We start from the raw sequence: 57,671 nt of genomic DNA, 5'->3' as shown, positions 1-57,671 counted from the left end.
CCCAGCCATCAATATGTGGAAAGCATGGGTCGGTTTTAATGCCAGTCACAGTATTGGGCTATTATTTATTGGACTGATTAATTTCTATTTAGCGCTTCGCTACTTTGGCCATCTACAAGCTGACCCCTTTTTTTTCATTAGTACACTGCTTACGATTGGCTTTTATGTTTGGTTAGCTAAAACGTATTGGTTTACGATTCCCTTGATGGGCGTATCGATCGCCCTGCTTTGCTTTGTGGTTTCTTACGTTTTAACCCTAGTAAATCACTAATTCGTGGCTTATCAATTCGCCTGTCGATGCTGTCGATCTATGGGAGCCTTTTACGAGATATGTAGCCATCGGCTATAAACCCTTTTTGAATGTAATGAAGTGGCTGGTGAATTGACATGCACAGACAGCCAACTATTGGTTCTATCCTGTACACGCTAGTCGTGTTTAGACCATTTTTTTGGTGTCCATTTATGGATATAAATTGTCCATAAGTGGACAAGATGACCCCTAAAAGTGAATCATATCGTATCCATAAAGCCTAGATAAGCCTAGATTGGCCCTTTCACTAGCTTGGTATATGATTTGTAATAGATGAACTAAACTACCCTAAACGACTTAAGAAAAAGAGTAGTGAGCCAGAAAACCCAGACCATGGCTCCTGGCAATTCCTAAACACGTGATACCCGATTTTTTTCATAGAAACCTAGACGATCTAGCCTCCCTGGGAAGCTTATTCTCGGGGCTCACGCTCGCACTTCTAGTGGGATTCGCTAAAAGACTTAGCCAAAGGGCTAACCTGTTTTTAAGTTTGGCCCTTGGCGTGATCGTCGTAAAAACTGGTGGGCTTTCAGCGGCTTTTTTACCGGCGCTGGGGCCGCTGTTGTTTTTTTATACCAAGCACCTGACACGCCCCCAGTGGCGGTTTCAACGGAACGATTGGCTGCATTTTTGTCCTCTATTGGTGGGGTTTTGGATGCCGGTCTGGCTTATTTTCATGTCGGTCACCCTCTATTCATACGCCGCTCACCGACTCATACAAGCGTTTTATAGTCGACTGCACCCCGTGCTGATGGACAGGCCGCGTTTTGCTTTCCGCGGGCTGGACAAAGCCCTGATCCTGCTCGGCTGTTCCTGCTTGTTAACCTTAGTGAGTGATTCGTTCTTTCTGGCTATGGCTTTTGTCCTGATGGGAATGGCCGTAGACGTGATCCTGAAATCGGATAACCCTATTAAGCTAGCAATGCCAAACTCTGATCGTTCGGATGCCAGGCAAAAAGGCCGAAAGCTAAAGGAAGCGGTGGCGGCAAACCACCTGTATGAGGATGCCGAACTGACATTGACCACGCTGGCTCTGAAACTGGCGATGCATCCCCATGAGCTGTCACGGATCATTAACGTGGGGCTAGACAAGAACTTCAGCGATTTTATTAATGAATTTCGGGTTCGTGAAATTGCTCGAAAAATGCGTGATCCGGCCTACGATCGGCTCACGCTGTTGGGTATTGCCTATGAGTCGGGCTTTAATTCCAAAACGACGTTCAATCGGGTTTTCAAACAGATGACAGGCAAAACCCCCGTCGACTACAAAAACAGCTTAAAAAAAGAGGTACCAATTGATGAATTGGCACCTCCCTCGCCCATACAGCCTCTATTATTGCGTTCGGGAAGCCCGCCAACCAGGGCTACTGACATCTTAAACCGCACTATCGCTAGTGTACATCCCCTTATGCTTCGCAACTATTTCAAAATCGCTCTCCGCAGCTTCTGGCGCAATAAGGCCTTTTCAGCCATTAATATGCTAGGCTTAGCCCTGGGATTGACCTGTAGTCTGCTGATTTTTCTCTGGGTGCGTGACGAACTTAGGGTGGATCATAATCATGCCAATGGCCCGCAGCTCTACCGCATTCTGGAGCGCCAGTTTTCCGATGGGAAACGCTCGGCATCGCCGGGCACACCCTGGCCACTGACCTTGGAACTGCCCAGGAAGTTTCCCGAAGTGGTGCAGGCAGCAGGCTTTAGTTGGCCCGAAACGCTCACCTTTACCGTCAATAATCACGCCAACAAAGAAACGGGGAACTGGGCAGGGGCCAATTGGTTCGACATGTTCAGTATTCCCCTACTAGCCGGCACGGCCCAAACGGCTTTAACGGCTCCCAACAGTCTGGCTATTTCCCGAAAACTAGCCGATACCTATTTTGGTAGCCCGCGGGCAGCCATCGGCAAAGCGATTCAGATTGACCATCAACAGACCTATCAGGTAACGGCGGTGTTTGAGAATATCCCCGCTAACAGCAGCGAAACCTATGACTTCTTACTGCCCTGGTCCGATTTTGACAAGCGCAATGGCTGGGCCCGGGACTGGTCTAATTCTGGACCCAGAGCGTATGTCCAGTTACGGCCCGATGCCGATGTAGCAGCCTTTAGTGATAAACTCAAAAACTTTCTCTGGGGCTATAACAAAGACATCGATCTCAAGAAACTAGCCAGTTATAACGTCGAGTTATTTCTTCAACCATTTGAGGAGATTTATCTTCACTCTGAGACGAGCAATGGCGACATTTCGGGGGGACGCATTGAGTATGTCCGATTGTTTAGCGTCGTAGCGATATTTTTATTACTGATTGCCTGCATCAATTTTATGAATCTGGCCACCGCCCGGTCTGCTGGCCGAGCCAAGGAAGTCGGCATTCGGAAGGTGGTCGGCGCCGGGCGGTCCCGGCTGATCGGGCAATTTATTGGCGAAGCTCTACTCTTGACGCTCCTGTCGATGCTGGTCGCGCTGCTGCTGATTGCCCTGCTGTTGCCCAGCTTTAACCAACTAACCGGCAAACACATTGCGCTGCCCTTCGCCGAACTGGATTTTGGACTGGCTTTGGTCGGCATTCTATTGGCAACAAGTCTGCTAGCGGGTAGTTACCCCGCTTTGTTTCTCTCCTCGCTGCAACCGGTTCGTATCCTGAAGGGAAGCCTCAAGTTTGGCGCGGGGGCGACTCATTTCCGCCAGGGCTTAGTGGTGGTCCAGTTTGTCATTTCCATCCTGCTGATGGTGGGCACAATCGTGGTGTACCGTCAAGTCCACTTTATTCAGACCAAAAATCTGGGCTTTGATCGGGATAATCTCATTTATGTCCCCTTTGAAGGGGGACTGGCCTCAAACTATGCGGCTCTGAAACAGGACTTACTGACCAAGCCGGGTATCCAGGCCGTTTCGCATATGGATATGAAACCGACGTTCATCGGCCAGAACTCCAGCGATGCCGACTGGAGGGGCAAAGATCCGACGGTGAAAATACGATTTACCCATACAGCGGTCGGCTATGATATTGCCCAAGTCATGAAAGCCAGGCTCTTGGAAGGCCGCGAGTTCTCGAAGGCCTTTTCGACGGACTCCGCCGGTTATCTAATTAATGAGCAAGCAGCCCGGCGGATCGGCTATCGCCATCCCGTCGGCCAACCGTTATCGTTTTGGAAAAGGCCGGGTAAAATTATCGGGGTTATCCAGGATTTTCATTACAGCTCACTCCATGATCCGATTGCGCCCTTAATCATCCGTTTAGACGAACAGGTTTCCTGGGGTAATCTGCTGGTGCGGGTCCAGCCGGGTCAGACCAAACAAGCGTTAGCGAGTCTGGAAATGATTTGCAAACAATATAATCCCACCTTTCCCTTTACGTATTCGTTCGCGGATCAGGAGTATCAAGCCCTGTATAAAAGTGAACAGATTATTGGGACGTTGGTGAATTACTTTGCCGTATTGGCTATGTTCATTGCCTGTTTAGGGCTGTTTGGCTTAGCCTCCTTCACGGCGGAGCAACGGAGGAAAGAAATCGGGGTACGTAAAGTGTTGGGGGCCTCGGTAGGCAGCGTTGTTGGCTTACTATCGGGGGACTTCCTCAAGCTGGTTGTCCTGGCGATTGTGCTGGCCTTGCCCTTGTCGTGGTACCTGATGCGCCAATGGCTGCAAGGGTACGCCTATAAAACGGAACTGTCCTGGTGGCTCTTTGGGGTAGCGGGTCTGGTGGCGATTGGGGTAGCCCTATTGACGGTCAGTTATCAAAGCCTCAAAGCGGCCCTGATGAATCCGGTCAAGAGCCTACAGAGCGAATAAGGCGACTGCATCCATTTACAATCCATAAACCGCATCGCCGAATGATCGACGCGGTTGATGTTTTTATCTATCTCGCTAAACGCCCAATTATCTGAGACAATACATGAATATTTCTTCGTCTCATTTTGGAGCGATTTATGAGACGATGGCATCCGTTAATTCCCTAGTCGTTAATTATTTTCTTTACCCCTTTTACCTATTCAGTTGTAACAGCGCCAGCTTGCTTAACCCATACAAACGGGCCAGTGAATAGCGGGCTGATAGAGCCGATCGGTTAATTAAATTAAGCCTCTCAGCAGGATCTAGGGAAGACCGTAACGACGCTGGAGCAACAACAGGTTAAGTTCGCATTCGCTAGGGGGAGTCATTCTTGGCCTGGATGGGGTAAAGTTAGTACCTTGATACCCCAACGGCAGGATTTGGTACCTTTCGTCGTTGTGACAGGAACTTTACATGAAAACAATTTTCTTCGTTTTGCTCCTTTTGTGCCTGCTAGTCGCACGAAGCTGGGCACAAAAGGAGCTTAATCCGTTGAAAAGCCTGCCGTCCGAAGGACTTACCCTCCAGGAGGGCTGGCGCTTCCAGTCAGGGGATAATCCGGCATGGGCCAACACGAGCTTACCCGATCAGAGCTGGCCAATCATCCAACTAACCCGCGACATCAACGACCCTTCCCCCCTGAATTCAACCCGTATGGGGTGGTTGCGATGGCGCTTTTCGATCGACAGTAGCTGGCTGCGAGAGCCCTTGGCGCTGGTCATTCAGCAAGCCGGAGCCTCGGAAATCTATCTGAACGGTCAACTCCTGCACCGATGGGGCGTGGTGAGTGCTGATCCTAAAAAAGTGATCGCGTTTGATCCCTTGTGGAAACCCATACCCTTGCCCCTACGCAAAACCGGCGAGCAGGTACTGGCCGTCCGGTTTGCCCATCAGCCTGGCATTCACTATACCACCGTGTTTGAACATCAGAATCCCCCCATCTGGATTCAGGTGAAAAAGCAGGCGTTGGCTGACACTTTTTATCAGCAGTGGCTAGTCGTTACCGAACGCCTTCATGTGTTTCTAATCAGTGCCTGTGGTTTACTGGCCATCCTTCATCTGGCTTTTTATCGATTTGATCCCAGCCGAAAAGCCAATCTTTACTTCGGTATGTGGGCCGTTCTTCTGCTGACGGGAAACGTTTTGCAGCGTAATTTGATGGTCGCCATTCACGAGGTAGCCGATCAATTTTATGTAGCTAATCTGGCGTTTGACCTCTATGGGATAGGGGGCCTGTTACTGCTGTTAGCCCTGTATCAATTGCTGGAACAACCTAAAGACAACTATTATTGGGGGCTCCTCGTCTGGATTTGTATCGGGTTGTTGCTCAACGCTGGTATCTACGGATGGGGTTGGAAAGTCGGCGGTGTTTTGGCGGGGATAGCCTCTCAGCTAAACATCGCTCGAATTGCCTGGCTGGCCATTCGTAGACACCAACCAGGAGCCTGGATTATTGGCCTGGGGGCGATCAGTTACGCGCTCTTTTTTTTGGCTTTTTTTTTACCCGCCCTTTGGCGCGACGAGCCGTTTAGTGTAGACATAGCCAACCGCCGAAATGTCCTGTATATACTCTCCTTGCTGAGTATTCCCGTGGCTACCTCCATTTACCTGGGCCTTGAATTTGCCTTGCTCAGTCGCGCCCTTGCCCAGCAGTTAATCGAAGTCAAATCACTTTCTCACCAAGCCCTGATTCAGGAACAGCAGACCCAGGCGTTGCAGGAGCTGGATACGCTCAAATCGCGCTTCTTCGCCAATCTCTCCCACGAATTCCGCACCCCGCTCTCGCTAATCAAAGGGGCGGTTGAAAAGCTAGAACAGCAAGATGAACCGGGATCCAGACGGTGGTCTGATTACCAGCTCATCGGACGTAGTGCGGGGCGGCTGCTGCAACTGATTAACCAACTGCTGGACCTTTCGCGCCTGGAGGCCGGTAAACTGGCGTTACATCCCCAGCCCGGCGAGCTGACGCGGTTTCTCCAGGGACTGGCTGGTTCATTTGCCTCCCTGTTCGAAAGCAAGGGCATCACCTATCACTACACAGTTTCGCTGCAACCGGTTTGGGTGCAAATGGACAGCGATAAACTGGAGCAGATTATTTCCAATCTGCTCTCCAATGCCTGTAAATTTACGCCGGCTAAAGGTCAGGTGCGGTTTTCAGCATCGGTTACTCCCTCACAAACTGGTCGGTATGAGCTTCAACTCATCGTTGAGGACACCGGCATTGGCATCGCCGATGACCAGCTTCCCCGCATTTTCGATCGCTTTTATCAGGTTGATGATTCGGCAACCCGATCGTACGAAGGGACAGGCATTGGGTTAGCGCTGGTAAAAGAACTGGTTGACCTACACGGTGGGAACATTCAAGCGGAAAGCAGATTGGGCAGCGGCACCACATTCCACCTACGTCTTCCGCTAAAAACTGCACGAGTGGGCGAACTGCCCGGACAGGAAAGCCCCGGACAGGAAAGTGCTGCGTTGGAAATCCCCTTGTCAGAACCTATGCTCATGGCCCCCTCCACGATGGAGGAAGGCGCTCAAGCCAGTAAACGTCAGGGCAATTCAGGGCACTTGTTAATCGTGGAAGACAACCAGGATTTGAGGCAGTTTCTAGTCAGCCACTTATCGAACACGTATGACGTATCGGAAGCCGAAAACGGTCTGGAGGGCTACCAAATGGCTTTAGAGCTCATTCCAGATCTGATGATCGCGGATGTGATGATGCCCGGTCTGGATGGTATAAGTCTCTGCGAGAAACTCAAAACCGACGAGCGAACTAGCCATATTCCGATTATTCTGTTAACAGCCAAAGCCGATACCGAAAGCAAGCAGCAGGGGCTGGAAACGGGGGCCGATGACTACCTAAGCAAGCCCGTTGGCCTGCGCGAATTGCAGGTACGGGTCAGGAACCTGCTGGAAGGCCGTAAAAAGCTCCGGGAGCGATTCAGTCGGCAGATTACCCTGCAACCCAGGGAGGTGGTTGTCACCTCGCTCGATGAGCAGTTTCTCCAGAAAGTTCTCGCCGTTACGGAAGCCAATCTGGCTAATGCGGCCTTTGATGTAGACCTATTCAGCCAGGAAATGGGGCTGAGCCGAACCCAACTGCACCGTAAACTGACGGCTTTAACCGAGCAGTCGCCCAATGAATTTATCCGTGCGATTCGCCTGAGCCGGGCTGCCAGCCTGCTCTCCCAACAGGGGGGAAATGTGGCCGAAGTGGCTTACCAAGTGGGTTTCAGCAGCCCGAACTATTTCACCAAGTGCTTCCGGGATGTATACGGGCAAACGCCAACCGAATACGCCAGCGGCCGGGTTGCCTCCCTCAAAAAACCGTAACATATACGTGTTGCCGCCATTCGCTCAGCCCGACCCTCTTTCGGTCCTTGCCCGGTTATAGCAAAATCAGCTCATTTTTCTACAAAATTGTTGCCTGGCTGGCATTGAATAAGGGTTGGCACAATACTGCTAACCCACCCCGGCCTTGATAGCGTACGTTTGGGGCAGTCAACCGCTATTCACAGAATGGATGGCTACTACGTCTACAATCGCTCTACCGGTCACCGTTGTCCACTACTGTTTCTGGTCAGGATTTAGCTTTCGACTACGTAGCGATGCCGATCTACATAGCCTAACCGTCAAACCAAATGAAACACCTTGTTATCCTGGCGGCCTTCACGCTGCTGAGTGCGCCCATGCTAGCGCAAACCTTGCCCGACCCGCACACGCCCCCGTCGGGCAAGTATAACACCACCAACTACCCCAACGACCGCAAGGCCATTACCGCCATGCGCCTGATCGACGGCCTGGGTAAGCACTGCCCCGACGACTATGTAACGGTAAATCCGGATGGGAAAATCGACTACGGCTTCGAGGAGTGGAAACAGGGGTTCATCAAGGCCGGAAGCTCCTTTAAGTCAGTAACGCCCGTGCCGGGCATGGAAATTCTGCGCATCTATGAGGGCAAAACAGCGATCTTGAACAACCTGCTCGATGTGGTTTTGGACACGCCCAAAGGCGATTTGAAGATTCGGGTGCAACGCATGGAGGTGTTTGTGAAGCAGAACGGTGGCTGGTGTTTCGTGGCCGGTCAGGGAACTCGCACCCTGTTCAAAGAAGAGTTGGGAGCCATGCAGGCTCCAGGCCCAAAAAAGTAAACCCAATGTCAATACAGGACACCAAACCCCAGTTTGCGGTAACCTACACCTTTACTGGTACATGCCGTTACCTGCGTTTGGTGTCCTGGTATTCAAGACCGTATCCGATTAAACAGCCTAGTTGAGATGTATATACATGAATGCTTCTTGGTCTCAGGTGAGAGGGTATTATGAGACGGATCATACACGGTTTGTGTCAAGCAATTTCAGTGGAATACCTCCAATTGGGTATTTGCCAGTCAGTTAAACGAAGCCCTGAACTCCAAGGGGGATAGTTTAGTCTTACTTTTAAACAACTTGCTAAAACTTTGGCTATGCTCAAAACCCAACTCATAAGCTATTTCGCTTACTGTAAGATTGGTAGTCGACAATTTTTCTTTCGCTTTTTCTATCAACTTTTCGTGAATATGGGTTTGGGTGGAGTTACCAGTAAGTGATTTTAATAAGCTACCTAAATAATTGGGAGAAAGATGTAACTGTTCTGCTAAATATTGGGCCGTAGGTGTACCTTTATCTATGAGTTTGGCATCGTTGAAATAGGTTTCTAAAATGGTTTCTACTTTGTCAAGAATTTGATGATTAGTTTTGGTTCTGGTGATGAACTGCCTTTGATAAAATCGTTCGCAGTAACCAAGTAATTGTTCTATTTGGGCAATGATAATACTTTGAGTAAACTTATCAATGGCAGAGTGGTACTCTCTTTGTATATTTTTTAAAATATCAGTAATTACGGCTTCTTCTTTCTCAGCCATAAACAGGGCTTCGTTTACATTGTAACCAAAGAACTCGTATTTGCTTATTGTCTTTGCTAAGTTACTATTCCAAAGAAAATCGGGATGAATAAACAAGAGAAGCCCCGAAGGTTTTATGGTTTGGGGTTTGTCTAACGTGATGCTGACTACTTGCTTGGGAGCTACAAATGTCATCAGCCCTTCATCAAAATCGTATTGCTGTTGACCATATTTAAACTTGCCCTGTATATTTCTTTTTAAACCTACGGAATAGAAATCTTGCATCCAGCTAATTTCTGTTTCATCGGTATGGTACTCTACCATGCCATAATCTACCAAACTAACCAAGGGATGCTCAGGCTTAGGTAAGCCACTCATTTTATGAAATTCGGCAATGGAATTGAAATGATAAATTTGTTTATTGCTCATGACTTCAAAATTAATGACAGGGCTTTCGTGTCCCAAAAGCCCTGTCAAAGTTAAAATTCATTTGATTTATAATTTTTTGACATTTTTAGTTGTCATTAAATTATTTTACGTAATCAGTTGATTTACTCAAGGTTTCATTGGCAGTAAGCGCACTTTGTAAGATTTCAATCTTGCTATTGGCCATAGCGAAAGAGTCTGAACCCATAAAGAAGTGTAAGGGTGGATTTCCCATTTCTGCCAATTCAATAAACACTTCGGCTGCTTTTGTTGGGTCACCTGGTTGATTGCCTACCATTTGAGTCTCGTGCCATACTTCGGTGTTACGGGCTGCCGTGTAAGCTGCAATCGGATTGGCTGCCAATTTCATAGAGCCTTCTTTAAGGAAGTTCGTGTTGAAATAACCCGGATAAACAATGGTAGCTTTTACATTAAACTCTTTGGCTTCTACTGAAAGGGCTTCGGTTAAACCAACCACAGCAAATTTTGTAGCACAATACACACCCCAACCTGGGAATGCACCCAATAAACCGGCAATTGAAGAAATGTTGATAACATGCCCTGCCTTTTTAGCTCTGAAGTGTGGCATAATGTTTCTGGTAACATTTAATAAACCAAATACATTGATGTCAAAATTTTCTCGGGCTTCAGCATCGCTCATTTCTTCTAATGTACCTAATTGCCCATAACCAGCATTGTTTACTAACACATCAATACCACCGAAGGTGTTGATTGTAGTTTCTACGGCTTTTGCTATGCTGGTTTCATTGAGTAGCTCTACTTGTAGGGGTAGAAAATTAGCATGGCCAGCACCAACTGCCTTGGTTAATGATTCTACACTTCGTGATGTAGCAGCTACTTTGTAGCCTTCTGAAAGTAACTTTTTTACAAGCGATAATCCTAATCCCTTTGAGGCTCCAGTCACAAACCAAACTTTTTTTGAATTGTCCATTTTTTTTATTTGTTTTTGTTAGTAAATGATTACACGGCAAAGATGCTGTGCTAAAAAAAGATGGATGTAGCCGAATTAATTGTCGTTGTGCCAAAATCAACGATTCGGGAAAAAATGATGTAAAAAGGAGATTCGAGGGTGGATTTGAGTAGTTAATCGAGAAAGAGATGCTTCGATAAGCTCAGTAGAGGTAGTTGAGGAAATCCTTTTGCGGTACGAAAAAAGATTGGAACGGATAGCCCGACCTGAAGGTGTACGTCGTCAAGTAAAAGTGGACAAAAGGGCCGGGCCCGCAACGGCGGTGGTGCGGCATTCCGACCGTGACGCTTCGGTGGCAATGGGAAGAGGTAGGACACCATCACGGCAATTTAGTAAATGCACAGTAGCGGCTGACCTTCGGCGACCTGGTTGTTTCACTTAAACCACGTTTATATGCGTACAACGAGGACGAATGAAGCTGCTTTCTTCTCAGGTGGGAGCATTTCGTGAGATTGTTGTGCATTATTAATCGCGCAGTATCAGCAGTCAATTTGGTTAAATCGTAGGCAATAATGGCTTTTGCAAGTCATCTAACTAATTATATAATTGCCGAATCTAGTTAAACCTTTACTCTTTGACGGCTTGCTTTGGCTTAGTGCTATCAACTCATTCTGGTAGAGCCCAATCGTCGGTAACCCAACAGCTCTTGATTACGTTGAATTGAAAGGGTTGCTGTTGAAGCATATGCCAATCGTCGAAAGTATGCTCAGCATGAAACGATTCAAATCCGATCTCAATAAGGAAAGGCCTGAAAGCATCATTTACGCCTACAAAAGGGAGAACGACAGTCCCCAGGTCTTTGTCCGAGTTCGTAAAAGTGATGGACTAATCAGTGAAATCGCTTAGGATGATCAGAAATAAAAAAGTAAGTTGGTTGTCGGTTGTAGTTGCCACCTTGCCGACGACAGGCAGCACGTCCCAAAGCAAAGTAGGCAAGCCAACCAATCGAGGATGAAAAGGTCGAAGTAACGCAGTGAAATAAATTAACTCGTTCACCATCAGTCCTTGTGGTCGTTGTAGGCTAAGCCAGCTATCCCGATAAAGCAAGCTGTCAATAACTTCTAAGTTTAATCAAAGAACTTGCCCTAGTTACCATGTATGATATTATTGGTGATGTACACGGATATGCAGACAAACTTATCCAGCTTTTAGAGTTATTGGGTTATTCATCCCAAAATGGTATCTATCAGCATAAGCATCGAAAGGCGGTTTTTGTCGGCGATTGGATTGACAGAGGACCACAAATTCGCCAAACATTGGCTATAGTCCGTTCGATGATTGATAATGGAGCGGCTTTAGGTGTATTGGGAAACCATGAATTCAATGCTTTAGCCTTCTACCAGGAAAAACCTACCGGTGGGTATTACCGGCAGCATTCACCTCAAAATATTATCCAACATTACCAAACGCTTTATCAGTTTCGTAATCACGTGGATGAATGGCATGATTATCTTGATTGGTTCTATTCGGTTCCTTTGTTTTTATCGCTTGATAGGATTCGGGTAGTTCATGCCTGTTGGGATGATGCTAACCTGCAATTTTTACAGCGACAACTGAGCGAGGGTAAACTTACTCGTGGCTTATTGGCTGAAGCAACCACCAAACACACCGCCCTTTGGAAAGCCATTGAAGAAACGTTAAAAGGTAAGGAAGCTGTTTTACCAAACAAGTTGACTTTTTCTGACAAAGACGGGCACACCCGCCACAAAAGCCGCATTCGCTGGTGGACAGAAGTTACTTCTGCTACAACCTATGGCGCGTATTTCTTTGATGCTCCTCCAAGTATTGCAGAAGTTTGTGTCGATCAAAGCGTCTATTCGACTCAACTTCGGAATGACACCGATACACGTCCGTTATTTTTTGGACACTACTGGTTGTCAGGCTCTCCCCGGCTTACCTCGACACGGGCATCGTGTCTGGATTTTAGTGTGGCAAAAGAGGGTGTCTTAGCTGCTTACTCATGGCAGGGCGAAAATGAACTCAAGGTTGAACACTTATTTTGGGTATAAGAAAACCTTCTGGGCCACTTGACGGTCCTGAGGGCTTGTTGATCCAAACCGACCGAGTGAAGCTTCACCGGATTGTGCAGAATTTCGTTGTGAATACAGTGCGGTATACGCCTTCGGGGATGGTGTTGGTCTGCTGGTCGTTGGAGCATGACTGACTGTGGGCCCTGAGGGTTTAGGATTGGGGTTCAAGGCTACCCGTCATGTCGCTGGAGGTGCTTGATCAGCAGTTAAAATCGATAGTTGAGCAGACAAATGAACTCTCCTTCGTCTCACTTCGTAGGCCAGGCCTTAAAGCTTGGTATGGGGGCTAGCGCTTATTTTTGTGGGCCTTCACCCAGTCATCCACTTCTGGGCTTACATCAAATCGAACACCTTGGGCAACTTCGGGGAGGGGGGTCTTCAAGGCCTGTTGCACATGCAACACGTTGGGGTAAAACAATTCGATCTGCCTGCCAAACTGGGTATCAAGAGCGCGCAGCAGAGGCTCGATAGTGTAGGAGTCAAAGGTCCAGTGCTGAAGGCTCGATTCACGGCCTTTTATATCCGCTACTATATCCTCCGCCAGGAACCCAATGCTTCGATTCAGTGGCTCAATAAAGGCGTCCGGATGTGCCACCGGGTTGCTGCCCAGGAAGGAATATACATACTGGTAGGAAGATGGATTGGCCAACAGATCCAGCAATTGGGCTTCCCAATCCGGATGGGATTTGATTTTGGCCAGTGCCGCCTGTCGAACATCATCGGCCTGATACTGATTCGTAAAGCCTAACAAACCAAAAATGGAGTCGTCAGCTTTATGAGCAGCTACCTGATCTAAACGTTGTTGATGCCAGCGCTTTTCGTCGTCGTTTCGGGTCGCCACTTGGCCCGTCGTTCGCTGGATCGAATCGTGGATATAAACCACGACTAAGCCGGCGGTAAACAGGGTACTGATGCTGAATCCAAGCCAAAATGGCAGTTTAAACCACCCCAGCGATAGGGTCGATACCCAGCCTGGATTTAGGGAAAGCAAACTTACCATCAACCACAGCATGGGGACCCACAACTGAGGTTGGCTAACCGCCAGCGCCTGTAAAAATGGGGGCGAGGTATTCTCCTTAAACGATTCGAGTTTTAGTATTGCCCCAAAAAAAGTAGTTATCGACATGGCTAGCCAGAACAGAACCAGTAGCGCTGTGCGCGTGGCCGCTTTGTGACCAACCCAGTCAAATCCACCTCTTGACCGAACGATAAGCAGTAAAATCAAGCTGCTGAGGGCAAAGCCCAGCGATAAAATGATCGCTCCCCAGCCATAGCCTATACTGCTTTCACTCCCCCTGCCAGGTTCAGCAACCGTAAATAGAGCTAGCCCCAGGAATAACAGGGTGGTAATGCCAAAGACAATATAGGCGAGTAGTTGCATAGGGTTTGGTCGGGACGCTAACTCGGTTCGTTGAGGTTGAAGCATCGGTTGACAAAAGTGAGTAGAGGGTAGTGAATTTGGGCATTATTTGTGGGCCAAGGGTCGATTCGGGGGAACGAATCGTTGGTAGGGCAGTTTAAAGGGGAAAGCCCCGAACGCTTAGGTAGTGAGACGTTGCCATCCACCCATCGGTGGGATTACCCCGAGTGCTCAACGCTTCACCATCATGGTTTGTGAGAAATGCCGACTAAGCGGATTTAGCTTGCTTGAGTAGTTATTTCCCGGCTGTCATTAACGGTATACTTATAGTCAGGTAAATTCGGGCTGAATCCTAAAGCGCCGGCTAATCGAACTAGATGCAATCCTATGCAACCCCAGAAGGCATCGTTCGCGTGGAGCGAATGAATAAAACGTTTACTAAATATCACTTGGGTGATGGCCGGGTGCTGCATCATTTTACGGCGGCTAATGACGACCTGTTTCATGATCATCCTTGGCCCTTTCGCAGTACGATTTTATCGGGCGGATACATTGAGGTTGTGGCGGAGCTAAAAGCCGATGGGACGTTGGCACTGACAACATTAAAGCGCCTACCCGGGACAACTCACGACGTAGAGGCGGGTACGATCCATAAACTTTGTGGTCTACTGAAGGGGGATTGCTGGACGATCATTGAACCGGGCAAGCCTGAGCGGAAATCTGGCTTCTACAAGGCGGATGAAGCCGGGGTCTGGCACCGTTTCTGGGACCAGCGGCAATGGAGGTTGATCGTTGCTGTAGCAAAGTTAGCTTAAATCATCAACGCCCCATTTACGTACTGACGAATCTTTCTCGTCTCAGGAGGGAGGGTATTTTGAGAATGTACTAGCTTACGATAGTCGTCCGAAATTTAAGTAGCATACCTAGACCTATACCAACTGGTCATTGGTTGAATTTGGTCAATGACATGCTTATTTCAACAGGTACTGACATGGACCGATTGACTACCAGCCCAGGTAGCCTTCGGGCGTTACCCCCTTCAGTCGAAGGTAAACCATGCATTGCCCCCGATGGTGGATGATGTGATTGTCCATCGCGTATAGATACCGCCAGTTGGGAATTTTTCCACCCACAAACTCCGCCTGCTCGAAAGTTTCGCGTCGGGGATGGTCGTGATGGTTTGCCGCATAAAGGCGTAGAGCGCCTTCACCTCATCCAATACCTGTTGCTTAGTGACGGCTTTCGAGAGGTCCCGTCCGTTTTTGTAGGGATTGTCAATGCCCAGTCGGGCCGACAGAAGCGTTGTGGTGAACTCGCAGCAATGCCGCCACTGCTCGGCAAAGCTCATAGCTTCGGGTGTATATTTAAAGTCGTATGCTTCGGCTGGCATCTGGGTGGCCGTGATTAGGGTAAGCTGTTCGGACCTAGCCCAGGCCTCAAGCAACTCCCGGCGCACGCGTTGGGCTTCGGATTCGAGGTCAATGGTGGCAGGGTGGGCAAGGGCTGCCGTTGGCAGCAGGCTAGTGGCCAAGAAGTTCTTGAGGAAATGGAGTCGGTTCATGTCCGTGAGTTGCCAAAAAGTTGATTATGAGCCAAGTAAACTAAATATAATGGTTTTGGGCGCGTTGAGATCGAAGCCCCACTAAGTTAAGGATATCATATCAGTATCCTATGAAACGTACATTGTTTAAAGCAGACGAATGAAGATTCTAACGTCTCACGGGGGAGCCTTTTTGTGAGACACTTTTTTTAATCTCTGTCTAACTCAATGAGTCGCATACGAATAAATGGAGTCTTGACGGGGGGTGCTCGAGTGCAACAATCGACTTTTAGGCATTACGCTTTTATCAGTAAAACGATGCCCACGATTAGAGCAGCCGCGCCCAGAATTGTCAACAGAATGGCGAAGACCATTTGATAGGTTGGCTTGTATTCCCGGACCTCAAGCGCGTAGGTTCGCTCCAGGCCAGGGTCTGGCAGCTCGAGCTGGTAGTCTCCGGGCTCCGCTTGGAAGGTAAACAGCTGGAAACGCGTTTCCCCTACATTACTGACCATCACCTTGGAATAGACTTTGTGAATCAGCAGCCGTTTATCAGCTGGGACTGAGGCAACGATAGGCGTGGGCATCTTCACCGATGCCTGTCCATACGTTTTACGGTTCTGCCAGATGGCGTACTTGCCGGCTTTGGTCACCACAAAGGGACCGCTCGGTTGAAGCGCTGGCAGCTTGCCTATCATGGGGCTAGCCGCCCACTTGAGCAGTTGCCGAATCCCCTGTCGTAGCCACAGGCTCCCCGCCAGGATCAGCGTTATAGCTACAAACCATAGGGGGAGATGCATAAAGTCGTTTCGAATAGGAGGGTTAAATAAGAAAACGAATTATACCAATTGGTCGTGCCTACTTCTTATTTAGGAGCTGCTTGAGGAGTTGTTTCAGGGCTGCAATCTCCTGCTGATGCTGCTTTTCCAACAGCTCTATTCTGGCTTGCTGATCCTCTATTTTCTTGTCTTGCTCAATACTATACAACGTCAATTCCTCGATCTTCTCCAGCATTGTCGCCTGCATCTTTACCAGATCAACGCCGTCTTTCACCACATGCTCTGCTGAGGGAACACCGGGTAAATGACCATGCTGATCGATATAAGACGCTACCGACGATAAAGAGCGGAGCGGGTAGGAGGAACTAAACACCTTATCACTCCACTCGCTTGGACTACTAATTCGAAGCTGATACCGAGCCTTAACCACATCGCCTTTTTCATTGACCGTTAAAAATTGGTCAGTCGTTTGAGTCGCTGGACTAGCCGCTGTCAAGTTCGTTAACGTTAAGCCGCTGGTGTTAGGTGATTGGCTGATCACTTCCAGGCGGTTAGTTGGCGCAGAAGTACCAATACCGACGTTGACCTGGTTGCCCAATATCAGCGCATTACTAGCCGCTACCCGGCTGTTTGCACCGATGGCGATAGCGTTTTGAAGTCCATCTTCGGACTGAGAGTTGAAGCCCATCAAGATGTTATCGCTCCCCTCGGTCACCGCGGTTCCCGATTTGACACCAATGATGATGTTGTTACTGCCCGTGGTCACATTCTGACCCGCCTGATAGCCCATCATGGTATTATTGTTGCCCGTGGTGACCCCTCGACCGGCCTGATAACCCACAAGGGTATTTTGAATACCCGTCGTATTACTCTCGCCCGCATACCCCCCAAGAAAGGTGTTGACCCGACCCGTGGTGTTACTCCATCCGGTGGCGTAGCCCAGGAACGTATTGAGTTGGCCCGTCGTGTTATTGTGCCCCGTATAACCGCCCACAAAGACATTCAACTGGCCGGTGGTATTGGCCTGCCCCGACAGCCAGCCCACAAACGTGTTATTGGCACCTGTCTTGTTAGCCTGACCCGCCTGATAGCCCAGAAAGATATTATTACTCCCTTCCGTATTGGCGTACCCCGTATTGGCTCCCAAAAACACATTATTCCTTCCCATTACATTGCTGTAGCCCGCCTGATGACCCATAAACACGTTGTAATCGCCCCGATTCGAATAGCCCGCTCCAAACCCCACAAAGCTGTTACCGGTCATGATTCTGGTGTTGGAGCTGGGCGAGTCGGAGCCGCCAAACTGGGCAGAACTACCCGAGCCGATAAACACATTTTGGGAGCCGCTGAGAAACCATCCGCCGGCATTGAAACCCACGGCCGTATTATCCGAGCCGTTGGTGTAGTTGCTGGCGTTAGCACCCACCAGGGTGTTTCCCTGCCCGTGTGCATACGACGGTGCATCAGTCGCCCCAGGAATATTGTCCCGGAAGCCATAGACGGTATTAAAGCGGCCATTGAGTTGATCATTGGCAATCCCCATAAACAGGGTGGTTCTAGCCTGGGCTTTTACCGGCCAACGGGTGGCCATTAAAAACAGGATTGTACAAAAAATAAGTAGTTTGTTCATAAACTTGATTACGAAAAGGAATGAAACTAGTCTAGCTGGCCATTAACTCGGGATAGGCCTTCAAGCGCTGGCGCTTAGATACGATGAGCGTAATCCTGGCTGACTCGTAACCAGGATAAGTCGGTTATTTACCCGCAACGGGAAATAGGTTTTCATCCACCTGCGTTCCCTGACCGGCTACGCGGCACCAGCCAGTGGCCGCTTTATGGTATACTTCCAGGCGACGTACTTTGATGGTCACATCTTGCCCGTCAACCACCAGCTTTACTTCAATCAGCGCGTTAACCACGGCCATAGAGCCATCATAAATTCGAATAAATTGATGACCGGCCACGGATTGTACCGATTTAAAAACCAGCTTTTCTTTTTTCTGCACGGCTACCCATTGTTGATGGGAAAAGGAAATATCGCCTTTGGGACCAACCGCAATAAAATCAGAGCAATCGATCAGGGTGCCGGGTTGCTGGTGGCGTAGTAATTCCCGGATTGTCTGTCGTTCCTTCGGATAGCTGGTCGTATCGACCTGTGCGAACCCGCTGGTGGTTGCCAGGGGTAGGAAAAGGAGGGTGATTAACGTTTTCATGACGTTCGTTTTTCTCGAAAGTAGAAAAGAGCTTCCTGCATTTTTCGAGAAGTCGCCGAACCATTCAGCCCTGAAAACAGACAGTGCTTTTTTGGCCATAAGATCATTTCGTCGACGACCAATTGATCTTATCCACCATGTAGCCACCTTGGTCGAATACGTACTTGAGCTTGGTTTTATCTTTCTACCGATCCGTATCTTCGTGGCAGACCCCGACCAATCATGGAGCAACTCCCGTTTATTTATTCAAAAACTACAGCCTGGCGGTTAGGGCGGCATCTGACGTTCTGGCTGCTTTGGTTTTTGTTTCAACTGGTACTGTATTCCTTTTCACCATCACCCGCTTTGCAACGGCAGCCCTTTGGGTATCGCCTGTTGATTACCTTACCGGAAACGCTGATTTACCTCATACCCAGCTTATTTCTGGCTTATTCGCTCATGTATCTGGTTATTCCCAGGCTAGTCATTCCCGGTAAATACGTCCTGGCTACTCTTTGTGCCGTGGTATTAGTTTTACTAACCGCGGCTTTATCGGCTAGTTTGTCGATGAGTATTATTGATCAGCTCCGCCACCAACTGGCCGATCCGTTATCGCCCGTTGTGGCCAGGGAGCCGCATCCCGCCTTCCCTGTTCAGTTCGGTGTAGCCATGCTGGCCGGCTTACGAGGAAGCATCACCGTAGGCGGGGTAGCTGCGGCTATACACTTGTTGAAATGCTTTCAGGAAAAGCAACAGGCGGCTCTGGTGCTGGAAAAAGAAAAGGCAAATGCCGAACTTCAGATGTTGAAAGCCCAGTTGCACCCGCATTTCTTATTCAATACGCTCAATACGATTTATTCATTGACACAAGATGTATCCCAGAAAGCATCCGGGATGATCCTGGGGCTTTCGCACTTGCTGCGGTACATCCTGTATGAGTGTAATCAGCCGTTGGTTCCCCTCGAAAAAGAATTAACCATGATCAGCGATTATCTACAATTAGAAAAGGCGCGCTACGATCAAGGGCTTGATATGGCGGTGCAATTGCCCAAAACGACCCATCATCTCATTGCCCCACTCCTGCTTTTGCCCTTTATCGAAAACGCATTCAAGCATGGGGCCAGTCGCATGATCGAAAATCCCTGGATCAGCTTAACTGTAACCCTACACGAGGATACATTGGCGATGAAACTGATTAATGGCAAGCCAGCTGGCCATACGCATCCGTTACCCGGTATTGGCATAGCCAACGTTCGGAAGCGGCTGGCATTAAGTTATCCTACCCAGCATGAACTAGCGATCCATGATGAAGAAGAGATGTATATTGTTAACTTGACAGTTACCTTAACACAGGCCTATCCTGAGCCTGTCAAATCCGTTTATAATGGAGTCGCGGACTAACTATACCTGCCTGATGGTCGACGATGAACCCCCCGCCCGGGAAGTACTACGTCGTTATATCAATCAGGTACCCATGCTTACCCTGATCGGCGAATGTGCAAACGCGATTCAGGCCCTTACGGCCTTAAAACAGCAGCCGATCGATCTGCTGTTTTTGGATATTCAAATGCCGCAACTAACGGGTATCGAGCTGATCGGAACGTTAAGCCAACGGCCTAAAATTGTCCTGACAACGGCCTTTGAGCACTATGCTGTACAAGCCTTTGAGCTGGACGTTACCGATTACCTGGTTAAGCCAATCAGTTTCGAGCGGTTTTTAAAGTCGGTTAGTAAAGCCTTACCCGACCATAAGCTTTCACCGATCAGCCAACCGTTCCTGCCCCACCAACCCGAAACGGCTACGGATGCCTTTCTCTATTTTCGGGCGGAGCGGAAAATGGTTAAGGTTTTTCTGCGTGATATTCTTTATGTAGAGAGCCTGAAAGATTATGTCAAGATTCACTCAACGAAAGGCACCATCATCACCAAATACGCCATCACGGCCCTGGAAGCCATGCTACCCGGCCCCTCGTTTGTGAGGGTACACCGGTCCTTCCTGGTCTCACTGGACAAGATCGATTCGTTTAGCTCCGATCAAATCGCCATTGGCCCTAACTTGATACCAATCGGTAATTTATACCGGCAGCAGGCGTTAAAATTGTTGAACCCTAGCTAGCCTGACTGCTTAAAAAAAATGACGGTGCCCAAATCAGACCACGCTCACGTTCTCCGTTTAGTATACTCGGATTAGGTTCAGATTTCCAACGAAATGGGGCGTATTCCGCCTCATTTCTTAAGGCAAATTCTTTAGTATCAAGTAGGAGCATTTCTTGAGATTTGCAACTCATTATGATGTAAGAAAAATTGTCGCTCTGCCAGGTCGCTGTAATGAAAATCGTGGTTAATCGTCTTTAGTTAACATTCGCTAACGGTTACTCACTTGAAAACCACAATCATCTCCGTTCGAGACGCTCAACTACGTGTATTGGTGCAATCTTTCCTGTTTTTTCAGAAAGAGAATCATACGCCTTTCTCCTATACGACCTTTCCCAATACCAACCTTTGTTTGGCCATCTATAAGCAGAATACGGTTGTTTATACAACCAATGCCACTGCTAACCACTGTCAGGTCAGCCCGGGTATTCAGTCTACCAGTCGGCTCTATGGTTTTCATCGACGACCCTTCACCGTTTCCGTGCAGGGGCCACTTGATCAAGTATGTATACTGTTCCACCCGGGTGCGTTACGGGCATTTACCGACGAATCAATCGCCCAACTGTGGCCAGTTTCCCCCGTTCTTGATCACCTATTCCCGGGGCATAGTCAGCAACTGTTAGAAAGCATGTTCAGTACAGACGACCTTTACCAACGAGCCAATAGGCTAGAGCCTTTTCTGCTGCAACGACTTTTACCAACCCCCATGCATCCGCTTATCAAGACGTCGCTTCGACAGGTAAATACGGGTGACGCCGTACCCGTTGTTGGTCAACTGGCAGCAAGCTACCGCTTAAATGAATCGACCCTCTACCGGCTCTTTATGGACCATGTCGGCCAAAGTCCGAAGGCTTACACTCAAACGGTGCGGTTTCGCCAGTCCCTAAACACGCTAATCACAACACCCAAGGAATCATTTAGCCAGGTGGCCTATCAAGGGCTGTACTGTGATCAGGCACACTGGACGAAACATATCAAACGCCTAACCGGGTTTACCCCCAGCCAACTCCAACGTAGGTCTCAAATTGAGCAGGGGCAACTGATTTGGGTTCCTAAACCTGCGCTCCGCTAAAGGGAATAATACGGATTGAGCTATTGCATCCTGCATGATTTGTACAAGACTAGGCCCTAATGCCTGGTTAGTTTTGTCACGTTATGGTCGCTTAGCAGGCTACCTAACCGAGCCAATTAAGTTCTTAACGTGTCAATGCCTATGATTCGCTTTTCAGTAGTTTCACTACGGTTACTCATGTTGATGGGTTGGATGAGCGGTTTACCTCCTCATCACAATCTAGTAGCCCAGTCAGTTCCTCTCGGGGTAGCTAGCTCGATCCGGTATGATTCAGCCGCCATCAGCCGAATTGCTGATTTTGGCCGGGTTTGGGGCGTGATTCGTCCAGAGCCACTTTGGCTTTAAAGGCAGGCGAGTGCTGCTTGCGTTTTGCTTTCATTTTGAACCACTATTTACAGCTTGTTTTTCAACTTAGCTAGTGGTCCTAATTTGGGGGAGTACTATATAACTTATAATCATTAGATCCCCATCAATGGATCGTTCTTGAACCAGCAGACCTGAATCTTCATCGAAAAGCCGATCTCCAATCTGGGGCAAGGTACCAAACGTGTCATGAAATTCGCGAATGCTTTTAAAACAAGTCCGAAGTCGGTCATGGCATGTAGCTATTACTATGGGATCTTCATACCATTTATCGATTACAGATAGTTTCTTAACTTGATGAAGCTGTCTTTCTGAAAATAAGAAATGGATTTTCCAGCCTTTAATTGACCAATCTGGTGCCGTGATTGATTCCATTATTGATTTTGTCTCAATGGTAGCTTCAACTGCAGATTTAGTTTTCATAGATACTTATTGAATTAATTACAACTAATTTAGTTAAGCTAAAGTCAATCACTTATCGTGATGAATAAACTCCTTTTTACTAATCCTCCAATTGGGCTTCTACTAGTGGGGCCACCCAATTCTGACTTTTTAGTGCTTCCCTGACCTCCGTAATCCGTCTGCGCCCAACTACCAACTCGATTTCTGTATTGCCGCAACGCATGAGCACAGTGGCACGCCGGGAGTTGCTCAGTTGTACGTCCACTAGGAATAGCGGGTTAATGGCCATCCTTTTATGAATGCGGATGAGGTTGAGGACTCGGACTACCATTAATTTGATAGTGAACGATATAAGCTCCTGGCTCCCATCGGTGTAGTGAATACGGGTGTAATTGGTATCGCCGGTTAGATAAACCACAGGTTTGTTGATGTGAATCATGGGTGAATTAAGGCGTTGGTAGACCGAGATCTTTACGAGATACCTAAAACAGGATAGTTCGCCTAGGCGAACTATAGCAGCCTGTACGACAGGGAACGAACCAAAGAGTAAAAGTAAGCTCGGGCGTTTTTTGTTGCCCTGCCATCATTCTCACAAAACCCACAGTGCCTGGGCCTTTTCTTTAATCCGACCTGTAGCCTGATGGGGTAGACTACAGATACAGCACCAGCCTAATTAAGCTAGTGACGGGCAATTGAGCACCAGCACCTACCTACATGAGATCGCCATAGGTTTTAATAACTACCAACGTTCCGTATCGGCCGTTTTGTTGTTCGATGTAATTTTTGGCTTGCTCTTCAGTTTTAAAAGGATCTAACAAATGTTCATTGGGGTAGTTTGAAACCGATCCTGCATCTTTGGGATAGGCTGTGATAAGTGGATAAAGTGAATAAGGTAATGGTTCATGGGAACCGGGCTGCCGTTGAATCTTGAAAATATAAAATAACTCCTGCATGGCTCTTCTTGTGATATAAATACAAAACCTGGTTAAGCTGTTTGCTTAGCTCGTCCTTTTTACGCATTCAATGATTAGCTTCTTCTCAGAAGCCTATTTAACCTGCGGCAGTTTAAGCGTTGCCCTATACTACTTTTTGGGAAAAATACTCGCTCAATGGCCTTGATTAGTGGCGATGGGTATGGTGAAACAAAAGCAGATTAACTCGCTGAGTAATCACCAAATTCGAGAGGGAAGAATAATCTTCCTCGTAAACGACTTTTATAGGAAAACAATTAGGGTTTTAAAAATGTATTGGAAAGCGTGTTATTATTAGTTGGAGTCTCACCACCACCTGTACCATCCGGGATGGTTATTGTATTGGTTACCGTGCCCTTAGACGAGCCGACCGAGCGGGTAAGCCTGAAGGCAATTAATTTATTGCCCCCATTGGCAATAACTCCGGATGGGCCAGCTACCGAGGTGAATGTGAAGGCGAAATTATTAGAAGAGATAGTAAAATCAGCTGTATTAAGCGCATAAGTATCTCCTCCAATGGTTGCTGTTGGATCAGGATTGATAATCATCGTCAGTCCGGTCGCAGGCGTATAATTCGTCACGAAGAACTGTACCTCTCCGCTAGTGGGGGACTCGCCAACATTTCGAATCGAGACTAGAACGTCGATCGTCTGCCCTTCGCTTATCTGTGAACTAGAGAATAATTGTGAAGGTGTTAAATCAGGAAGCAAAACGTCGCCCGTGACGGTAACATTATTATTGTTTAAGGTAATTGCGCCAGCCGTTGACAGGCCGCGACCTTCAAGAGAAGCCTGTGTAGCAAGAACAATGGCGCCCATGGCCAGTATCGTACCTTTGAATACAGAACCCGTTCCCAGCGTAGCAGCTCCGTTTACCCTAAAAAACACATTACTGGCGGTGGCGCCATCCGTCAGCAAAATAGTTGAGTTTGTTGCAGTCGTTAAAGCACTATTTAGCTTAATAATGAATATCCCCGGCCCACTTAAGGTTAGGGTTCCATTTAGCGTAGTAGGATCTGCTGAGTTCTGGCAGGAAACCCCTGCGGTAAGCGTCAGGCTACTTAATTCAGCGGGTATTGTAGTGCCGCAAACAGCAGGCGTCAACGAGTTATAGGCAGCCACCACATCGATAGCAGCCTGTGCTGCTTCCGGACTGGCTGGCAGACGAATGTTTCCAACAACAGTTCCTGGACTTGGAAATCCAGTAAAGGCACCGACATTGGTGCCAATGTCACCCGTTACTAATGAAGCACCAGAATTGGTAAAGGCCCCATTTGCGGTAAACAAGGCAAAGCTGGCGGCTGTCCCTAAGTTGGGCGCTTGACCGAAACTTATAGATGAGAAAGCGAAGAGAGTACTAGCCGTTAAAGTTAGTAATGTTTTGCAATTCATGCTTTCGGGAGTTTTTGCATGGATAAATTTCCATATTGGCAAAAGTGGGGCCATTATCTCCCGAATATATTATGTCATCTGAGTAATAAGTTATATAATTTACAGCTTTCCAATTAAAGGTAACAAAGGCGCGCTATTACTTTAGTTGGAATAGCCAACAGGAATATGAAAGAGTGGCTAGTTTCAACTGGAACTCAATTTTCATTTCAGTTATCATATTCTACGGCCATGAAATGTGTTAACTCCCCTTGTTGATTATGCAAAGGGTCAATTCGTAAATGACATATATAGGATTCCCCATTGCTACGATAATTTAGGATATCAGCCTCCAGTGTTTGGTTTTCATTCAGTTGCTCTCGGATGAATCGTAACGTAAGCGCGTCACTACCAGGGCCCTGTAAGAAATGAGGAGTTTTCCCTAACACATCAATTGGTTTGTAACCGGTCATTGTCAAAAAACTGCGGCTTGCCCATAGAATTGTGTGCATTGGGTTGGTTAAGATCATGGTACAGCCTCTCCTGATGGAGCGGTGATAATAATGAGACTGTCGACCATTGAGCGACCAGGCGAATAACTTGCTAAATTCATCAAAAAGTAGTACTTCGTCGTGTTGAGCCAGGCGGTGATGACGCTTGAGTTTTTTGAAGAAAGTAGTCGTTAATCCCGTAACTTTCTTGAACTGGTTGGACAGATGCGCTACGCTACTATAATTCAACTTATCAGCTATTTGAGTAAGATTCAGTTTATCATATAAGAGCAGTTCTTTTACGCGTTCAATTCGTTGAGTAATAATGTAGTGCTCAATGGTAGTACCTGTAACCTGGGAAAAAAGGTTCGTTAGGTAGGTGTAATCATAGTTAAGTTTCTGGCTGATGTAATCAGAGTTATTTGTTTTAGGTAGTTCGTCAGCATAATGCACCATGTCGATGATCAGGGTTTTTATTTTTTCAATCAGGATCGCTTTCTTATCGTCCATCAGTTCCAGCCCTACTATCAATAAAGCGATTTTCAATTGATCCCGTTGATCCGCTGTCATTTCCGCTTTGAGTTCCACTTCCCCTAAATCGACTAGTAGGTATTGTAACCCGAGTTGATCTAATATTGCCTGCACAACCAGTTTGCAGCGCCTGGAGACCATATATCTGATATAGATTTTCATGCTTATCTCTTTTTTACACAAGTCGGCAACCCATGCCTATAATGCTTGAAAGGAGTCAGAATAAGGATAAACAGGGGTAGTTCAGCAACAGGCCAAACACAAGAAAGTATTTATCTTTATCAAGGGGTTAAACACCCTTATTTCAGGGTTAAACACCCTTATTAAGCGGTGGGTTTGGAGCGTGATTTGATTAATAGGTAAGGAGGTTAGCCCTCCGGTTGGGACTGATCCGGAATGAAGTTGCCCGAGTAACGGGTTGCCGATCCTTTCCAGGCCGGACTTAGATGCCAGCTACACCAGTTGGCAATGCCTGTCGACTGATTATACGATAAGCTGTAGGTAGGCCGGGTGATCAGATAAGCGTTGGGGCTACTCTCACTTGGCCTGGCTCCATCAGGATTGCCCATCGCCATGTCATGTTATCGTCACGAGTGGGCGTAGTATTCTGAGGAACGGGAACGGAAGGCGACTTGCACTGATCTAAAAACAGAATAAGTAGTAAACCGCAAGAAAATCGGGCAAATCGAGCGAAATGTTTTGCCATTCCTATCAGAAGATTAGAAGTGAAATAAAACCCTCTGTATGCAAAATGGTATGCAAACAAAAAAGCCATTCACAAGAATTAACTTGTAAATGGCTGATTACCAAGTGCACTCGTAGGATCTGCAATATAGATCAATTAATGTACTTTAAATCAAAGCTTTAAGTCTTAGAATCTATTTATTGTGACTCAAAGATAAAGATAAATACCATTGTAGTAACTGCATTAAAGTTCAACTACCTCAGAATTAGGCCGTTTTATGTGACTCACGATTAATATAAGTACCTCTAATTGTGATCAACACTCTATTTAATTAGGGTAATATATCCATCTAAGCATAGGTTACTAACCAGGAACGACCATTGTAGAGCACTTACCTGTTTACAAGTAAGCAGACGTTTTTATGTAGGCTCCTTCTGAGGGACAAAATGCCCTAATAGGGCATTTTGTCCCTCAGAAGGAGCGTTTTGCGAGGTGGTGACTCAACAGATTTTAACAGGGCAAAGTGTCAGGCGAAGTCGTAACTAAGACAATTAACTTTAATTAGATTGTGAAGATGGATTTGTTTTAGTTTGTGAAGCTGGCTTAGTATTAGATGCATTTGTATTCAGATGCTTTTTCTTATATTCTGTTGAATCTCTTATTATAAACGCATCAAAATTTGTGACCTCAACGCTATCAGCCGATACTTTTACCCTTCTTTGATGTTTTGCATATTCATCGGACCTAAATACGTAAACTGTAATTACGGATATTACAAACGATATTACAAGACCAATCAGCCTTATCTGGTTTAAATTATTAAGCACAATACCAACTGTTCCTTCTTGAATCTTTTTTGTATAAATATCTATGTAAGTTTGTATAATCTTATCTACTTTGCTGAACAAATAACCAGTCACAAAGGCGGAAAGAGTTTTACCTGCTGTTTCAAAAATATTTTTTTCGGCCGCATTATGAGGTGACACAATACCCGCAACTAACCAGCCCATAGCTGCACCAAAAGTAAAAACAAGTATAGTTTTCATTTTATCAACTATACTCCCACCCGCTGCAATCCCTGAAGCTACAATAATGATTGCATAGATTGCAGCAAATACCCCTGTTGTTATCTGAGAGGGGCTTAATGGTTCATTGCTAAACATATTATTTATTGATTCATATAAAGAAGCCATTAAATACGTTTATTATAAGGGGTGATTTCTTGTTTCTAGTAAATATAGCCCCCAAGAAAGTCAATTGTTGTCTGGACGTTGTAAGGGTCTTAGCTCTACGTTCTCAAAATTAAAGCAAGCGAAATAGCTTTAATTTCCCAATTCGATTTTTGACCATTTATTGAATTAGGCTGAACTCTCAAACCTTTTTAATCCATCGTTTACTTTTGTAACAATTACCCATTATAGCAAACAAGTTAGTCGCATTGATTGGTTATGGGCATAAAGAATTATTAAAGTTATGCCGGTGCAACACTAATTTTTCGCTAAGTTTTATTGCTAGAGATTACTCCTTGATTTTGGCCAACTCCTGAGTTGAGACTTCCAAGAGGTGGGTTTGTTATAGATCCCTGACTTGGTGGCAACACGGAAGAGAGTGGATTCCAAGAGGACTGAGGTAGTTCAGAAATGTCATAACCGCTTGGAGTAAAAAGTTCCGTGTATTTGTTTAAGTCTAGACCAGGATCAATTATATATAATTCAATAGCATCTGCTCTAGCATTATAAAAAGCAGCAACTCTTAATAAATACTTAAAAACTCTGAATAATATATTTACAAGAAATATTAAAAGTACAGACACACCAATCTGAACTGCTAATATATACTCTTTATAGTATAGTTTCTCTTTAGGAGGTAGTATCAGTAAATAAAAAGAAACAACAATTATTATAAATATTATCAAAAGAAGTATCACGGTTAAGTTATTAAATAATAACGCTCTTAATCTAAGTTTTTTTACTAGATCATCTTTGTCTTCGTTCTTTGTATAGTCTTCTGGATTAATTACGATATATTTGATTTGATTAAATGGAATTACTAATAGAATAGTTGCAAAATACAAAATTGCATTTGAGAATTTCAAGTAGTCAGAAATTGGCTTATTAAAATCAAGATAATACAATCCAATAGATAGTACGACCGCTATTATAAATAAAAATTTTACAACATTAGTCATAAGTAATTTGAGAGGTATAAAAATTTAGGGTAAATAAATATTAGAAAATTTTAAACTAATTAGCTCAGTTTATGAAGTAATAATTACCATCTTCTAGATTGACAGAATGATTTGCTGCGCTAAACATTACAGAACTGCTCAAGGATCAATATATTGATTTACCGAATGACAAATCTAGTTTAAAAGAAGCTGTTAAAAAGGGGATTTTTCCCGTTTTTAACAGCTAAGAAAATTATGTTATTGCTATACCTTAAAGGAATTAAAATATGCGCTGGTCGATAGTTGAAATACTAACTTAAAACATTAATACATGAACACTCTTTTCTTTTTTTCAAATCGTGATAATCTATCCGTCGCACTTCAGTTCTTTGGTTTTGTTTCTACTGGATATGCTCTTCAGCTTATAGATGTAGACGGTATGACTCCTCTTTTCGTCCCGCCCGCCTCAGGTGTGAATACAGATATTGTACCCGACCTTATAGATCTCCCAACACCTGTATCAGCCAATAATGGACGCTTCCTAGAGTTAACGATAAGTTTTATAGGCTCCGACCCCATAAACTTTCCAAATTACCATTTTGATTTAGAATTGCACCAGAACGGTATTTTCATCGGGAAAGACTCCCGATCTGGACAGTTAACAGGTAGCGATCAACGTGAGACAGTTACTGTTCGCCTTCAAGCTATTTAATCTTTCATAAACTACTCATATGATAAAGACAGTTACTTTGATAATTGCCTTGTCGGCGTATTTAACAGCACTACCAGTTATAGCACAAAATGACTCTGTAGTTCCTACTAATTTAGGGAAGTTGAATTTTGCAGTACCTGATATGCCAGCTTTTAAGGCCCTAGGTTCTGAACCAAGCACTATTCTTCGTCCTTCCACGCCTATGGCACTTGCTGCTACTGCTTCTCAATTTTACGGAAATGGCAACGGTGTCCTTCCTCGAAATATTGCTATAGAGGTGGCTCCACTTATTTTAATTGATGCCAGCCCAAATCGTCGACTGAAATTAGAGCAGTATTTAAAACGTCGGGTTTTTCATAGCATGCGAGTTTCGATTGGTACCCTAACTGACTCATCAACAACTCCCTATTCAAGTAAACTTGCTGTAGGTCTACGTTTTTCGCTTATCGATAAAGGAGATTTGAGATATGATCGTAACTTTCTACAAGAAGTTGCTAATATTCTTCGCGAGGATGCTCTAGCAGAATCTGCTCTCCGCACAGAATTCAATCAAACACATCCTCTGACAGTGGATCTTGATGATCGGGAGAAATTGTTTAAAGAATTCAGAGAAGCCAAGCAAACTGATACTATCGAAAAAAAGATTAACGCTATTAAAGAAGATTATAAAAGGAAAAATTGGAACAAGCAAAAACTAGACTTTGCTTTAGCTTGGGCTGGACGTTCGTCTGATTCGCTAGTTAAAAATCTGAACTTTCATCGAATATCTGGCTGGCTAACTTTAGCACTACCTGTTAAACAATGGGGTCAGTTTCTTGTGGGAATCAATTATGACAATAGTCATAATACAGTTGAAATGAAAGAAGAAGTTCTATCACGTTACAATTTAGCTCTTAGATTATATGCTGGTACAAACCGATTTAAAGGTTATTTAGAAAGCCAATATAGTAGAGTTAATCGGAAATTCAATCTAGGCGTTTCTACCATTGAATCAAATGATTTCTATTTACACCTTGGTGGTGAATACGGAATATTAGACGGTATATGGATACAAGGATATGCTGGTTATCAGCGTAATTTCAGTGCAGGTTTAAGTGCATTTACGGGCCATCTCGATTTACGTTTTACTATTCCTGAAAAAATCAAATTATAGTTCTATGGTATTATTTAACTTCAGTAGATGATTTTAGTTGCCCATAATTCAAATTGTAAATTACTCAAACGATAAACCATAAATAATCTGATCTGATTTCTTTCTCAGTCACATCTCCAAATTTATAATATTCTTATCTGTACCAACATATAAATAATGATTAAAGATTACCTAAGTATATGAAATATATAAGTGCTTATTCAATAAATATAATTTAAATATATAAGCGTCTCATGTAACACCCGTGGCTGTTGCACAACTCGTTTTCGGTCTAAATAGGTGTCAAATCGACTTATTTAACTGCTCTGAGAAAACGTTTTAACGTTCCGATTTGACTAGCAAGGAAGTCTAACTAGCGAACTTCTATTTCGAGCTAGAGTTGTGCAACAGCCACACCCGTTTAGTAGGATGATTGCAGGTTTTCGCTATCACTGCTATCTCAAGCAGAATGCAATCTTAAATTATCGTCTCATATATCTAAGTTTCATTTTCGCTCATTTGATGAGTTTGTGAAACAAATTTGTAATCTCATCTAAATGGATTGAGTTGATCTCCTTAACGCTCCTAGCTGTCTGAAAAAATCTGGGCTAAATCGAAAGCGATCCGAGTTAATAAACGGCTAATTTCAGTACAGTTCAACGTCCTGAAGAAAGCACAAGTTTTTTGTAGCACAATTGTCTATGTCAGAGTATAAGATAGTAGAGAATTATAGCTGCTCTATTTATCGTAGTTTAAAGAATTCAGTAGCGGGTCAGGCCGCACCACCTTTTCGTCTGCCGGCAGTTGCTTTTTCAATGCCCAAACTTTCCAAGGTCGAACTCGACCGTCACTAGCTGGAACGGCTGGAAAAGAAGTTGCTTATTCTATCGAGTTCAATTGGGGTGCTAATCAGCGCTAGAACGCAGACTCAGGAGAAGCTTGACACCTTAAAAATTGCAGTTCAAAATAAAAGCGGCCAGCTGCTTGGCCGTTAGTAGCGTTTCGTATCCACCGTATGTCTATAAAGTTTCATGCTCAACGTTAGAGCTTAACCGCTTTAACGTTGAAAGTTTTGAAGTCAATAATCATTTTTCTATATGTTGAGATATTATATTTATGCTCATTGACTAATTTAATAAAAGCTGTTCTCTCTTCTTTCGAGACTCGGCAGCCAAAGTATATTTCTTTCAAACAGTCCCGCTCAAAAGGAAATAAGTCAAACCCTTGCCTATTATCTATTACTGCTCTTACCTCTTGCTCATACTCCCAAACTTTCGATTTTGTATTAATTAAATAAGGCATCAATTCCTCGATATCTTTGTAATAATTTAAAGGTCTTATCTCTGACACATATTGCACTTCACTTACAGAAAAAAATAAGTTTTGAGTTTGATACAAAGGCTGTATACTAAAGCCAAGACAAATACCATAGTGTTTTTCTGCGTAATGACTCCACATTAATGGTTGATCGTTGAGCTTGCTAAAACAGCAAACTCCAACTTCATTATACATTTGCTCTGTGTTTAACTTCTGGTATTCATTGGCATTTGCCGGATTGGCCATTTCACGAATTAATCTTCTTTTTGCCTCTCTATTAATACTATTGTAAAGAGATGTTTTAATCCTCTCTTGATATGCTTTAACCTCTTTAGCAGTTGCCTTAAAACTAACTTGTGAGGGATTCATATCGAAGGGATCGTTAAACGTTTTAGGGGAAGAAAGCTTAAGTTGTTGACCTTCAACAATAGCCTTCGAAGTGCCAAGTGAAGCATAATGATAAATTACCGGTGGTGGTAAATGATATACATAAAGTCTATTGTCTTCATGCAAACTACTTTCTAACTTAGGATTGTTAGTGAGTTTTGGATCCAGAGTTCGTATAAATGAAGAAAAAGGCCAAGATTTCATTTGTAGTGTTGATTATGTTTTGTACTGGCAAATTGATTTATTTGACATACTTGTGTATATCGTCAACCGAAAGTGGACAGATGCGGGTGAGAAGAGATACTTTTGAGTACTTTGTAGACGCTGAAAAATAAAATTTTTCCGGCGTTTTAGCATCGATAATTGCTCAGTTTTTTGCCGTTCCACTTCGATTTGCTCTTGGCGGCCCTAGTAAGCATCGGCAGGACGTACCTTCAAAAGTGATTCATGATAGGATTGGTGATTATAGTAAGCTACCCATTCTGTTAAGCGTTCTCTCAACTCATCTGGACTGTAGTAATGCTCCAGTAGCAGCACATTTTTCATCGACCGATGATACCGCTCGATTTTTCCTTGAGTCATGGAGTGAAACGGCGCACTGCGAATATACCCAATGCTTTCGCCTTTCAAATACTCTTTTAAATACCGAGACAAGTAGGCCGAACCATTACCCGACAGTATACGAGATCGCTGATCAGCAATCAGACTACTGGCTTTCAGAGCAGCTTGGACAGTGTGCTCTACGTCGGTGGCCTACATACCGGGGCAGAGTTCCTAAGCTAAAATATACTGCAAATAGTCATCTAACACTGTCGAGAGATAATACCAGCCCCAGTTTTTGATCTTGAAATAGGTAAAGTCGGTTTGCCAAAGCTGATTGGGAGCCGTAGTTGGGTTATAGAACTGATCGGCTGCCTCCATGAGTCGATAAGCAGGCGTAGTGACTAAGCCCCGACCCTTCAAGATACGCTAAACCGTAGACTCCGAAACAAACCGCACGGGCTTCGGGTCGACGGGCGAATATGACTATACTAAACCAATTATAGATTTAAGAAAGAACGGAGCTTACTCAACATCTACTATTCCTCAATTGCATGGTAGTTAGGGTGCTCTAACGGGCCTATTGATGCAATGTTTGGACTATCAAAAAGCACCTTCATTGCATCAAAGAATTCCGATACTAAATCTAGAATAGTGATTCCTTCAGAGAAGGTGGGAGGCTTTCCATATGTGAATGTGTAATTGTTCCCCTTGAAATCTTTGGTGTCACCAGCTGTTTTTTTAAAATAGACTCCTCCCGTATGAATAGTATTGCGAATTGTACTTAGAAGTATCACTAGCTTTGATTCCTCTTTTTGCCAGTTATTTTCCGTATCTACAAAGAGCCTTGAAACTAATTGAGGGAGTGTACTACCATCATAGATATCGTTGCCAGTCAAGTTTGCACTTAACGTCCTAAAAACTAACTCTGATTGAAATAGAGCGGCCTCTACGATGAGCTCACGACAATTCTGAGTAAAATGGTGCTTATAATTATCAACTCTCCCCTGGTCATTAGCAAATAAAGTGCGACATGCCTTTGATCCTTCCTCAATATACCGCTCGTTAATAGTCAAGTTTATGTGCACAGTGGCACACTGATTGACCATGGTACCAAAAAAAGATGTTCTTATATCCCGGTCAGAAAAAGTATTGTAGCTCTCTTTATGTGCTTGCGCCTTGGTAAAAAGTTGTTCGACTATATCTTTCATACTAACAAGTTATTTTAAGTGACCAATATTGAAATTTCAATAATCTTCGAATATTTGCTCACAAGTAACTATCTTACTGGCAATTAGGTCTCTTGATTCAATTGGAAACTTTCCCGTTCTCTGGTCAATTTCCCTTACTAGATCGAGTAACTGGTGAATCTCCTGCTCGTTCTTTACAATCAAATATTTGATATCTTCTGCAGTAATTGTAAGCCATAAAGAGGGGTGTTGATTTATAGATTCATTTAACTCATCCTTAATTTTTAGTGTGTCTTTGAAGAATTCATCTTTCATCTTTAGCATAAATGGATGATCTCTATGGGCAAACGCTTTCCCTGTAAAAGGAGGTACGTTAAAATCCGGTATATACCTCCATTCTTTTTCGTCATAATACCGATAATGACCTACCTTATTTTGATAGGGTTTCATGTAGGCTCGTAAATTGAAAACTAATTCGATGGCTTGACTAGATGTTGAACTTAAGTCCATAATCTTCAGATGTTTTTCACTTATATCCTCGATACGAGTATAAAAATCTTTCCCATCTAATTTGTGCTGGTCTACTGAAAGATCCCCTATTCCTGCCCATACGTTAAGCAAGCGATCTTGAATACCCTCAAGCATATTGATTATTTGCGTTGATTTATTAAAGTATAATATGGGGCTAAGCTTTCCCATCAATCGTTCGTTCTTCTTCAATCCTATTCCGTAACCCCCATTAATATCTTTTCCATAATATTGGGCGTGTTTGGCTATACTCGAAAGTGGTATATCACAAAAACAAGTCATGGGTATACTTGCATTTTCCATAAAATTTGGAACATCGTCCAGCTCTGCATTGAACTCTTCACAATACCTGGGTTTAAAACCGTGCTCCAGTATACTAGCTAACCACTCTAATTTTGGGGTAAAATGAAAGAGTGCATTTGCGCTTAATTGGCCCATAAAAGCTTATTTCAGACTATTTTAGTGTGTATTTCATTATTTGAGCGACTCCTTTACTGAGCATCCTTATTCTGGCTAAGAAGCGGTTTAGCCGTATGGAGCTGACCACCTATAGGAAGACCTGCGTCCTTACCTACAATAGTTGGTTTAATCCAGAGTAGCCGACGGTCCTGAAGGCCTATACCAACTGGTTGATTCCGCCAATGCCCCCTACGCCAGTGAGGTGTAATTGCTATATCCATAGCTGCTGATTTAGTCAGACTACCAATATATTGTTCTCCGAAAAATTCAATAGACTTGAAGCCTGCCTGGCCAATCTCGGCTAGTGCATTTTGTCGTTGATGTTTTGTTTTAGCCGTGCGAAGCTTCTTTTCTAGCTGTCCAGGTAGGTCTATCGGTAATCGATGAACTGGCTTCTCAATGTGCTGACTCGTATATAGAATCGCATTAATGACACACGGGATTAATTCCTTTGTCATCCGCTGATAAGCGATCGTCAACTCATCTTGTAAATCATGAGGCAACAGCAGTGTTAGCGCTATATAGCCAATAAAATCAGTCAGTAGTTCTTTGAGCGAATCATCAACAGTTAGTCTGCCTAGCTGCGGAGTCAGTTTAAGATCAAATGAGAAAAAAGGCACATCAGAAGTCGTTTCAAATAGTGATCCGTATTTTAGAGTAAGCGGTAAAAAGTCGCCAACAAAAATCAACTTGATGCCTTCTGAACTCGCAGAGTTACTCTCCATTTGAGGGGTATCTAACTCCTCTCTGAAAGAAGTTCTGATAGTGAACACGCCGTCCACTTTTGATATGACTGAATCAAATAGTGAAACATCCAGATCTCGCAGGGAGAGATAAAAATTAGAATGATAGGTGGTCAATAGAGACTCTATAGGCACGTTAGCCGTATCAGTCTTGGCTAACATCGTCAGTAATTCTGACGAGAAATTCAGTAAATGTTTGCCCCCTTTTTTCCACTCCAGGTACAGATCAAAACTTTCCTCGGCATATTCCTTGGTCAGTTTACCAGCCTCGTCTAACTTCTCCCATTTTGCCCCGATGTGCTCCCATTGTAGTTGACTACTTACCTCCTGTTGCCACTTTGACTTATGACTGTGCTCCCGGATAATTTGATTTTCAATGTGGTTAAACGCTTTGGGATCTGCTCTTGGATCATTTGGTTTAATGCCATATAGGGTTGTGAACCGTTCCCTAGCGAGTGACGAGGCTACCATTCTATTAACCTCGTCAAGTTGGGTTAAAGTAGGCTGGGGATGCTTACCATACAATAGAACCTGTAGTTCATGTTTTGTCGTTGTTGGCTTTAACTTGTAAGTCTGCTCAGTTCGGGTGGGCCAATAGTGATTTAAGTTGAGGTTGCCTGCCATTAGAAAGGGTGGATGGATTAGTTAAGTCGATTTTCAAATAGCTATCCTATGATAGTTGGTTCGTCAGATAGACTACCATCCTTTAATTTGTAAACAAGTGTTTTATTAGTCGTCTTGCTTAATTGCTGCCTTGCAAGAGTTCGTTGCTCGCCTCCATAATTGAAGTTGATAATAGGAGAGCATCTTCATCTGAGCGCGCAAGACTATCTACTGCGATACCCAGGTTATCATTGTACACAATTACAATTCTGATTCTACCATTGTATCCCTTATTACTGAAGACACGTTTAGCCCCTTTAAACACGGCATCACAAAACTTACCAATAGCCCAATCGCCTATTTGTTGCGCTACATAAACAGCAACCACGACATAGGGGCCATACTCAGCCCCTAAAGCCCTTGAGTTTCCAGCCCACCCTTTGGCTATCACATCGGGAGAGTCATTCAGTGACTTATCATAACCAGCTTCAACAAACAAATCGGTCATTTCATCAAAGAATGGTATTCCCCAATCACTATATTGAAATTCGTTACCAACTATTCCAGAAATCGTCCCGCGAATAGATTTGCCAAATTCGTCATCTGTTTGTTCCATATTCATTTTATAAGGGGCATTTCTCCCAGTTTCTGAGGCTGCCTGGCCGACACTGCCCCCCGTTTATCAATGTATTTTTGAGAGAAAGATACTTACGTATTTCAGGTGAACATCAATAATCGTATTTAGAGGAACACCCATACCCTTCAGGTGCATGATCTTATCGTGATCTTTATCATAGATCGAGGGCTGGATAACCCCTTTAGATTTTCCAAGCTTAATGCCTTTATCCTTCAAAACCTGTAAACCTCCGATCGTTTGTTCTGATACCAAGTCCCGCTCCAGCTCAGCAATCATTGAAAAGAATGTCAACAGAATCTTATTAGTCATGTCCCGATGATTCTTCGGGTCCAGATCCAGATTTTGCTTTATAAGGATTAGTCGACAATTTTTCTCCGTCATCAACTTTTCAACCAGTCCTAAAACCTCTTTGATCGATCTGACCAAGGCTTTTTTGTACAGAACAATGAGTACGCATGAAAAGCTGTTTTGTCAATTCGTGAGCAGCGTTGCATCAACACCAACTTTGAAATCAGCCAAAGCAATACCATATAACTTATCTGCACCTTCGTACCCGTGAGTTACCAGTGAAAGAAGATTACCATTGGTATCCATGATTGGAGCACCACTTGTTCCTCTAAAATCTGTATGACTATTTATTTGATTAGGTAGCTGAAATTCGTAATAATGTCCAATCTTTCTGATATACTTTAATCCTCCGTAAAATACCTCATTGACTGAAAGCGTTAGGATGTTATTTATGTAACCTAATTCAGATTTTATTCTTCCAAAAAAACCGTATTGAGCCGTTGGATCTGGTACATCAGTCAAATCTGATTTTATTCTTAATTTAGAGCCGCTTTGAATAGTGAAGTCGTTAAATTCTATTTTGCACTGTAGATAATTTGTCTTATGCTCTAATTTCGCAAAGCTGAAATCAATTAAGCCAAAATTCTTTTCTTCTATTCTTCCTGAATTAGTTTGCAACTGACTGATTTGCGCATTATATCGGTTTAAGTCAAAACTCTCCAAATAGTTCATTGCTCCTACTGAGTACACTTTATTCTGATTATTCACAGTAGGCTCTCCAATATCGATACATGTTGCTGCATCCATATTTGTTACATGAGCTACTGTAAGAAGCACCTCTGTCTTATTGTAGTCTATAATACATCCAGAGCCTCCTGATTCTGGTTCCCTAGTGAATGGATTAGTCATTACTATATGAACAGTCGATTTGATTATCCTTTCTATTTGCTGTTGTGTCATATTGACTTATTGGTTAATTACATACTAAAAATAACTCTGCCAATCATTGTCTTATTAATGATCCAAACCAGTATGATCATACTGGTTTGGATCTTCAGTGCTTCATCACTAAAAATCATTTCTACCACCTCAATGTCTTCAAGCACTTCCCATCGACTAAGGGTAAACACTTCTTCAGCGTTATCAAACTTATCAAGGTCTTTTATAAGTTCTGACGTTCCAAAGTACGCTACAACCCTTGGTAGGTCTATGTTGGGTGATATTACTGCTACATAGAATACTGCCTGTTTATGCGCATTCGCTCTGCCAAAGCCGACATATTTATCTAATATATCTTTATCATATATATAGATAACCTGTTCAATATTAGTGAATATTTCGTTTGGTTTATTGATTCTTAATTGATCGATAAACCATCCTTTTTTGATCTTAGCAATGGGAACAAATTTATCTCTCAAGTCGGCAATACTTTGATAAATCATTCCGTAATCAATTGATTCCAAGGTATTTCTAACTTGACCTAAAAACGTAAGTGTTGGATTACTCATTTTAACTTAAATAAAGTTCTTCTTTATTGCAAAGAGTCAATAAGGCTATATAAGACTACAGCAAATTTAACTTCTTATGAGAAAACAAGCCTTGTATTGTCTACTTTAGTCTGGTGATTCCGGATGAATTGTATAGTCCAGTAACCTATGTTTTGCTTTTCTTTAACGACTACTTTTCTATCATTTGCTCAAGTGTTATCAGCCCAAGGGTTAGCGTTTGCTGAACAAAAGCTTGTGCATGTTGAAGATCACTTATCTGATTTATTGTCCCCATTTCATCGCCCATTTTCGAAAGATTTCCCGACCACAAATCGGTACCATGAGTTGGATTCGACCAGGTTTTGTAGAAAAACTCATATAATTCGATGCGCTTTAATTCTTTAGCCAGCTTTTATAAAGAAGTCGGCCCATTGTAAAGACCATACCATTTGGCATTGTCCGTATTCTTTGTGTTCTGTTTTGTGTACTTCAGGTATTCTTCGTTGGCAGCTCTGTATTAGGGCTAATTAACTATCGCTTCCATATTTTGGCAAGCCGCATCAGCACCTTTTATCATTATCGAATCACCATAGTCGATACTGCTATCTTCCATTTCCTTTAGATATTTCTTGTGTTCGGCAGCACCCGGAATTAACTTCTTATATTGATTTAATTTTCTGTATTAATCAACTATAAAAAAGCAGGCGGCTATCTCCTCTGTGTTTTCTCTCAACAGGTATTCTAAGCTAACGACTACTTCAGGTATTGCTCGTAGATAAACCTTACAGGGTACGATTACGCCTGATTTAACCTGGACAGAAATGGCATCCATTAATTCCAATATATGCCTGAAGAGTAAGGGAGCGGCTATATCTATCTCTGTAATGGTTTCTTTTGACTTGTTTCGCTTTAAGCTCTCAGCGAAAATGTGCGTACCACGACACACCATTTCATGAATGGCATCAGAGTACACATCCATTACCGTTTGAGCCTCTACCGACAGTGGCAGAACATTCTCTACCGGTTTAGTCTTCATTATCATAATTGCTTTGCTGTTTTCAGGCAGCCTGATGCAACTAGCTCCTAGCTATACAGTAATTAGGCTGAACGGAGATGGCTTCTGTCGATCAATGTATTTTTTCAGAGATAAGTATTTGCCATACTTCAGGTGCGTATTGATAATAGCCGTTATAGGTACACCCAGGGAGCGTAGGTGTATGATTCTCTCCTTGTCCTTATCGTAAATTGAGGCCTGAATTACACCTTTGGGTTTTCCCAGTATGATTCCCCTTTCTTTTCTGGCACGCAGACCTTCCTTGGTTCGCTCGGAAACAAAGTCTCGCTCCAACTCGGCCATCATACTAAAAACTGTCAACAGTACTTTGGTCGTCATGTCCCGGTGGTTCTTAGGATTAATGTCCAGTCCCTGCTTAATCAGGATGAGCCGACACTTCTTGTCGTTGATAAGCTCCTCGATCAAACTCAACACCTCCCGGATCGATCGGCCCAGGCGAGACAACTCGGAAATGATAATGGTGTCTTCTCCGGAGACTTTACCCAATAGTTCGGTGAGCCGACGCTGCTCAACCGATTTGCGAGATGACATTTCGACTTCGATCCATTCGTCGACGATCAGTTTATGATCGACTACGTAACGAGCGATCAGGCTCCGTTGTCCTTCAGCAGTCTGATCCGCTGTAGATACCCGTACATACCCAAAAATCATGGCAAAAAAAGGCTGTTTTACTCTTAAGGCATTATTGCTACTAAAGATAGTGAAAGATTATACTCTTACACGTATCTTTATTGCATAGATTTCATGGCTGTTAATACGGTCGTTAAGTAGATAGCATTTAGGTGATTTACATCGATATTAAATCCTTTTTATGATTAGTGCATCATCCTGCATCAAACAACTAGAGCATATTCGTGAGCTTCTGACTCATCCAGCGGTTGATCAGCACGACATAATGCGGCGAGTACAGAAGGTCTTCATTGAAGCTGGTTACAAAAGGTCTTTCTATAACCTTGTATTTCCAGCAGTTCATAGGGCCGCTGCCAAGCATGACGAGTCTTGGTTTAATGATTCAGATGGCAGGCCTGTTTTATCCAAGCTTCACTGTCCCCCCGATTCTATCTCTTCTTTAGGCCGGTGCAATTGGGCTGGTGATCCTGTCTTTTATTGCTCATCGGAAAACGGCGTACCCATTTTTGAGGTAAGAGCAGAACTCGGTAACACAGTAGCCCTTTCCGTTTGGGTTGACAAGCGCAACACAAAACCCATGATAGACCATAATATAGAGACCGTAGGCTTAGTCATTGGAGTGAAACATATTTTCGACCGGCTTCCTGATGGTGATCCATTTAAAACAATGCTTCGGCATGATGATATATTCAAAGCTGGAACTTCAGAAGCTATAAAGGAAATTGACGCCTATTTTGGTGACTTATTTATACAGTCATCAGCCGAAGTGGAGAACCTCTATTTGTTCACCAGTGCCATTGCCCGTGTATATCTGAATCATATGAATTCACCTTCGGCAGGCAAAGTTCAAGCGTTGATCTACCCCAGCGTAGAAAGTAAACTCAGCGGGTTAAATATTGCTTTTAATAAGACTTTTGCTCGTCAACATTTGAAGATACGCGGAGCAGGCTTATATACAGTCGAAGAGCACGAGCCTGATAAGTCACGGTACAGTTTGAAGCCAACAAAAGGGATAGCGAACAGCAAGGTTGATCATGGTCCAATCTGGAGGAAATTTCATGCAAAACATGATTCTGAAAGATATAACCTTTCACCCCAGACTCAAATCGTAAAAACAGCTGACACTTCTTTTCTCGAGTTCGAAGATGATCCAAGTTGAGAATAAATAGTGAGAGTGAAGCTAGGTAGATAAGACGAGTTCTACACCGGAGCTTTTAAAGTATCCTAAATCGGCGCTAGACTCTATATTCGCGCTTGGCTACCTTACCAGAAAGTAGGCCTTATCCTAGGTGATTGGGTGCCATTCGACTACCGTCAGAATAATGTTTTTATCGAGGGTCCAAATGAACGGTTACTGAAACTGGCTAACGTTGTGGACAAACTCAACTACCGATTTAGGCAAGATAAACTGTGCCTGGCTTCACAACTCTACAATCCCGACTTATGCAGCAACAGTTTTTGTCCAGACGCTACACCACCCGCGGGGAAGATATTATAGAAGCAAAGTGAACGCAAGCTTTAAAGTTGATGGCACCCTTTTATCTATATTAGCGGATTATAATTCCACATATTACCAATTGATGACCAGCGATTGATCTAGAATGAAGTTGCCACTAAATAAGTAAGCCTCTCTATCGCATGCGCTGCTATGATGGCAACTTCACTAGTTCGCGATACCTATAGATTAATTCTAGTAAAGACTGTCACACTATTAGTAGCACTAAAATTAAAAAACCCCTCAAAAAAGACTGTTTTGAGGGGTTTTTTAATTTTTTGTGCACTCGTAGAGTCTGTCTTGGCTAATACCAAATGCACTTATAATCAATCTCTTAGAGCCTGTTTAAAAACGTTGTGAAGGGCAGAAAAAGCAGAATCAGCCTATCTTGTTGGTTAATCCGACCAAAGATGTAACCCACAGATCTAACTGATTCTGTCTGGCAAGTTATGGAAGAAATTCTTGCCGACAAGCGCAAGTATCCGCTTCGCTCTGTTCTAAACGCCCTACTGTAGCTGACAAAAACTGGATGCCAATGGCGACTTTTGCCTAATGATCTACCACCCTGGCCGCTTTGCTACTACTGCTTCTGGAACTGGCGCAACCAGGGAAACTGGCAAAAACTTAATAAAGCGGTAGTGGAACGTCGGCGACAGAAAGCCGGACGGGACGGCTCGCCCAGTGTGGGAGTCATTGACTCACAAAGTGTAAAATGTAGTGAATGGGGCGTTTTCCCCAAAGGCTATGATGGCCCTAAAAAAGTGAATGGGCGCAAACGCCATATCGTCGTAGATACGCTGGGGTTGGTTTTAGTGGTCGTAGTTCATGCCGCCAATCAACACGAGAGTCCAGCGGCCCGAGTGGTATTAACGCGGTTAGCTGAGCGGGAATATGAGCGAATGAGTAAGATTTTAGCGGATAGTGCCTATGGCAAAAAACTGGCTAGCTGGCTCAAGAAGTCATTTGGTTTGCTATTGGAGGTGGTGAAAGTAAGTGAGTTGTCTGCTTTTCATGTGGTTCCTATGAGCTGGAAAGTCGAACGCACCTTCTCCAGGATGAATTGATCGAGACGACTCAACAACGACTATGAATGTGGGGTAAGTTCCCACGAATCATTCGTCTACTTATCCAACATTAATCGAATACTCAAGCATTTTTAAACAGGCTCTTAGTCCATAAAACCTATTATCTGTGACTTAAAGATATAGACAATAATTACATATCTAATGGATATAACGATGAGAATGAATAAATTAACATAACTAACCAGCTATGCATTTACATTGAAATGATACTAAAAAAGCTGCTTGTAAGTATGGTAAAGGGAGTTTGACACTTTTTTTCATATCTATTTTAGGATTTAAGGAAATTTTAGTGCAAATCTATGATGCAATTGAGTATAACAATATATGCACCAAATTACTTCTGTCTTTTACAACTAATATTTTATTAATTACTTTATTGGATATTTATATCCAATAAAGTAATTAATAAAATATTAGTTGTAATGCAATCATGCAGCGCGTTTAGGTTTATTATAAGTATAAATGCTGCCATTATTTTGGCTATCGTAGGTGAGGAAACAATAAAGTAGCTCGGTTGGCACTAAAATTGCCATGACGTTTACTAGGGATATATTTATATATTTTATCTATAAATAGTTTACCATTTAATACGTTATTTGCTTTTATTGAATATTGAATCTCTTCATTAGTAATTGTGTCAATTGCCATGCCTGTAAAATATTCGTTGACTTCTTCGATAGTTTTTAATCTGCAATACAAACGACGTATAAATCTAATATTAATAGCAATTAAATAATTTTTATATTTTTCATACTCGTTTGTTCTCGAAATAAAGAATACCTCGTCACCTATCTCAGGTATAAAATCACACTCCTTAAAGGAGAAAAAATAATCTTTTGTTGAAAATAAGTTATGAATAAAGCCAGTTTTCTTTAAATAATTTACGGAAATTATGCCACTCTTCTTAAATCCATTATTTTCATTAATATCAATATTTTCTATTTGATGTATATTATTATTATTTTCTATAATAACATATTTTTTTACATTAAAACTATTGCGAAAGCTTTGAGGTATAGGTAGAGCCTTGAGTTCGCCAGTCCTTAATTTAAGGACGATTGCAAAATACGTACTAATCGCCAAGATTAAACCAGGTTCAAATGATCTAGTTTTACCATAAAACAAGAAGGAAATATTTAGATTATATATAATAAAATTATATTCAGTAATATTAGAAATAATATAACTCACCAATTCAGTATCATTTACAACTAAGTCGGGATGGATTCTAGCAAATATATTTTGATTTATGAAAAAATTTAAAATGTTTCTATTTTCGATTAATATGTTAATTAGGTTTTTGGGGTTAGTAAAATGCAAAACAGAGGATATAGTCCCTTCGGCTGATATATTTTCCATATTAGTAGAAAATATATCAGCCGAAATATAATAAACATTGTTCAAACCGATTTTATCAACTCTTTTACTTTGCCAAACTATTTTTCCTGTTTTAATTATAGCATATTCTTTTTCATTTTTTATTATATCTACCTCATTTATAGAATTTACTAATCCCAATATATAGCCATTAATTACAAAGGGGTCACCTACTTCAATATATCTATTGTCGGAATATTTTGTGAGTAGAATGAAAATATTTTTTTTATTGTTAGGGTTTATTTTAAAGTCAAAATATTGAATTTGAAATTCTTTTTTTCTTTTAAATAAATCAAGGATATTTGTATCTCTAAATTGATTTAGAATTTTATCTTTCTTAGATGAAAACAATTGATATTCTTCTAATAAAGTATTCTTTATATTTTCTGGAATATTATTAAAATTTATCTTTTTGCTGAAGTTTATTATAATCGAAATTTTTGAATAACTATTATCTGAATTCTCTAAAATTGTATACAAATTGCCTAGTGAAAGGTATTTTTCATTGATGAAATATATTGTACAGAGTTTTTGTATAACCTTAAGTAGAGTTTTATATCTAACTTTATTGTCAATAATAGCTCTCAAAAGATTTTTTTCTAATAATAAATTTGAATAATCATGAAATTTTATTAGAGTTTCAATGAATTTATCTTCGCCAAATAATTCGATATCATAATTATTAACAAAAAAATTTATATCCCTTCTGCCTATAATCTGCAGAGTATAAATATTAGGATTTCTATTATAAATTGCGATTAATTCTTCACTTGAAATTTTTTTATATATTTCTGTTAATAAATAGCTTACACGACGTTTTATTGATTTTGAAAACATAGCAGCCAGTTTACTAGAATAAATATTCAAATTAAATTCATGAATGAACTGTAAAGTTTCGGCATAGTTAGATAAATTGTCAATTAAATATTTTGCAATATTCAAAAAATTCGTCTCCTCAATATTTTGTTTTTCTGTTCGCTCAATATTTTCATCTTCATCATCAGAGTAAAGCCAATAAATTTGCCATTTTTCTTCGTAGAAGATTTTTCTTAATGCTTTTCTACTATTTAAAGCCGCTATGCATGAAAATAATTTTTTTGAATTTATTATTCTATTGTCTTCTTTATATATCATATATAAAGTAATATAATTTAATATATATGATTCTGCGGTTTGAAAAACTTTAGGATTAGAATTTCTTAAGTTATTTGCAATTTTGCAGGCAACTAGTACGGTATCATTCACATCATCATAGTCAAACATGTGTAAATTTTTTGGCTCCTTTTTCTTTTCTCCAACAAATAAATACTCAAAGAACCGGTGCTTATCAGAGCTTCGAAGTAGTAAATCACTGCACATTAATAGCGTATCATCCCATTTTGAATCTTCTATATTAGCTATATCTAATACTTTGTTGGTTATAAAATTATTATTTATTTCTAATGCAGAAAAATATTCTAAATACGTGTCATGCAAAAAAGATATATTTTTTTCATTATCAATTACCAGTAAATTAATTTCTAATAATTCTAATACTATTTTATTAGTTAGAATAATATTATTAACTTTCTTGTTAACTAATTTTCTTGTTTCTTCAATTGATAATTGGTTAATGCCTTTTTTCCTCATATCTAATGCACAATAAGCAAGTATATCATTTTTCAAAACAATATCAAATTTAATATCTTTGTTTATCTCTCTCTTATAAATATATTTTATAAAGCTTTCGTATAATTTTCCTCTGTTAATAACTATGTTATCATTTAATGTTAGAAATACTAACATTCGCAGAGTTAGAGGATTTTTCGTAAGTGAAATAATGTTTATATCATCTTTCAGCTTTCCCCATAAATCATAATCTATTTTTTTATTATAAAATTCTAAATATTTCTGAATATATTCTTTAATTTGAATTTCGTTTAACTCTTTTAAATCATAGACCGGCAAATCAAATATATTATTAAATGTATGCTTCCTAGTTGTTATTAAATATTTATTAGTCGGGTATTTACTTAAAAAATCTTTTAGATCGTCATAAGCTTCATTTTTTATATTATCTCCAATTTCATTAAGCCCATCAATAAAAATGTAAAAGTCTCCTGATATTAGCATTTTTTTTATTTCTTCAACATCTAAACCAATCTCTGTTGAGATTAATGTTTCTAATTCACTATTAGGCTTATATTTTTTTATTTTAATTATTACTGGCAAATATTCTTGCGGATTAATATTACGATGTTGAATGGTAGTTGAAAATATTTTTTGAATAGTAGTAGTTTTACCCGAACCTGCGGTACCTAGTATAATTAGCTTATCAACTTTATTTATAAGGTCAATTATCGGAATAATTTCATCAAAATCTTCTTCATCAAATACTCCATATTCATTGTCAAATATACCTTCATTAAATTTATCAAAATATCTCCCTTCATTTACCTTTTTTGCGTGCTGATCTATATCATGAACATATTTTTGCCCTGTCAGCATTACATATATTTTATCAATATTTTGAAATTCGCTTTTATTTATATTTTTATTTAAATAATTATTTATAATTTCATTGTTAAGTAGTCCTTTGCTATCATTTTCATAAATTTTGTTGTTAACAATTTTGTCTATTTTTGAACTTAATTTGAAAATTTCTTCTTTGTAATATTGATCTATATACAATTTGCGAAGATCTTCATCTGCTTCAATGTTTTTCAAGAAAATATTAAAGAAATTATTCAGATCTGCTTGAGTTGGGGTAATAATATTTAAATTACCTTCAAAATTTTCATATTTTAATGGATTTTCAATGTCCTGATATATTTGACTTTCTAAGACTTGAGTAAATAAAATTTCTGATTCGTAAAAATAAAATTGTTTTGTTTTGTTTTGAAAATTTTCTTTTTTTTCAAATTCTTTGATAGTTTTATCTACTACTACTCTTAGCCTATCCTGAAAAGTAGTTTTAGGTAAAATTTTTTCTGAGAGCGCATCGAGGTGTTTATCTAATCCTCTGTCAATTAATTTATCACCTATTTTTCCAGTAATATAAACTAAAGCTGCCGCAGTAAATGGATCCATATTTATCTAAATTTTTTATAAATGAATGTAGTTTTTAGAGTGGAAAAATGCTTGTCTTATAAAGACAGCAATTTATTTTTTTTCAATTTTAAAAGTTACCCTCCCCTATCTTCATTTAATACAAGTATATATTAGGCTTTTTAGGTTTATTTGGAAAATTTAGTATTCTTATTTTTCATCAACTTTTCCAAAGAGTTTATCAGCCTGCTTTTTTCTCCTTGCTTGCAGCATTCGTACATCAAACGGTATTAATACATCTGGTTGTCCTTCCACTTCCTTCAAAACTTTATTATCAAGCAAGCCAGATTCAAAGAGTTTCCAAAAAGCTGTAGTACCAAATATATAAGTATTCAGATAGCTGTCCCAGGCTTCTCTATCATAATCCCATCCCATTTCCGCCTGTTCTTCATTTTCTACAACTATTATGGGGTCAGGTGTACTGTCTATAAATTCCTCCCAGGCACTTTCAATAACAAATTTTGCTATAACAGTTTTAAAGTATTTGATTTTATCGCGTTGATAGTCAAGTAGTTCTTCGATTCTGGAAATATCCTTTTCTAACTTCTTCGTTTCCTCAGGTCGAACTATAGGTTCCTTTATTTCTTCCCCCCAAGTTAACAGTTCAATTACAGTTATACCTAAAGCTTTTGATATAGCTTCAAGATTCTCGTAAGTGAGTCGATTGCCTCTGTTCTCTAATCGAGGGTAGTTGGTTGCCTCAATACCTAGTTCTCTAGCCATTACCGTAGGCGTAATTCCTTTCGCCTTTCGTACTGCCTTTATTTTATCTGAGATGCTCATAATCAGTATTTGATAATACAATATTCACAATCTTCTAAAAAATAATCACAATCAGACTTGCATAATCGAAAATCAATTAGCGATATTTGGTAGTTCAAAATTGATTATCATAATCATTATTAGACTATGTCGTCCGATATTATATCTCCAATTGCACAAGCAATACAAATTTATGAAGCCCGGCTCGGGTTTAAAATTAAGACTGACCGCGACTTCTACAGAAAGGTTGAGATTAACTCGAAACGATTTGGCCTCCTCTTGAAGGGCCGTTTAGTACCCACTGTTGATGAGTTAAAGAGGGTAGCGACTGTTTTTGACATTCCCATTATTGATCTCCTGTAAAAGCAAATAGCCCTATCGCATCCAAGCCATAGGGCTTTGCTATTTCCAAATTGTAAGATGTACATCTATGCCTTTCAAACAAGACTACACTAAAGCCGAGCGAAGAGCCAAACGCGATGAATCAATCAAATTTGCCGCTTGCACTGTCACCATTTTTGTCCGAAAAGAAAGTAGCATGCTTGGTTTTCGGGTACGATGCTGCGGCAAAAACAGCCCATTTAAGTCATTAGGAATAAAGTTAAAGCCAAGTCAATTTAACTCAAAAACTCTTCATATTGCTGGTGATCCTTACAATACAGCTCGTGTGGTGGATCTGAAAGCGAGCATTTTAAAAGTCTTCAAAGAGCGGGAATTAACCGGACGAAGCTTAGATCCTACTTTAATCAGAGATATTGCTTTGGGCTTACGAGGGCATGATGATTATACCCCTACCATTATCGAAGCTATCACCCGTTGGACCGAACAGAAAGCTAAACTTTTGGGCAATGGGCTTTCCCTCAGTTCTCTCAAGCAATACCAACGGTATGGCCGAATAATTAGCGAGTTTGTAACGATCAATTACGGCAAAGATGCCAGCTTGGATACCTTAAAACCTGCCGTTCAGCATGATCTGTTAGTGTATATGAAAGGTGATCGGAAAAGTGGGCATAACTATGCCATTAAGACGATCCAGTTTCTAAAAGCCATCCTAGATTATGCCGTAGCCTATGAATGGTGTGACCGTAATGTACTGCAATCGGTTCGGCTAAATAAACAGCGAAAAGAAGTAAGGACGCTGACAATGGTCGATCTGGAGAAAGTTAAACAAACGCACTTTGTCGAAACGACACTCAATGAAGTACGGGACATATTTCTCTTCTGCTGTTATACGGGCCTAGCATATACAGATGTAGCCAGCTTGACAAAAGATTACCTGATTACGGTCGATGATATTCAATGCATTCTGAAAGATCGTAAAAAGTCGGGCCAACAATCATTCGTGCCTCTTTTTCCTGAAGCCCTAGCCATTCTGGATAAGTACAGATATCATCCTATATGCCGCTTAAAAGGGGTGCTACTACCTGTTTTAAGCAATCAGAAAATGAATAAGTGGTTAAAAGTGATTGGTAACGTGGCCGGGATTAAAGAAACATTGCATACTCATTTAGCCCGTAAAACCTTCACCATGTTTGCCGATGAACGAGGTTTTAAACTCGATCAAACAGCTATTATGATGGGCCATTCTCATGCATATATGACTGAGCAACATTATTATAAAGGTCGCAGAGAAACGGTTATTAAGGAGTTTAAACGGATTCAAAACGATCAAAACCAACAAGCCAGTTAACTCATGAACAACATGTTTAATACTTCATTCTCGGACGATTTGCCTAATGATCTTGATGTATTGAAAGCTCGTATTCATCGACAAACGATTCTAATAGGCTATCAACTAGTAGAACTAGAAGACTTGCGGGAAGACATGCAGAGATTAAAAAGGCAGAACCGTCAATTGATGGCACTACTAACGCCATCTAACTAAAACAAAGAAGCCCCACCAATATTGGCGGGGCTTACTCAATTCAACTTTTGAAATTTATTAATGTCACTGCAAATTTAATGATAACCACAGATTTACCAGCTAAAAATGGGAAAGTAGTGCCCACAAAGAAGAAAGAAAGAGTGCTTGCCGAATCGGCTCCAGCATCTCCTGCTATCCAGAGCAAACGGAAAATCATTGAGGAATATCTTTCTTTCCGCTTTCAATTCCGGTATAATGTCCTTAATGGTCGGATTGAATGGGGGTATAAAGCCAATGCCAAATTTGAAGCACTGGATGATTATGACCTCAATACCATTATCCGACAGATTGAGAATGAAATGGGCATAGCTACAAGCCCTGAAAAAATAAAAGTCATTCTCAAGTCGGACTTTACTCCCCAATACAACCCCTTACATGCGTATTTTCACCAGCTACCCGCCCTCAGTTCTACTGGCCAACCAGCTATTCAGGCATTGGCAAGAACTGTACAAACGGAGAACCATGAGTTATTCTGTTTGAGCTTAACGAAATGGATGGTAGCCAGCATCGCTAACGCGTTCAACCCCGAGGGATGTCAGAACCAAATGTGTTTAGTGCTAACCGGCGATCAAGGTGCATTCAAAACCACATGGCTTAACCTGCTATGTCCACCAGCTCTGATACGTTACCTGTTCTGTGGTAAGATCAGTCTAGATAACAAAGACACATTGATTTTACTAGGGGAAAAGTTTATCGTCAATCTTGACGACCAATTACGTAGCCTTAACAAACGTGATGCAGAAACCGTCAAGACCCTAATCACTCAGGGTAACATTACCATCCGCCGACCTTACGACGCACTTTCCTCTGAAATGCCTCGTATCGCTTCGTTTGTGGCAAGTGTCAACGGCAATGACTTCTTAACCGATCCAACTGGCAGTCGTCGGTTCTTGCCATTTGAAGCATATACTATTGATATTCAAGCCGCTCTAGCGCTTGATATTGATCAAGCATGGGCTGAAGCTTACCAGCTCTTTAGAGAAGGCTATATCTACTGGTTTACAGCAGAAGAAACAGCTACCCTATTTTCGAATAATGAGGCTTTCCAAATTCATACGCCCGAATACGAATTGCTACTAGAATACTTCGAACCAGTCGAGAACCGTGAATGGGCTTCAGCCTTTCTTACTACATCGATGATTCAAACGAATCTAGAGGGGTATACACGGCAGAAAATGCGGCCCAAACAATTAGGGGAGGCGCTGAAAAAGCTTAAGTTCCTTCGCTTCAACAAAAAAGTTAGTGGCTCTAGTCCAGTTTATGTCTGGGCAGTGCGGGAACGCTCTGATCTAGAACGAAAAGAGAAAAGTAACCAAGCATAACCCTTTCGGTAGTAGCATAGGTAGTAAGACGGTAGTGAGCTTAGTCCTACTACCGCTGTGCTTTTCAAATGCGATTAACCGAAAAGACAAAGGGCTGACTGTGAGATCGTTGTTTAATAATCTGCACAGTTTAAGATTTTTATCTTACTACCTTACTACCATAGCGTAAAAACGTCTCAAACGTTCAATCAAGCCACATTCTAGGTAGTAAGTTTAATCCTACTACCATCCTACTACTTCTTACTACTAATGCTGGTAGTAAGGTAGTCAGTAAAAAATCCCTAAAAACTTAAATACCACAAAAAGCCCACAAAGGGAAAAGCTAAAATGATTGCCCCTCACACTGTTCAAGTTGCCAAGAATGTAGCGATTACTGACTACTTAGCTTTTAAAGGTATCCGACCAGTCAGTCAGCACGGACAACGGCTCGTATATTACTCACCGTTTAGACCAGAAAGTACCCCCTCGTTTTGGGTGAATACAGTTATTAACCGATACAAAGACTTTGGCGCGAGCGAGACCGGAGATGATGTAATCCAGTTAGTGCAGCAACTCAATAGCTGTAGCTTCGCTCAGGCTGTTCAAGAGTTAAACCAACTTGCCGGATTAGAAAGTAAGTCTGACTTTTCATTTAGTGGGCCTATTCGTACTCCTATTACTCAAACTGTTATTCGCTCGGTCAAATTACTTTCCAATACGCAGCTAGTTCGTTACGTGGAAAGTCGTAAAATCAGCTTTCCAACCGCTCGGCGGTATTGTAAGGAAATCTATTATCAACAGGGAGAAAAAAATCTGTTTGCGCTAGGTTTTGCCAACGATAAGGGTGGGTATGTACTCCGTAATGGAGTTGGGGCTAAACGGAATATAGGACCAGCAAGCTATACGCTTATAGCAGCTCAACAGGCTAGTAACCTTAACCTCTTTGAAGGCGTGTTCGATTTCCTATCCGCTTTAGAATACTACCGTCTGCAATCACCGACTTTCCCCACGGTAGTACTCAACTCAACCACAAATTTGGAAAGTGCTTTCCCATTGCTCAAAAAATACGAGCGGGTAAACGCCTATTTGGATAACGACACGGCTGGCAGAACGACACTGGAACGACTTTCCAGCACAGGGATTTGTGTTGTAGACCACTCTACACTATACGCGGGACACAAAGACTTTAACGAGTTCTGGCTGGAAAGTCCCTTGAGCCATAGCACTCGCTAATTCTTCCCTTTCCACTTTCCATTTTTTATGCTTCTCTACAATCCAAGAGCACCGTAAAAGGCAATAGGCTGATAATCAATAAAATAAATTTTTTCAAAAAGTTGCACCCTTTTAAATGATTAAGAATCTAAAAATGAACACATTAACATCGAAAAACACGCAAAAAAGCACTCTCTTCCGTCAATTGCCCCCGCCCTTTAGCATTTTGGAAATTCTAAAAAAGGCACTTTTCCGAATATATGAATTTGACTTTTGAGATGTTGGCCGGATTTGAACACAATTATTGGGCGCATTATGAACCCGCAATCGCTAAGCAAACCAGACACAATTCACTTTCCACTTTCTAAACGATAACAATCGATGAAACTATTAATCTTGAGTACAGGCACACCCTCTAAGCATTTAATCAAAGCCATTACGGATGCTGGTCACACCTACGAGGTACATGACCCACGTAACCTATATTTGTTCATTTCAGAACAAGTCAATGGCTATGATCGCATCTTTAATGGTTCACCGGACTTGGAAAGTCCAACCCGACTGTTTGCCGCTTCGTTCGATGCAATCATTAGCCGAATTGGTGCAGACTTACCACTTTGCGTTTCCATCCTACGCCACTTGAATGAGAATCTGAAGGTCTATAGTCTCCAAACGGCAATTGGTCTCTTGGTAGCTCATGACAAGCTTTGGACCAGTCAGGTGCTTAGTGCCAGTAATATACGTACCCCATTAACGGTGTTTGCCGTTCGGTCGAACCATGTTGCTTTTGCCATTGATAAAGCAGGAGGTTTGCCCGTAGTTGCTAAGCAGCTCACCGGTTCTCAAGGAGCCGGGGTATCTATTTTGGAAACACCCTTAGCGGCTAACACGACAATGGAAAGTTTCTATAAGGCAAATATTCCCGTCAAGCTACAACGCTTTGTTAACGCGCATAATAGTAGTAGCGGCAATCCGACCGACATACGCGCTATCGTAGTCGGCAATGAAGTAGTATCAGCCATGGAACGAACGGCCAGCCAGGGAGATTTTAGGGCCAATCTCTCCAAAGGTAGTAACGGTCGAACTATCAGCTTAAGCAGTGAAGAAACGGCTATGTGCATCAAGGCAGCTAAAGCGGTGGGTTTAGAGTTTGCGGGCGTAGATCTGATTCGAGAGAAGCTGAGCCAAACCTACGTCACAGAGGTAAACGGCAATCCAGGTACAGGCATTATCGACATCACAGGCTATAATCACTTTATTGATTTAGTGAAGTACATTGAAAGCAAGTCGAAGAAGAACGAAACAGTCCCGGCTCCCGTACCTTTACCCGAAGCGACCAAAGACGATCTAGAGCAGGACAACGAAGAAGAGGCTTCGTTAAAGAATTACCAAGCGCTTTGAGCTAAACAGCAAAGGGTAAAGCTGGACTACAACGAAAACGGCATGTTAGCTTTCTTTGGGAAGAAGTTTGGTAGTAAAGTTTAATTCAACAGTCACAAGCCCTGTGCAATTATAAAATAAATTAAATGAGTATGTTAAAATAGCTCAAGCAATAAAGAGATGGTGAATCACTTCCTCAAAAATTGAATTATTATAAATTTCCTAATTAGATTAATGTTCACGAACATTAATCTAATTAGGAAATTTATAATAAGGTATCTACTGAATATACTTTCTCATATAGGGTTCAAGTTCAAGAAACGCATCTGGAAACAAGGCCTGTCTATCAGACATCTCATAAGGTATAACAACATCGTCTCTCAAATATTTTTTTAGAAGTATATCAAATAATAATGCGTTTTTACTGCCTATATCATCAACTCTGTACCATGGCATTGACTTTCCTTCGAACACTATTATAGAATGTATTCTATCATTATTAGTCACTTCATTCATATCAATGACTAAGTTTTGATTATAATCATAATCAATCGCTACCCACTTACCCTTTTCCCACGCTTCTTTATGAGCTGAGTGAAGTTTATATCTCAATATATTTTTCTGTGGCAGGAAAATAGAGCTGAACAATTCTTTTTTAAGAAAAATCCTACCTCCTACTGTTCCATAATAATAATAAGGATCAATCACTTCTTTAAAAGAACTTATTGAAGAAAAAGCATTTATTTGATAAAAATACATTACATTTTCTAATTCAGGAATCGAATATTGTGCATGATACTTATTATCTTTTGTTTCTATATTAAGCTTAATAAAATTATACTTCCCCATAATTTTCTTTCTTATATACGGATAGTTTATAGTAAACCCATCCTTAGAAAAATATAAAGCAAATCCAGATTTCACACCTGGATGTGTAAATCGATTATGGTCTATCCTAATAGATCCGTCTTTAACATCACACTTTGTTTTGTAACATAATAATTTAGCCAATAAATCTTTATATATATCAAGATATAGTTCATTAATAAAAGGCAAATCTCCATCAAAATTATTTCTACTTAAAGTTATTGGCAACTTATTATCACGGTCAAATATACTTACACGCGGAGAAATTTGAATTAATTCCTTAAGGCGTGTTTTCGGCAAATTAAAAATATTTGCAAAGGGTATCAATATACCGTTACAAAGTACATAATTGGATCTTTCTTTATAATTATCAATTCGTGATACATTGTCACCTATTACAGATTCAACTGGATAATGCCAATGAACAACTCCAAACTTTTCTATATCCAATTTATGCCAATTATCTGACAACTGTTCATCTCTGCTAGGATTATCGTATTTAGAATAGTAGTCTTTTTGATGTTGAATTAAATTAGAAATGAAATGAATTTTAGGGGTCTTTAGACGATACCATGCATCCCAAGTAACGTTATTTCTAAGCAATTGCAATGCAACCTCCATTGTAGTTTTGATAGAAATTTTTGTTCCAATTTCAGCTTTTACGTCTCGATTAATTTCTATTTGCTCTGTATCTATCAACGTTTTGAATGTATAACCAGTTTTTTCATTCATACTTCTGGTTGTTACTTCTATTTCGTTCCCAATAAGAAATGCTGCAAGTACTCCTACTCCGAATCTACCTGTCCTTTCGATGAGAGCTTTTCCAGAATCATCCGTAAAACGTTGTTTCCAATCTAAACTTTTCCTAAAAGAAGACCCGGCTTTTAGAAAATAATTTTTTATTTCGAATAGATTCATTCCTTTACCATTATCTAAAATAGTAAAAAAATAATCTTCATTCTTTTTATATATATTTATTTCAATATTTTGGGTATATATACTATCATTTAAAGCTTCTTCATACTCTCTTTCTTTACAAGCATCAACAGAGTTTTGTGTTAATTCTCTAACGCCATACGATGGATTTTCACCATACAATGGAGCTATTAGAAGTTTGATCAGCTCTGAATCAGCTTCGAAATTTACTTTTTCAGGAACGTAATTAACGTTTTTCAGAAAAGTGCTTTCTTTATTAAGATTTGATATTATTCTCCTATATTTAATTTTAAGCTGTTTATCTAAAGGTTCTTTACCGTAAATTTCTCCCAAGACAGCCCATGAAAGGTCTAATTCATGCTGTATGTCTTTAAGTAAAGAGTTTACTTTTAAAAAAAGTAAACTCGTATATGGCTTTGCAAGTACAAAAAGGCTTTCAGGGTCATCATGCCATTCCGAAGTTGATTCAATTGAAAGGTGTTTATCATGTTCAAGTATAGACAATGGGCTTGAAAAAGTTTTTAATTTTAATAAATTAGAATTTACCCTACTTGCATCTATCTGAAAGTAATCAGCAATCCTCAAAACGACCATCAAAAATATTACGTTTACGTCTAATGGTTTTTTCCATGAAATGTCTCCTATTTCTCTCAGATACACGAATGTATCTCGTAAATTCATTCCATGACTACGGGCAACAATCCCTATAATTTTTGCTATTACTGGATTAATACCTTCTGCGAATGGGACAAAATTATTATCAGCACCTACGATACCTCCTTTTAGAGAGATCTCATGAGATAGTCTTGCATGATGCCTCCTAATAAATTCCCCAATAAGCTTTCTATCATCTCCGTCTAAAGAGTTCTTTCTGGCTAGGTTTGGAATCTTAAACTCCCATGATTCATCCCCAAATATCATTAACCTTTGTTTTGTACTAAATTTTTTTGCCTCGGATAAATATTCCTCCCATAATTCACTCCATGTTTTAGAATCAATACTATTTACCATAACATCATCATATGCATGATTTTCAATTATAGACTTAAAAGTCTCAAACCCCGTATGCATCCCAATATCATGTAGAAGTACAGATAAAATTAGAGCTGATACATCATTGGGAGTAATAATATTAAAAGTGTTATCTACAATTATATTTTCAGCGGCAGATAAAACATTTTCTATATGCTCTATACCATGATCAGTATAATCTTCAAAAAAATACAGCTTATTATCTCTAAATATAGGCGCAAAATCTGTGGCGGTTTTTTTAACAATCGCTTCAATGTCAGGACTTTGATTTAAAATCATTTCTAACTTTTTAGGAATCGTAATGCGTTTATTCATTATATTTATAGTAGTTATATGAATTATATTTTAGAGAAATTCGAGGTATTATCTACCAAATAACTCTAAGGAGGCTTTTCCAGACCAATTCATGATTTTTTGGTAGTCAATTAAGTCACCTTAAAAGCAAAAATCCCTCAAAATTGACTATTTTGAGGGATTTTTCAATATTTAGTGCACTCGTAAAAACTATTATTCTTTCTTCGAATACACTGTTACCACAAAAACCCCGAAATTGAGTCAATTTCGGAGCTTTTCGGATTTTGTGGAGACGGAGATATTTAAACTCTCGTCACATTTTGGTACCATCAAAAACAAAAATCCCTCACAATAGGCTATTATGAGGGATTTTTGAACTTTTTGTGCACTCGTAGGGATTCGAACCCCAAACCTCCTGATCCGTAGTCAGGTGCTCTATCCAATTGAGCTACGAATGCATCGCTATGTGCAGTTCCCGTTGATTGGGAGTGCAAAAGTAGGCAGGAAAATAGGCTTTGTCAAGCTATCTGCCCGAAAAATTTGCTTTCCGCTTCATTAGAAAGGCTCCTATCCCTTCCATCGAATCGGCAGAATGGCCCAGTTCATTTTGATTGTCAGCCTCTTGCTCCAATTGGTGATCAAGGTCTGA

The 57,671-nt window shown here is 41.7% G+C and carries 48 protein-coding genes, 1 tRNA gene and 1 pseudogene (2 of these 50 cut by a window edge); 17 read left to right on the top strand and 33 right to left on the bottom strand.

Annotated features, from left to right (window positions below; all coding sequences use genetic code 11):
• The 4 genes from GJR95_RS32035 to GJR95_RS32020 all read left to right on the top strand — a co-directional run.
• A protein-coding gene (locus GJR95_RS32035) for an LIC_13387 family protein (protein ID WP_449618977.1) crosses the window boundary here: on the top strand, positions 1–271 show its 3' portion. The gene continues 149 nt to the left of window position 1, outside the view; the window shows 271 of its 420 coding nt (coding positions 150–420); the start codon falls outside the window, past its left edge; the stop codon is at positions 269–271.
• A 790-nt stretch (positions 272–1,061) separates the two neighbouring features.
• Positions 1,062–4,100 (top strand): ABC transporter permease, encoded by a 3,039-nt coding sequence (locus GJR95_RS32030; RefSeq protein WP_162389739.1) that lies wholly within the window; start codon positions 1,062–1,064, stop codon positions 4,098–4,100.
• Between the two features lie 453 nt (positions 4,101–4,553).
• The gene (locus tag GJR95_RS32025; RefSeq protein ID WP_162389738.1) at positions 4,554–7,472 is read left to right on the top strand and encodes a hybrid sensor histidine kinase/response regulator transcription factor; all 2,919 of its coding nucleotides are present in this window, start codon (positions 4,554–4,556) and stop codon (positions 7,470–7,472) included.
• Positions 7,473–7,780: 308 nt separating this feature from the next.
• The gene (locus GJR95_RS32020) at positions 7,781–8,290 is read left to right on the top strand and encodes a nuclear transport factor 2 family protein (RefSeq protein ID WP_162389737.1); all 510 of its coding nucleotides are present in this window, start codon (positions 7,781–7,783) and stop codon (positions 8,288–8,290) included.
• 239 nt (positions 8,291–8,529) lie between these two features.
• Here GJR95_RS32020 and GJR95_RS32015 read toward each other — a convergent pair whose 3' ends face one another.
• Complete coding sequence (locus GJR95_RS32015) at positions 8,530–9,450, bottom strand: helix-turn-helix domain-containing protein (RefSeq protein WP_162389736.1); 921 nt, start codon at positions 9,448–9,450, stop codon at positions 8,530–8,532.
• A gap of 100 nt (positions 9,451–9,550) precedes the next feature.
• Positions 9,551–10,399 (bottom strand): SDR family oxidoreductase, encoded by an 849-nt coding sequence (locus GJR95_RS32010; RefSeq protein ID WP_162389735.1) that lies wholly within the window; start codon positions 10,397–10,399, stop codon positions 9,551–9,553.
• Positions 10,400–11,532: 1,133 nt separating this feature from the next.
• Here GJR95_RS32010 and GJR95_RS32005 point away from each other — a divergent pair.
• Positions 11,533–12,447: a metallophosphoesterase gene (locus tag GJR95_RS32005; RefSeq protein ID WP_162389734.1), complete on the top strand. Its 915-nt coding sequence runs from the start codon at positions 11,533–11,535 to the stop codon at positions 12,445–12,447.
• A gap of 307 nt (positions 12,448–12,754) precedes the next feature.
• Here GJR95_RS32005 and GJR95_RS32000 read toward each other — a convergent pair whose 3' ends face one another.
• Positions 12,755–13,894, bottom strand: coding sequence for a hypothetical protein (locus GJR95_RS32000; RefSeq protein ID WP_162389733.1), 1,140 nt, complete (start codon positions 13,892–13,894; stop codon positions 12,755–12,757).
• 311 nt (positions 13,895–14,205) lie between these two features.
• On the opposite strand from GJR95_RS32000, the gene GJR95_RS31995 reads away from it, so the two are divergent.
• The gene (locus tag GJR95_RS31995; protein WP_162389732.1) at positions 14,206–14,643 is read left to right on the top strand and encodes a hypothetical protein; all 438 of its coding nucleotides are present in this window, start codon (positions 14,206–14,208) and stop codon (positions 14,641–14,643) included.
• Positions 14,644–14,832: 189 nt separating this feature from the next.
• Here GJR95_RS31995 and GJR95_RS42350 read toward each other — a convergent pair whose 3' ends face one another.
• The 5 genes and pseudogenes from GJR95_RS42350 to GJR95_RS31975 form a co-directional block, all read right to left on the bottom strand.
• Entirely contained in the window at positions 14,833–14,961 is a 129-nt protein-coding gene (locus GJR95_RS42350) for a DinB family protein (protein WP_232540920.1), read from the bottom strand.
• A gap of 56 nt (positions 14,962–15,017) precedes the next feature.
• Positions 15,018–15,218 (bottom strand): annotated as a pseudogene (locus tag GJR95_RS42900) (DinB family protein); the annotation flags it as partial.
• Between the two features lie 446 nt (positions 15,219–15,664).
• Entirely contained in the window at positions 15,665–16,168 is a 504-nt protein-coding gene (locus GJR95_RS31985) for a hypothetical protein (protein ID WP_162389731.1), read from the bottom strand.
• A 58-nt stretch (positions 16,169–16,226) separates the two neighbouring features.
• Positions 16,227–17,777, bottom strand: a complete 1,551-nt coding sequence (locus GJR95_RS31980; protein WP_162389730.1) for a hypothetical protein — start codon at positions 17,775–17,777, stop codon at positions 16,227–16,229.
• A 124-nt stretch (positions 17,778–17,901) separates the two neighbouring features.
• Positions 17,902–18,360 (bottom strand): nuclear transport factor 2 family protein, encoded by a 459-nt coding sequence (locus tag GJR95_RS31975; protein WP_162389729.1) that lies wholly within the window; start codon positions 18,358–18,360, stop codon positions 17,902–17,904.
• A gap of 222 nt (positions 18,361–18,582) precedes the next feature.
• Here GJR95_RS31975 and GJR95_RS41920 point away from each other — a divergent pair, with 222 nt between their 5' ends.
• The 3 genes from GJR95_RS41920 to GJR95_RS31960 all read left to right on the top strand — a co-directional run bounded on the left by GJR95_RS41920 (position 18,583) and on the right by GJR95_RS31960 (position 21,565).
• A complete protein-coding gene (locus GJR95_RS41920; RefSeq protein ID WP_198424762.1) occupies positions 18,583–19,740 on the top strand; it encodes a sensor histidine kinase in 1,158 nt (385 codons plus the stop codon).
• Positions 19,724–20,455 carry a LytR/AlgR family response regulator transcription factor gene (locus GJR95_RS31965; protein WP_162389728.1) on the top strand — a complete coding sequence of 244 codons (732 nt, stop codon included), beginning with the start codon at positions 19,724–19,726 and terminating at the stop codon, positions 20,453–20,455. The genes GJR95_RS41920 and GJR95_RS31965 overlap by 17 nt, the downstream gene beginning before the upstream one ends.
• Before the next feature lie 264 nt (positions 20,456–20,719).
• Positions 20,720–21,565, top strand: coding sequence for a helix-turn-helix domain-containing protein (locus GJR95_RS31960; protein ID WP_162389727.1), 846 nt, complete (start codon positions 20,720–20,722; stop codon positions 21,563–21,565).
• A 411-nt stretch (positions 21,566–21,976) separates the two neighbouring features.
• Here the strand turns inward: GJR95_RS31960 and GJR95_RS31955 are convergent, their stop codons facing one another.
• The 8 genes from GJR95_RS31955 to GJR95_RS31920 all read right to left on the bottom strand — a co-directional run bounded on the left by GJR95_RS31955 (position 21,977) and on the right by GJR95_RS31920 (position 28,563).
• Entirely contained in the window at positions 21,977–22,351 is a 375-nt protein-coding gene (locus GJR95_RS31955; protein WP_162389726.1) for a hypothetical protein, read from the bottom strand.
• Positions 22,352–22,430: 79 nt separating this feature from the next.
• Positions 22,431–22,769, bottom strand: a complete 339-nt coding sequence (locus GJR95_RS31950; RefSeq protein ID WP_162389725.1) for a LytTR family transcriptional regulator DNA-binding domain-containing protein — start codon at positions 22,767–22,769, stop codon at positions 22,431–22,433.
• A gap of 271 nt (positions 22,770–23,040) precedes the next feature.
• Positions 23,041–23,283, bottom strand: a complete 243-nt coding sequence (locus GJR95_RS31945; RefSeq protein ID WP_162389724.1) for a hypothetical protein — start codon at positions 23,281–23,283, stop codon at positions 23,041–23,043.
• 275 nt (positions 23,284–23,558) lie between these two features.
• The gene (locus GJR95_RS31940) at positions 23,559–24,692 is read right to left on the bottom strand and encodes an ice-binding family protein (protein ID WP_162389723.1); all 1,134 of its coding nucleotides are present in this window, start codon (positions 24,690–24,692) and stop codon (positions 23,559–23,561) included.
• A 206-nt stretch (positions 24,693–24,898) separates the two neighbouring features.
• A complete protein-coding gene (locus GJR95_RS42710) occupies positions 24,899–25,852 on the bottom strand; it encodes a helix-turn-helix domain-containing protein (RefSeq protein WP_162389722.1) in 954 nt (317 codons plus the stop codon).
• Positions 25,853–26,058: 206 nt separating this feature from the next.
• Positions 26,059–26,259 carry a DNA/RNA non-specific endonuclease gene (locus tag GJR95_RS31930; RefSeq protein ID WP_232540919.1) on the bottom strand — a complete coding sequence of 67 codons (201 nt, stop codon included), beginning with the start codon at positions 26,257–26,259 and terminating at the stop codon, positions 26,059–26,061.
• Between the two features lie 673 nt (positions 26,260–26,932).
• The gene (locus tag GJR95_RS31925; RefSeq protein ID WP_162389721.1) at positions 26,933–27,568 is read right to left on the bottom strand and encodes a hypothetical protein; all 636 of its coding nucleotides are present in this window, start codon (positions 27,566–27,568) and stop codon (positions 26,933–26,935) included.
• 305 nt (positions 27,569–27,873) lie between these two features.
• Positions 27,874–28,563 (bottom strand): hypothetical protein, encoded by a 690-nt coding sequence (locus GJR95_RS31920; protein WP_162389720.1) that lies wholly within the window; start codon positions 28,561–28,563, stop codon positions 27,874–27,876.
• A gap of 310 nt (positions 28,564–28,873) precedes the next feature.
• On the opposite strand from GJR95_RS31920, the gene GJR95_RS31915 reads away from it, so the two are divergent.
• Together GJR95_RS31915 and GJR95_RS31910 are read left to right on the top strand one after the other, a co-directional pair.
• Positions 28,874–29,254, top strand: a complete 381-nt coding sequence (locus tag GJR95_RS31915; RefSeq protein WP_162389719.1) for a hypothetical protein — start codon at positions 28,874–28,876, stop codon at positions 29,252–29,254.
• A gap of 19 nt (positions 29,255–29,273) precedes the next feature.
• Positions 29,274–30,407 carry a hypothetical protein gene (locus GJR95_RS31910; protein WP_162389718.1) on the top strand — a complete coding sequence of 378 codons (1,134 nt, stop codon included), beginning with the start codon at positions 29,274–29,276 and terminating at the stop codon, positions 30,405–30,407.
• Between the two features lie 1,020 nt (positions 30,408–31,427).
• Here the strand turns inward: GJR95_RS31910 and GJR95_RS31905 are convergent.
• The 12 genes from GJR95_RS31905 to GJR95_RS31850 form a co-directional block, all read right to left on the bottom strand.
• Positions 31,428–32,294, bottom strand: coding sequence for a DUF2971 domain-containing protein (locus GJR95_RS31905; protein WP_162389717.1), 867 nt, complete (start codon positions 32,292–32,294; stop codon positions 31,428–31,430).
• A gap of 204 nt (positions 32,295–32,498) precedes the next feature.
• Positions 32,499–32,720, bottom strand: coding sequence for an integrase core domain-containing protein (locus GJR95_RS31900; RefSeq protein WP_262889820.1), 222 nt, complete (start codon positions 32,718–32,720; stop codon positions 32,499–32,501).
• A 144-nt stretch (positions 32,721–32,864) separates the two neighbouring features.
• Positions 32,865–33,011: a DDE-type integrase/transposase/recombinase gene (locus GJR95_RS31895; RefSeq protein WP_162389715.1), complete on the bottom strand. Its 147-nt coding sequence runs from the start codon at positions 33,009–33,011 to the stop codon at positions 32,865–32,867.
• Between the two features lie 158 nt (positions 33,012–33,169).
• Complete coding sequence (locus GJR95_RS31890; protein ID WP_162389714.1) at positions 33,170–33,841, bottom strand: hypothetical protein; 672 nt, start codon at positions 33,839–33,841, stop codon at positions 33,170–33,172.
• A gap of 36 nt (positions 33,842–33,877) precedes the next feature.
• On the bottom strand, positions 33,878–34,786 hold the full coding sequence (locus GJR95_RS31885; RefSeq protein ID WP_162389713.1) for an abortive infection system antitoxin AbiGi family protein: 909 nt from the start codon (positions 34,784–34,786) through the stop codon (positions 33,878–33,880).
• A gap of 53 nt (positions 34,787–34,839) precedes the next feature.
• The gene (locus GJR95_RS31880; RefSeq protein ID WP_162389712.1) at positions 34,840–36,174 is read right to left on the bottom strand and encodes a hypothetical protein; all 1,335 of its coding nucleotides are present in this window, start codon (positions 36,172–36,174) and stop codon (positions 34,840–34,842) included.
• 118 nt (positions 36,175–36,292) lie between these two features.
• Positions 36,293–36,775, bottom strand: coding sequence for a hypothetical protein (locus GJR95_RS31875; protein WP_162389711.1), 483 nt, complete (start codon positions 36,773–36,775; stop codon positions 36,293–36,295).
• 60 nt (positions 36,776–36,835) lie between these two features.
• Complete coding sequence (locus tag GJR95_RS31870; RefSeq protein WP_198424761.1) at positions 36,836–37,216, bottom strand: recombinase family protein; 381 nt, start codon at positions 37,214–37,216, stop codon at positions 36,836–36,838.
• A 45-nt stretch (positions 37,217–37,261) separates the two neighbouring features.
• Entirely contained in the window at positions 37,262–38,038 is a 777-nt protein-coding gene (locus GJR95_RS31865; RefSeq protein WP_162389710.1) for a hypothetical protein, read from the bottom strand.
• Positions 38,039–38,055: 17 nt separating this feature from the next.
• Positions 38,056–38,586, bottom strand: a complete 531-nt coding sequence (locus GJR95_RS31860) for a hypothetical protein (protein WP_162389709.1) — start codon at positions 38,584–38,586, stop codon at positions 38,056–38,058.
• Positions 38,587–39,247: 661 nt separating this feature from the next.
• Positions 39,248–39,601: a DUF5677 domain-containing protein gene (locus GJR95_RS31855; protein WP_162389708.1), complete on the bottom strand. Its 354-nt coding sequence runs from the start codon at positions 39,599–39,601 to the stop codon at positions 39,248–39,250.
• 51 nt (positions 39,602–39,652) lie between these two features.
• On the bottom strand, positions 39,653–40,291 hold the full coding sequence (locus GJR95_RS31850) for a recombinase family protein (RefSeq protein WP_162389707.1): 639 nt from the start codon (positions 40,289–40,291) through the stop codon (positions 39,653–39,655).
• Between the two features lie 160 nt (positions 40,292–40,451).
• Here GJR95_RS31850 and GJR95_RS31845 point away from each other — a divergent pair, with 160 nt between their 5' ends.
• Complete coding sequence (locus tag GJR95_RS31845) at positions 40,452–41,429, top strand: hypothetical protein (RefSeq protein ID WP_162389706.1); 978 nt, start codon at positions 40,452–40,454, stop codon at positions 41,427–41,429.
• Positions 41,430–42,280: 851 nt separating this feature from the next.
• Positions 42,281–42,829: an IS5 family transposase gene (locus GJR95_RS31835; RefSeq protein ID WP_262889819.1), complete on the top strand. Its 549-nt coding sequence runs from the start codon at positions 42,281–42,283 to the stop codon at positions 42,827–42,829.
• Positions 42,830–43,330: 501 nt separating this feature from the next.
• Here GJR95_RS31835 and GJR95_RS31830 read toward each other — a convergent pair.
• Positions 43,331–47,296, bottom strand: coding sequence for an NACHT domain-containing protein (locus GJR95_RS31830; RefSeq protein ID WP_162389704.1), 3,966 nt, complete (start codon positions 47,294–47,296; stop codon positions 43,331–43,333).
• 168 nt (positions 47,297–47,464) lie between these two features.
• Positions 47,465–48,097: a helix-turn-helix domain-containing protein gene (locus GJR95_RS31825; protein WP_162389703.1), complete on the bottom strand. Its 633-nt coding sequence runs from the start codon at positions 48,095–48,097 to the stop codon at positions 47,465–47,467.
• Between the two features lie 409 nt (positions 48,098–48,506).
• Here GJR95_RS31825 and GJR95_RS31820 point away from each other — a divergent pair, with 409 nt between their 5' ends.
• The 4 genes from GJR95_RS31820 (at position 48,507) to GJR95_RS31805 (ending at position 53,914) form a co-directional block, all read left to right on the top strand.
• On the top strand, positions 48,507–49,766 hold the full coding sequence (locus GJR95_RS31820) for a site-specific integrase (protein WP_162389702.1): 1,260 nt from the start codon (positions 48,507–48,509) through the stop codon (positions 49,764–49,766).
• Positions 49,767–50,008: 242 nt separating this feature from the next.
• On the top strand, positions 50,009–51,322 hold the full coding sequence (locus GJR95_RS31815; protein ID WP_198424760.1) for a VapE domain-containing protein: 1,314 nt from the start codon (positions 50,009–50,011) through the stop codon (positions 51,320–51,322).
• Positions 51,323–51,649: 327 nt separating this feature from the next.
• Positions 51,650–52,534 (top strand): toprim domain-containing protein, encoded by an 885-nt coding sequence (locus GJR95_RS31810; protein ID WP_162389701.1) that lies wholly within the window; start codon positions 51,650–51,652, stop codon positions 52,532–52,534.
• 360 nt (positions 52,535–52,894) lie between these two features.
• The gene (locus GJR95_RS31805; protein WP_162389700.1) at positions 52,895–53,914 is read left to right on the top strand and encodes an ATP-grasp domain-containing protein; all 1,020 of its coding nucleotides are present in this window, start codon (positions 52,895–52,897) and stop codon (positions 53,912–53,914) included.
• Between the two features lie 258 nt (positions 53,915–54,172).
• On the opposite strand, the gene GJR95_RS31800 is transcribed toward GJR95_RS31805, so the two are convergent.
• The 3 genes from GJR95_RS31800 to GJR95_RS31790 all read right to left on the bottom strand — a co-directional run.
• Positions 54,173–57,043: an HD domain-containing protein gene (locus tag GJR95_RS31800; protein WP_162389699.1), complete on the bottom strand. Its 2,871-nt coding sequence runs from the start codon at positions 57,041–57,043 to the stop codon at positions 54,173–54,175.
• 363 nt (positions 57,044–57,406) lie between these two features.
• Positions 57,407–57,480: transfer RNA gene (locus tag GJR95_RS31795), tRNA-Arg, on the bottom strand.
• A 65-nt stretch (positions 57,481–57,545) separates the two neighbouring features.
• Positions 57,546–57,671: the 3' end of an enoyl-CoA hydratase/isomerase family protein gene (locus GJR95_RS31790; RefSeq protein ID WP_162389698.1), read on the bottom strand. 672 nt of this gene lie beyond the right edge of the window; the window shows 126 of its 798 coding nt (coding positions 673–798); its start codon lies off the right edge, out of view; its stop codon occupies positions 57,546–57,548.

Origin of the sequence: Spirosoma endbachense (assembly GCF_010233585.1) — a bacterium.
GTDB lineage: Bacteria > Bacteroidota > Bacteroidia > Cytophagales > Spirosomataceae > Spirosoma > Spirosoma endbachense.
This window is presented reverse-complemented; position numbering and strand designations above follow the sequence as displayed.

What these genes read in the sequence shown, in the direction of transcription:
- GJR95_RS31890 (WP_162389714.1), bottom strand. Translation starts at nt 33,841, where the DNA reads ATGAAAGATATAGTCGAACAACTTTTTACCAAGGCGCAAGCACATAAA.
- GJR95_RS31930 (WP_232540919.1), bottom strand. Translation starts at nt 26,259, where the DNA reads ATGGGCAATCCTGATGGAGCCAGGCCAAGTGAGAGTAGCCCCAACGCT.
- GJR95_RS32000 (WP_162389733.1), bottom strand. Translation starts at nt 13,894, where the DNA reads ATGCTTCAACCTCAACGAACCGAGTTAGCGTCCCGACCAAACCCTATG.
- GJR95_RS31860 (WP_162389709.1), bottom strand. Translation starts at nt 38,586, where the DNA reads ATGAGTAATCCAACACTTACGTTTTTAGGTCAAGTTAGAAATACCTTG.
- GJR95_RS31895 (WP_162389715.1), bottom strand. Translation starts at nt 33,011, where the DNA reads ATGGAGGCAGCCGATCAGTTCTATAACCCAACTACGGCTCCCAATCAG.
- GJR95_RS31995 (WP_162389732.1), top strand. Translation starts at nt 14,206, where the DNA reads ATGCAATCCTATGCAACCCCAGAAGGCATCGTTCGCGTGGAGCGAATG.
- GJR95_RS41920 (WP_198424762.1), top strand. Translation starts at nt 18,583, where the DNA reads ATGGAGCAACTCCCGTTTATTTATTCAAAAACTACAGCCTGGCGGTTA.
- GJR95_RS32030 (WP_162389739.1), top strand. Translation starts at nt 1,062, where the DNA reads ATGGACAGGCCGCGTTTTGCTTTCCGCGGGCTGGACAAAGCCCTGATC.
- GJR95_RS31820 (WP_162389702.1), top strand. Translation starts at nt 48,507, where the DNA reads ATGCCTTTCAAACAAGACTACACTAAAGCCGAGCGAAGAGCCAAACGC.
- GJR95_RS31910 (WP_162389718.1), top strand. Translation starts at nt 29,274, where the DNA reads ATGATAAAGACAGTTACTTTGATAATTGCCTTGTCGGCGTATTTAACA.
- GJR95_RS31980 (WP_162389730.1), bottom strand. Translation starts at nt 17,777, where the DNA reads ATGAACAAACTACTTATTTTTTGTACAATCCTGTTTTTAATGGCCACC.
- GJR95_RS31905 (WP_162389717.1), bottom strand. Translation starts at nt 32,294, where the DNA reads ATGAAATCTTGGCCTTTTTCTTCATTTATACGAACTCTGGATCCAAAA.
- GJR95_RS31885 (WP_162389713.1), bottom strand. Translation starts at nt 34,786, where the DNA reads ATGGGCCAATTAAGCGCAAATGCACTCTTTCATTTTACCCCAAAATTA.
- GJR95_RS31945 (WP_162389724.1), bottom strand. Translation starts at nt 23,283, where the DNA reads ATGCAGGAGTTATTTTATATTTTCAAGATTCAACGGCAGCCCGGTTCC.
- GJR95_RS32010 (WP_162389735.1), bottom strand. Translation starts at nt 10,399, where the DNA reads ATGGACAATTCAAAAAAAGTTTGGTTTGTGACTGGAGCCTCAAAGGGA.
- GJR95_RS42710 (WP_162389722.1), bottom strand. Translation starts at nt 25,852, where the DNA reads ATGAAAATCTATATCAGATATATGGTCTCCAGGCGCTGCAAACTGGTT.
- GJR95_RS31940 (WP_162389723.1), bottom strand. Translation starts at nt 24,692, where the DNA reads ATGAATTGCAAAACATTACTAACTTTAACGGCTAGTACTCTCTTCGCT.
- GJR95_RS31955 (WP_162389726.1), bottom strand. Translation starts at nt 22,351, where the DNA reads ATGAAAACTAAATCTGCAGTTGAAGCTACCATTGAGACAAAATCAATA.
- GJR95_RS31855 (WP_162389708.1), bottom strand. Translation starts at nt 39,601, where the DNA reads ATGAAGACTAAACCGGTAGAGAATGTTCTGCCACTGTCGGTAGAGGCT.
- GJR95_RS31800 (WP_162389699.1), bottom strand. Translation starts at nt 57,043, where the DNA reads ATGAATAAACGCATTACGATTCCTAAAAAGTTAGAAATGATTTTAAAT.
- GJR95_RS31915 (WP_162389719.1), top strand. Translation starts at nt 28,874, where the DNA reads ATGAACACTCTTTTCTTTTTTTCAAATCGTGATAATCTATCCGTCGCA.
- GJR95_RS31865 (WP_162389710.1), bottom strand. Translation starts at nt 38,038, where the DNA reads ATGACACAACAGCAAATAGAAAGGATAATCAAATCGACTGTTCATATA.
- GJR95_RS31845 (WP_162389706.1), top strand. Translation starts at nt 40,452, where the DNA reads ATGATTAGTGCATCATCCTGCATCAAACAACTAGAGCATATTCGTGAG.
- GJR95_RS31920 (WP_162389720.1), bottom strand. Translation starts at nt 28,563, where the DNA reads ATGACTAATGTTGTAAAATTTTTATTTATAATAGCGGTCGTACTATCT.
- GJR95_RS31875 (WP_162389711.1), bottom strand. Translation starts at nt 36,775, where the DNA reads ATGAATATGGAACAAACAGATGACGAATTTGGCAAATCTATTCGCGGG.
- GJR95_RS32025 (WP_162389738.1), top strand. Translation starts at nt 4,554, where the DNA reads ATGAAAACAATTTTCTTCGTTTTGCTCCTTTTGTGCCTGCTAGTCGCA.
- GJR95_RS31975 (WP_162389729.1), bottom strand. Translation starts at nt 18,360, where the DNA reads ATGAAAACGTTAATCACCCTCCTTTTCCTACCCCTGGCAACCACCAGC.
- GJR95_RS32005 (WP_162389734.1), top strand. Translation starts at nt 11,533, where the DNA reads ATGTATGATATTATTGGTGATGTACACGGATATGCAGACAAACTTATC.
- GJR95_RS31965 (WP_162389728.1), top strand. Translation starts at nt 19,724, where the DNA reads ATGGAGTCGCGGACTAACTATACCTGCCTGATGGTCGACGATGAACCC.
- GJR95_RS31810 (WP_162389701.1), top strand. Translation starts at nt 51,650, where the DNA reads ATGATTGCCCCTCACACTGTTCAAGTTGCCAAGAATGTAGCGATTACT.
- GJR95_RS31850 (WP_162389707.1), bottom strand. Translation starts at nt 40,291, where the DNA reads ATGATTTTTGGGTATGTACGGGTATCTACAGCGGATCAGACTGCTGAA.
- GJR95_RS31925 (WP_162389721.1), bottom strand. Translation starts at nt 27,568, where the DNA reads ATGGCTTCTTTATATGAATCAATAAATAATATGTTTAGCAATGAACCA.
- GJR95_RS31950 (WP_162389725.1), bottom strand. Translation starts at nt 22,769, where the DNA reads ATGATTCACATCAACAAACCTGTGGTTTATCTAACCGGCGATACCAAT.
- GJR95_RS31825 (WP_162389703.1), bottom strand. Translation starts at nt 48,097, where the DNA reads ATGAGCATCTCAGATAAAATAAAGGCAGTACGAAAGGCGAAAGGAATT.
- GJR95_RS31830 (WP_162389704.1), bottom strand. Translation starts at nt 47,296, where the DNA reads ATGGATCCATTTACTGCGGCAGCTTTAGTTTATATTACTGGAAAAATA.
- GJR95_RS31805 (WP_162389700.1), top strand. Translation starts at nt 52,895, where the DNA reads ATGAAACTATTAATCTTGAGTACAGGCACACCCTCTAAGCATTTAATC.
- GJR95_RS31880 (WP_162389712.1), bottom strand. Translation starts at nt 36,174, where the DNA reads ATGGCAGGCAACCTCAACTTAAATCACTATTGGCCCACCCGAACTGAG.
- GJR95_RS32015 (WP_162389736.1), bottom strand. Translation starts at nt 9,450, where the DNA reads ATGAGCAATAAACAAATTTATCATTTCAATTCCATTGCCGAATTTCAT.
- GJR95_RS31985 (WP_162389731.1), bottom strand. Translation starts at nt 16,168, where the DNA reads ATGCATCTCCCCCTATGGTTTGTAGCTATAACGCTGATCCTGGCGGGG.
- GJR95_RS32020 (WP_162389737.1), top strand. Translation starts at nt 7,781, where the DNA reads ATGAAACACCTTGTTATCCTGGCGGCCTTCACGCTGCTGAGTGCGCCC.